General features: G+C 60.3%; 55 protein-coding genes, 1 tRNA gene and 1 pseudogene (2 of these 57 cut by a window edge). 31 read left to right on the top strand and 26 right to left on the bottom strand.

From position 1 onward, the window contains the following. Positions 1-479 carry the 3' portion of a CatB-related O-acetyltransferase gene (locus tag ACI2KB_RS01565; RefSeq protein ID WP_404630721.1) on the top strand. It extends 325 nt beyond the left edge of the window, so 479 of the gene's 804 nt are visible here — the last part of the coding sequence; its start codon lies beyond the left edge, outside the window; its stop codon occupies positions 477-479. Here ACI2KB_RS01565 and ACI2KB_RS01570 read toward each other — a convergent pair. Further along, entirely contained in the window at positions 412-1,365 is a 954-nt protein-coding gene (locus ACI2KB_RS01570; RefSeq protein ID WP_404630723.1) for an alpha/beta hydrolase, read from the bottom strand. The genes ACI2KB_RS01565 and ACI2KB_RS01570 overlap by 68 nt on opposite strands. 234 nt (positions 1,366-1,599) lie before the next feature. Next, positions 1,600-2,280: a deoxyribose-phosphate aldolase gene (gene deoC, locus ACI2KB_RS01575; protein ID WP_404630725.1), complete on the bottom strand. Its 681-nt coding sequence runs from the start codon at positions 2,278-2,280 to the stop codon at positions 1,600-1,602. Between the two features lie 133 nt (positions 2,281-2,413). On the opposite strand from deoC, the gene deoR reads away from it, so the two are divergent. Then, positions 2,414-3,184: a DNA-binding transcriptional repressor DeoR gene (deoR, locus tag ACI2KB_RS01580; RefSeq protein ID WP_404630727.1), complete on the top strand. Its 771-nt coding sequence runs from the start codon at positions 2,414-2,416 to the stop codon at positions 3,182-3,184. 126 nt (positions 3,185-3,310) lie between these two features. Here deoR and ACI2KB_RS01585 read toward each other — a convergent pair whose 3' ends face one another. The 6 genes from ACI2KB_RS01585 to ACI2KB_RS01610 all read right to left on the bottom strand — a co-directional run bounded on the left by ACI2KB_RS01585 (position 3,311) and on the right by ACI2KB_RS01610 (position 10,240). Continuing rightward, positions 3,311-4,381, bottom strand: a complete 1,071-nt coding sequence (locus tag ACI2KB_RS01585; RefSeq protein ID WP_404630729.1) for an aldose 1-epimerase family protein — start codon at positions 4,379-4,381, stop codon at positions 3,311-3,313. Beyond that, positions 4,378-5,709: an L-fucose:H+ symporter permease gene (gene fucP / locus ACI2KB_RS01590; RefSeq protein ID WP_404630731.1), complete on the bottom strand. Its 1,332-nt coding sequence runs from the start codon at positions 5,707-5,709 to the stop codon at positions 4,378-4,380. Before fucP ends, ACI2KB_RS01585 begins: the two co-directional genes overlap by 4 nt. Before the next feature lie 82 nt (positions 5,710-5,791). Beyond that, positions 5,792-6,712: a ribokinase gene (rbsK, locus tag ACI2KB_RS01595; RefSeq protein WP_404630733.1), complete on the bottom strand. Its 921-nt coding sequence runs from the start codon at positions 6,710-6,712 to the stop codon at positions 5,792-5,794. Positions 6,713-7,145: 433 nt separating this feature from the next. Continuing rightward, the gene (locus ACI2KB_RS01600; RefSeq protein ID WP_404630735.1) at positions 7,146-8,096 is read right to left on the bottom strand and encodes a DUF979 domain-containing protein; all 951 of its coding nucleotides are present in this window, start codon (positions 8,094-8,096) and stop codon (positions 7,146-7,148) included. After that, positions 8,093-8,821: a DUF969 domain-containing protein gene (locus ACI2KB_RS01605; protein ID WP_404630737.1), complete on the bottom strand. Its 729-nt coding sequence runs from the start codon at positions 8,819-8,821 to the stop codon at positions 8,093-8,095. The genes ACI2KB_RS01600 and ACI2KB_RS01605 overlap by 4 nt, the downstream gene beginning before the upstream one ends. 183 nt (positions 8,822-9,004) lie before the next feature. Then, complete coding sequence (locus ACI2KB_RS01610) at positions 9,005-10,240, bottom strand: OprD family porin (RefSeq protein WP_404630739.1); 1,236 nt, start codon at positions 10,238-10,240, stop codon at positions 9,005-9,007. 668 nt (positions 10,241-10,908) lie between these two features. Here ACI2KB_RS01610 and ACI2KB_RS01615 point away from each other — a divergent pair. The 4 genes from ACI2KB_RS01615 (at position 10,909) to ACI2KB_RS01630 (ending at position 14,931) form a co-directional block, all read left to right on the top strand. Beyond that, positions 10,909-11,802, top strand: a complete 894-nt coding sequence (locus ACI2KB_RS01615; RefSeq protein WP_404630741.1) for an AraC family transcriptional regulator — start codon at positions 10,909-10,911, stop codon at positions 11,800-11,802. Between the two features lie 162 nt (positions 11,803-11,964). Then, positions 11,965-13,593 carry a methyl-accepting chemotaxis protein gene (locus ACI2KB_RS01620; RefSeq protein WP_404631707.1) on the top strand — a complete coding sequence of 543 codons (1,629 nt, stop codon included), beginning with the start codon at positions 11,965-11,967 and terminating at the stop codon, positions 13,591-13,593. Positions 13,594-13,607: 14 nt separating this feature from the next. Beyond that, positions 13,608-13,826, top strand: a complete 219-nt coding sequence (locus ACI2KB_RS01625) for a hypothetical protein (RefSeq protein ID WP_404630743.1) — start codon at positions 13,608-13,610, stop codon at positions 13,824-13,826. A 178-nt stretch (positions 13,827-14,004) separates the two neighbouring features. After that, on the top strand, positions 14,005-14,931 hold the full coding sequence (locus tag ACI2KB_RS01630) for a LysR family transcriptional regulator (protein ID WP_404630745.1): 927 nt from the start codon (positions 14,005-14,007) through the stop codon (positions 14,929-14,931). A 174-nt stretch (positions 14,932-15,105) separates the two neighbouring features. Here the strand turns inward: ACI2KB_RS01630 and ACI2KB_RS01635 are convergent, their stop codons facing one another. After that, positions 15,106-15,993 (bottom strand): LysR family transcriptional regulator, encoded by an 888-nt coding sequence (locus ACI2KB_RS01635; RefSeq protein WP_404630747.1) that lies wholly within the window; start codon positions 15,991-15,993, stop codon positions 15,106-15,108. 107 nt (positions 15,994-16,100) lie between these two features. Between ACI2KB_RS01635 and ACI2KB_RS01640 the strand changes: the two genes are divergently transcribed. Further along, positions 16,101-16,577, top strand: coding sequence for a multidrug/biocide efflux PACE transporter (locus tag ACI2KB_RS01640; RefSeq protein ID WP_404630749.1), 477 nt, complete (start codon positions 16,101-16,103; stop codon positions 16,575-16,577). A gap of 46 nt (positions 16,578-16,623) precedes the next feature. Here the strand turns inward: ACI2KB_RS01640 and ACI2KB_RS01645 are convergent, their stop codons facing one another. Beyond that, positions 16,624-17,499 carry an alpha/beta fold hydrolase gene (locus tag ACI2KB_RS01645; protein ID WP_404630751.1) on the bottom strand — a complete coding sequence of 292 codons (876 nt, stop codon included), beginning with the start codon at positions 17,497-17,499 and terminating at the stop codon, positions 16,624-16,626. Positions 17,500-17,759: 260 nt separating this feature from the next. Here ACI2KB_RS01645 and ACI2KB_RS01650 point away from each other — a divergent pair, with 260 nt between their 5' ends. After that, complete coding sequence (locus ACI2KB_RS01650; protein ID WP_404630753.1) at positions 17,760-18,197, top strand: carboxymuconolactone decarboxylase family protein; 438 nt, start codon at positions 17,760-17,762, stop codon at positions 18,195-18,197. A 28-nt stretch (positions 18,198-18,225) separates the two neighbouring features. Here ACI2KB_RS01650 and ACI2KB_RS01655 read toward each other — a convergent pair whose 3' ends face one another. Both ACI2KB_RS01655 and ACI2KB_RS01660 read right to left on the bottom strand, forming a co-directional pair. Continuing rightward, positions 18,226-19,377: an MFS transporter gene (locus ACI2KB_RS01655; protein WP_404630755.1), complete on the bottom strand. Its 1,152-nt coding sequence runs from the start codon at positions 19,375-19,377 to the stop codon at positions 18,226-18,228. 348 nt (positions 19,378-19,725) lie between these two features. Beyond that, entirely contained in the window at positions 19,726-20,367 is a 642-nt protein-coding gene (locus tag ACI2KB_RS01660) for an HD domain-containing protein (protein ID WP_404630757.1), read from the bottom strand. 264 nt (positions 20,368-20,631) lie between these two features. Here ACI2KB_RS01660 and rarD point away from each other — a divergent pair, with 264 nt between their 5' ends. Then, positions 20,632-21,516 carry an EamA family transporter RarD gene (gene rarD / locus ACI2KB_RS01665; protein ID WP_404630759.1) on the top strand — a complete coding sequence of 295 codons (885 nt, stop codon included), beginning with the start codon at positions 20,632-20,634 and terminating at the stop codon, positions 21,514-21,516. 147 nt (positions 21,517-21,663) lie between these two features. On the opposite strand, the gene zapE is transcribed toward rarD, so the two are convergent. Together zapE and ACI2KB_RS01675 are read right to left on the bottom strand one after the other, a co-directional pair. Continuing rightward, entirely contained in the window at positions 21,664-22,785 is a 1,122-nt protein-coding gene (gene zapE, locus ACI2KB_RS01670) for a cell division protein ZapE (protein ID WP_404630761.1), read from the bottom strand. Between the two features lie 10 nt (positions 22,786-22,795). Beyond that, entirely contained in the window at positions 22,796-24,004 is a 1,209-nt protein-coding gene (locus ACI2KB_RS01675; RefSeq protein ID WP_404630763.1) for an MFS transporter, read from the bottom strand. A 335-nt stretch (positions 24,005-24,339) separates the two neighbouring features. On the opposite strand from ACI2KB_RS01675, the gene ACI2KB_RS01680 reads away from it, so the two are divergent. The 3 genes and pseudogenes from ACI2KB_RS01680 to ACI2KB_RS01690 all read left to right on the top strand — a co-directional run bounded on the left by ACI2KB_RS01680 (position 24,340) and on the right by ACI2KB_RS01690 (position 28,158). After that, positions 24,340-25,785 carry a SulP family inorganic anion transporter gene (locus ACI2KB_RS01680; RefSeq protein WP_404630765.1) on the top strand — a complete coding sequence of 482 codons (1,446 nt, stop codon included), beginning with the start codon at positions 24,340-24,342 and terminating at the stop codon, positions 25,783-25,785. Between the two features lie 576 nt (positions 25,786-26,361). Next, a pseudogene (locus ACI2KB_RS01685) lies at positions 26,362-27,300 on the top strand (cache domain-containing protein); the annotation flags it as partial. Between the two features lie 129 nt (positions 27,301-27,429). Then, complete coding sequence (locus tag ACI2KB_RS01690) at positions 27,430-28,158, top strand: methyl-accepting chemotaxis protein (protein ID WP_404631709.1); 729 nt, start codon at positions 27,430-27,432, stop codon at positions 28,156-28,158. 211 nt (positions 28,159-28,369) lie between these two features. On the opposite strand, the gene ACI2KB_RS01695 is transcribed toward ACI2KB_RS01690, so the two are convergent. Both ACI2KB_RS01695 and ACI2KB_RS01700 read right to left on the bottom strand, forming a co-directional pair. Then, on the bottom strand, positions 28,370-28,927 hold the full coding sequence (locus ACI2KB_RS01695) for a cysteine hydrolase family protein (protein ID WP_404630767.1): 558 nt from the start codon (positions 28,925-28,927) through the stop codon (positions 28,370-28,372). A gap of 14 nt (positions 28,928-28,941) precedes the next feature. Next, on the bottom strand, positions 28,942-29,865 hold the full coding sequence (locus ACI2KB_RS01700; protein WP_404631711.1) for a LysR family transcriptional regulator: 924 nt from the start codon (positions 29,863-29,865) through the stop codon (positions 28,942-28,944). Positions 29,866-29,997: 132 nt separating this feature from the next. On the opposite strand from ACI2KB_RS01700, the gene ACI2KB_RS01705 reads away from it, so the two are divergent. The 12 genes from ACI2KB_RS01705 to ACI2KB_RS01760 all read left to right on the top strand — a co-directional run bounded on the left by ACI2KB_RS01705 (position 29,998) and on the right by ACI2KB_RS01760 (position 39,785). After that, positions 29,998-30,747, top strand: coding sequence for a 3-oxoacyl-ACP reductase family protein (locus ACI2KB_RS01705; protein WP_404630769.1), 750 nt, complete (start codon positions 29,998-30,000; stop codon positions 30,745-30,747). Between the two features lie 166 nt (positions 30,748-30,913). After that, a tRNA-Ser gene (locus tag ACI2KB_RS01710) sits at positions 30,914-31,003 on the top strand. Between the two features lie 269 nt (positions 31,004-31,272). After that, the gene (gene pseH / locus ACI2KB_RS01715; protein ID WP_404630771.1) at positions 31,273-31,842 is read left to right on the top strand and encodes a UDP-4-amino-4,6-dideoxy-N-acetyl-beta-L-altrosamine N-acetyltransferase; all 570 of its coding nucleotides are present in this window, start codon (positions 31,273-31,275) and stop codon (positions 31,840-31,842) included. A 289-nt stretch (positions 31,843-32,131) separates the two neighbouring features. After that, positions 32,132-32,608 (top strand): helix-turn-helix domain-containing protein, encoded by a 477-nt coding sequence (locus ACI2KB_RS01720; RefSeq protein WP_404630773.1) that lies wholly within the window; start codon positions 32,132-32,134, stop codon positions 32,606-32,608. Positions 32,609-32,675: 67 nt separating this feature from the next. After that, positions 32,676-33,104, top strand: a complete 429-nt coding sequence (locus tag ACI2KB_RS01725; protein ID WP_404630775.1) for a DUF4124 domain-containing protein — start codon at positions 32,676-32,678, stop codon at positions 33,102-33,104. 129 nt (positions 33,105-33,233) lie between these two features. Continuing rightward, a complete protein-coding gene (locus ACI2KB_RS01730; protein ID WP_404630777.1) occupies positions 33,234-33,632 on the top strand; it encodes a YybH family protein in 399 nt (132 codons plus the stop codon). 174 nt (positions 33,633-33,806) lie between these two features. After that, positions 33,807-35,309, top strand: coding sequence for a purine-cytosine permease family protein (locus ACI2KB_RS01735; protein ID WP_404630779.1), 1,503 nt, complete (start codon positions 33,807-33,809; stop codon positions 35,307-35,309). A gap of 177 nt (positions 35,310-35,486) precedes the next feature. Then, positions 35,487-35,780 (top strand): DUF6388 family protein, encoded by a 294-nt coding sequence (locus ACI2KB_RS01740; RefSeq protein WP_404630781.1) that lies wholly within the window; start codon positions 35,487-35,489, stop codon positions 35,778-35,780. A 199-nt stretch (positions 35,781-35,979) separates the two neighbouring features. Further along, entirely contained in the window at positions 35,980-36,669 is a 690-nt protein-coding gene (locus ACI2KB_RS01745) for a crotonase/enoyl-CoA hydratase family protein (RefSeq protein WP_404630783.1), read from the top strand. Positions 36,670-36,929: 260 nt separating this feature from the next. After that, a complete protein-coding gene (gene hemN / locus ACI2KB_RS01750; RefSeq protein ID WP_404630785.1) occupies positions 36,930-38,312 on the top strand; it encodes an oxygen-independent coproporphyrinogen III oxidase in 1,383 nt (460 codons plus the stop codon). Between the two features lie 121 nt (positions 38,313-38,433). Continuing rightward, on the top strand, positions 38,434-39,168 hold the full coding sequence (gene fnr, locus ACI2KB_RS01755) for a fumarate/nitrate reduction transcriptional regulator Fnr (RefSeq protein ID WP_404630786.1): 735 nt from the start codon (positions 38,434-38,436) through the stop codon (positions 39,166-39,168). 68 nt (positions 39,169-39,236) lie between these two features. Further along, positions 39,237-39,785: an adenine phosphoribosyltransferase gene (locus tag ACI2KB_RS01760; protein ID WP_404630788.1), complete on the top strand. Its 549-nt coding sequence runs from the start codon at positions 39,237-39,239 to the stop codon at positions 39,783-39,785. Positions 39,786-39,851: 66 nt separating this feature from the next. Here ACI2KB_RS01760 and recR read toward each other — a convergent pair whose 3' ends face one another. The 4 genes from recR to dnaX all read right to left on the bottom strand — a co-directional run bounded on the left by recR (position 39,852) and on the right by dnaX (position 44,347). Next, a complete protein-coding gene (gene recR, locus ACI2KB_RS01765) occupies positions 39,852-40,454 on the bottom strand; it encodes a recombination mediator RecR (RefSeq protein WP_404630790.1) in 603 nt (200 codons plus the stop codon). Positions 40,455-40,523: 69 nt separating this feature from the next. Beyond that, on the bottom strand, positions 40,524-41,552 hold the full coding sequence (locus ACI2KB_RS01770; protein WP_404630792.1) for an NADP-dependent oxidoreductase: 1,029 nt from the start codon (positions 41,550-41,552) through the stop codon (positions 40,524-40,526). A gap of 251 nt (positions 41,553-41,803) precedes the next feature. After that, the gene (locus tag ACI2KB_RS01775; protein WP_404630794.1) at positions 41,804-42,130 is read right to left on the bottom strand and encodes a YbaB/EbfC family nucleoid-associated protein; all 327 of its coding nucleotides are present in this window, start codon (positions 42,128-42,130) and stop codon (positions 41,804-41,806) included. 66 nt (positions 42,131-42,196) lie between these two features. Then, complete coding sequence (dnaX, locus tag ACI2KB_RS01780; RefSeq protein ID WP_404630795.1) at positions 42,197-44,347, bottom strand: DNA polymerase III subunit gamma/tau; 2,151 nt, start codon at positions 44,345-44,347, stop codon at positions 42,197-42,199. Positions 44,348-44,507: 160 nt separating this feature from the next. Here dnaX and ACI2KB_RS01785 point away from each other — a divergent pair, with 160 nt between their 5' ends. The 4 genes from ACI2KB_RS01785 (at position 44,508) to ACI2KB_RS01800 (ending at position 48,771) form a co-directional block, all read left to right on the top strand. Next, entirely contained in the window at positions 44,508-45,278 is a 771-nt protein-coding gene (locus ACI2KB_RS01785; RefSeq protein ID WP_404630797.1) for a substrate-binding periplasmic protein, read from the top strand. A 209-nt stretch (positions 45,279-45,487) separates the two neighbouring features. Then, on the top strand, positions 45,488-47,209 hold the full coding sequence (locus ACI2KB_RS01790; protein ID WP_404630799.1) for an acid phosphatase: 1,722 nt from the start codon (positions 45,488-45,490) through the stop codon (positions 47,207-47,209). A gap of 115 nt (positions 47,210-47,324) precedes the next feature. Next, positions 47,325-47,813, top strand: a complete 489-nt coding sequence (locus ACI2KB_RS01795) for an N-acetylmuramoyl-L-alanine amidase (protein WP_404630801.1) — start codon at positions 47,325-47,327, stop codon at positions 47,811-47,813. A gap of 121 nt (positions 47,814-47,934) precedes the next feature. Then, a complete protein-coding gene (locus ACI2KB_RS01800; RefSeq protein WP_404630803.1) occupies positions 47,935-48,771 on the top strand; it encodes a PhzF family phenazine biosynthesis protein in 837 nt (278 codons plus the stop codon). A gap of 156 nt (positions 48,772-48,927) precedes the next feature. Here ACI2KB_RS01800 and ACI2KB_RS01805 read toward each other — a convergent pair whose 3' ends face one another. The 5 genes from ACI2KB_RS01805 to ACI2KB_RS01825 all read right to left on the bottom strand — a co-directional run bounded on the left by ACI2KB_RS01805 (position 48,928) and on the right by ACI2KB_RS01825 (position 53,307). Continuing rightward, complete coding sequence (locus ACI2KB_RS01805; protein WP_404630805.1) at positions 48,928-50,151, bottom strand: nitrate/nitrite transporter; 1,224 nt, start codon at positions 50,149-50,151, stop codon at positions 48,928-48,930. A 47-nt stretch (positions 50,152-50,198) separates the two neighbouring features. Beyond that, complete coding sequence (locus ACI2KB_RS01810) at positions 50,199-50,780, bottom strand: TetR/AcrR family transcriptional regulator (protein ID WP_404630807.1); 582 nt, start codon at positions 50,778-50,780, stop codon at positions 50,199-50,201. Between the two features lie 198 nt (positions 50,781-50,978). Continuing rightward, positions 50,979-51,905: a type I pantothenate kinase gene (gene coaA / locus ACI2KB_RS01815; protein ID WP_404630809.1), complete on the bottom strand. Its 927-nt coding sequence runs from the start codon at positions 51,903-51,905 to the stop codon at positions 50,979-50,981. 166 nt (positions 51,906-52,071) lie between these two features. Then, entirely contained in the window at positions 52,072-53,022 is a 951-nt protein-coding gene (dmeF, locus tag ACI2KB_RS01820) for a CDF family Co(II)/Ni(II) efflux transporter DmeF (protein WP_404630811.1), read from the bottom strand. Positions 53,023-53,031: 9 nt separating this feature from the next. Continuing rightward, positions 53,032-53,307: a metal/formaldehyde-sensitive transcriptional repressor gene (locus ACI2KB_RS01825; protein WP_404630813.1), complete on the bottom strand. Its 276-nt coding sequence runs from the start codon at positions 53,305-53,307 to the stop codon at positions 53,032-53,034. A 279-nt stretch (positions 53,308-53,586) separates the two neighbouring features. Here ACI2KB_RS01825 and ACI2KB_RS01830 point away from each other — a divergent pair, with 279 nt between their 5' ends. From ACI2KB_RS01830 to ACI2KB_RS01840, 3 genes are all read left to right on the top strand, one after another. Further along, positions 53,587-53,832 carry a hypothetical protein gene (locus tag ACI2KB_RS01830; RefSeq protein WP_404630815.1) on the top strand — a complete coding sequence of 82 codons (246 nt, stop codon included), beginning with the start codon at positions 53,587-53,589 and terminating at the stop codon, positions 53,830-53,832. A 156-nt stretch (positions 53,833-53,988) separates the two neighbouring features. After that, a complete protein-coding gene (locus ACI2KB_RS01835; RefSeq protein ID WP_404630817.1) occupies positions 53,989-54,924 on the top strand; it encodes a hypothetical protein in 936 nt (311 codons plus the stop codon). Positions 54,925-54,990: 66 nt separating this feature from the next. Then, the gene (locus ACI2KB_RS01840; RefSeq protein ID WP_404630819.1) at positions 54,991-55,197 is read left to right on the top strand and encodes a hypothetical protein; all 207 of its coding nucleotides are present in this window, start codon (positions 54,991-54,993) and stop codon (positions 55,195-55,197) included. A 9-nt stretch (positions 55,198-55,206) separates the two neighbouring features. On the opposite strand, the gene ACI2KB_RS01845 is transcribed toward ACI2KB_RS01840, so the two are convergent. Next, on the bottom strand, positions 55,207-55,547 hold the 3' end of the coding sequence (locus ACI2KB_RS01845; protein ID WP_404630821.1) for a hypothetical protein. The gene runs 1,624 nt beyond the window's last position; the window shows 341 of its 1,965 coding nt (coding positions 1,625-1,965); the start codon falls outside the window, past its right edge; it ends in the stop codon at positions 55,207-55,209.

Consider the following 55,547-nt stretch of genomic DNA (forward strand, 5'->3'; position numbering starts at 1 on the left):
GTCACGGTCAGGCTGAGCGACTCGCTACACCGGACGCGGTGAAACAGACGGTCATCGGCCATGACGTGTGGATCGGCATGGATGTGCTGATTCTGGAGGGCATCACGATTGGCACCGGCGCGGTCATCGGTGCGCAATCCCTCGTGACATGCGACGTGCCGCCGTATGCGATCGTCGTGGGTTCGCCTGCCAAGGTGCTGCGCTATCGCTTCGCGCCGCACATCATCGAGGGGCTGCTGGCCAGCCAGTGGTGGAACCTCACGCCGCCACAACTGGCCGAGTTGCCGATGGAGGATCCCGAAAAGCTGCTCGACGCCCTGAAGGGCGAAGCGATTCCAGACAGCCATCCACAGACGGTGACGGTGTGCAACAAGCCGTTTTCAGTGAGCCACCAATCGGCACGCGCCCCCGCTAGCCCGAGCGTTTCTCGCCCGCAGGCGCCTCATTCAACGCGTGCACCGCAGGTGCCTTCGCATTGAGCAATGCCTGTATGGCCTGGGTGTAGGCCTGTTTACCGAGGTTCATGCTGTTGTTGTGATTACCGCCGGGCACCATCAGCAGACTTTTTGGCTCTTGGGCGGCCTGAAACAGTTCTTCACTGAAGCGCGGCGAAACGAATTGATCGGCGCTGCCGTGGACAATCAGGACAGGCATGTGGATGTCGGCGATCTTGTCGATGGAATCGAACTTCTGCGACACCAGCCAGCGCACGGGCAAGGAGGTACGAGTGCTGGCCACCGAGGCGGCGACATCGGCCAGGTTGGTGAAGGTCGATTCGATAATCAACCCTCGCGCCTGAATCGGCTCGTCTGCGGTTTGCGCGTCCCGCCCAAGCTCGGCGGCCAGGTCAACTGCCACGGCGCCGCCCAGCGAGTGGCCGTAGATCAGGCGCTTGCGCGGATCTGGTTGCAATTGCTTCAAACGCGCCCAGGCGATGCGGGCGTCCTCGTACACCGACGCTTCCGAGGGCAATTGCCCTTTGCTTTCACCAAAACCACGGTAGTCGATGGCCAGTACGGAAAAGCCCAGCGCGTGCAATTGCTCGATGCGGAAAAACTGCCCGGTGAGGTTCCAGCGCGAGCCGTGCAGGTAAAGGATCGCCGGGGCGTCTTTCTTGTCGGCCAGCCACCACCAGGCGTGGATATTTTGCGAGACGCCAAAGGACGGGGCCTTGAGTTCCAGCTCCTGTACATCTGACGGAATGCCGTGATACCAACTGGCGGTGCCGGGTTCGATCATGAACACCAGCTCGCGCTCCTTGTGTTGCAAGGCCGCACAGCCGACCGGCAGACCGACGACGATCAGCAGCATGCACAGCCAGAAGAACCAGCGTGCTTTGAGGTGCGCCAGGGTGAGTTGCGGCATGGGGTGTCCGGTGTGAAGAAACAATGACACCGGCAGTGTGCCATTCATTGCCGTGGGTGGTCATGTCCTTCAGCCGAGCGGAGCCGCCGGGCCACGATCTTCCGGACACCCGGCGCCCTTCTGTGGGAGTGAGCTTGCTCACGAAAGCAGTGGATCAGATGAGGACATCGTTGACTGACGCACCGCTATCGTGAGCAAGCTCACTCCCACAGTTTCACGTACCGCCAGAGAGGATCAGTACTCCGAACCCAACGCCGGGGCGCCGCTGACAATGGCAATCCCGGAACTGGTGCCCAAACGTGTAGCACCCGCTTCGATCATCGCCACCGCGGTTGCGTAATCCCGCACGCCACCGGACGCCTTGACGCCCACGCCAGCCCCCACGACCTTGCGCATCAACGCCACATCGTCCAGGGTCGCGCCACTTTTACTGAATCCTGTGGACGTCTTGACGAACGCTACGTTCAGTTCGCGGCAGATTTCGCAGGCGGCAACTTTCTGCGCATCGTCCAGTAGGCAGGTTTCCAGAATCACCTTCAGCGGCACCGCGCCACAGGCCTGTTTGACGGCGGCAATGTCGTCGCGCACCACGTCCAGCAAACCCTCTTTCAGCGCGCCGACGTTCAGAACCATGTCGACCTCACCGGCACCGGCCGCAACAGCCTGTTGCGCTTCGAAGGCCTTGGTGTCGCTCAGCCCGGCGCCCAGAGGGAAGCCAACCACGGCGCACACCTTCACTGCCTGGCCTTTGAGCAGTGATGCGGCATACGGCACCTGTCCAGAGTTCACGCACACCGAATAGAATCCGTGCTCCTGCGCCTCACGGCACAACGTGGCGATCTGAGCGCGGGAAGCGTCGGCGGCCAGCAAGGTGTGGTCGATGTACTGCGCGAGGGCGGCGGGTTCGATCTTCATTGACTCATTCCTTCAAGAGCAGCGATTAGCGGTAAGCTTCGAGCAGCAAGCGAGGGTGATTCGCCCGCTGCTCAACATTGTTTGAAATATAACATATTGTGTTACTTTTACATCAAATCAATCGACAGCCGGGATGACCGTGGATAACAAGAAGTCCGACCGCATCAAACTGATTCAGCAAGCCTTGCAGGACCAGAAAGCCATTCACCTGCGTGAAATGGCGGCGCTGCTGGATGTCTCGGAAATGACCCTACGGCGCGATCTGGGCCGTCATCCCGAGAAATTCCACCTGCTGGGCGGGCACATCACACTGGCGTTCGATCCGTCTGAAGCCAGCGATTACAAAGTCACCGAGCAAGGCACGCGACACGTCGAGGAGAAGCGTCGTATCGGCAAACTGGCCGCTGCTTTCATCAAGCCTGGCGACACGGTGTTTTTCGATTGCGGCACGACGATTCCCTTCGTCATCGATTTCATCCCCGATGAGCTGGAATTCACCGCCGTGTGCAACTCCCTCAACGTGCTGCTCAAACTGCAACAAAAACCCAACTGCAACATCGTGCTGTGCGGTGGCAGTTTTCATCGCAAGAACCAAGTCTTCGAGCACCATGCTGAAGCGAGCATTCTGGATGGCATTCGTCTGACCTGGGCGTTCGTTTCCGCTGCAGGCGTCAGCGACGAGTTTGGCGTGACCTGCTTCAACTTCAATGAAGTGGAGGTCAAGCAGAAAGTTCTGCGCCAGGCCCGCCACTGCATGTTGCTGGCCGACCACTCCAAGTTCGACGCCGTGCGCACCGCGCATTTCGCAACGCTGGATGCCTTTCATGTGGTGGTCAGCGACAAGAAAGTGCCCAAGGTGTATCGCGATCTGATTCAGGGGTATGGGGCGCAGTTGGTGATTTAGTCAGACGTTGGATCTTCCGCGCCTGATCCACCGCCATTGCGAATGAATTCGCTCCTACAGGGCAACGTGTACCGTCAGCCAGAACGCGGTCACATTGTGGGAGCGAATTCATTCGCGACAGGGCCATCAGCGTTTCAAATCACTTTCCAGTTGCAAGAACTCCCCAGACGCCAGGTACCCCGTCGTCACACTGAACGACGCGCTCTCCCCCGCCGCCAATTCCCGCACATTGCCCTTTGCCTTTTCCGCCCGATAGCCCTCTGGCTCACAGGTCGAAGGCAGCACGAACGCAGCGACCTGCTGATCGGCGTTGTGCAGAATCCAGCGCGCGGCATGATCGAATTGGGCAGGCTTGTAGCGGGTGTAAAACGCCGCGCCATCTTGATGCGCGAGCAAAAAATGGGCGTCACCGGTGGCATCCGCTTTCACACCGTCGAAGAAGCAGACGATTTCCGGGTCGTACAATTCCGGGGTATTCAGCACCTGCAAACGCGCAGGATCTTCCGTCAACTCAGCCATGTACGCCGACCACGCGGGTGTGGGTTTCACGTGGGCCGGTACGCTGGTGCGCACCCTCGTCCTTTCAATACCCAAAGGCTCGACAAACCGGCCATTGGCGACGTACGCGTAGTTCATGTGCGCCATGTACATCAGCTCCATCGGCTTGCCTGCGAGGTTCTGCACGTCCATGTCGATGTCGAACAACGCCGAACCCGGACGCAATTTCACGCTGGGGCGGGCGCGGTAGTGGTCACCGAAGCCCATGACGTATTCGTACTCGCCCCCGACACGCAGAAACGCGCCGGTTGTATCTGTGCCGACCTCCAGCCAGGCGCTGTCCATCGGCGCGCAGGGCATTTCGCCGTGCAGCGGATGATCGTCTTCCGGCGTTGGGCAGCCGTTGCGCAGCAGGCCACTGTGGAACATGAAGCAGCCGTAGGTGCCGATGACCGTCGGGCTTGGGCGCGGCTGCTCGAACATGTTGCGCATGGTCAGGTCGCAGCCGTCGAAGACCGCCGACCAGATCATCTGCCCCTGATACGGCAGCACTGTCACACGGCCACGGTTGTTCTCCAATGCCAGGGCTTTCACGCCGCTGGGGTAGGTCCAGGCCAGCACGCGAAAATCAGCGGATTCCAGCAGCGTTTTTTCAACGCTGCCGAACAGTTCGGGATAGAGCGAAATAATCGTGCTCATGAGGCGGTCACCGCACCGACCGGCGCCGTTTCGCTGCGCGGATCACGCAGGCATTTGATTGCGTAGGCGACGATCACCACGAAACACAGCAGCGGCACGCTGTAGGCGATTTGCATGTTGCCGTGAGTGGCGTCGGACAGCAGGCCCTGGAAGATCGGCATCACGCCGCCGCCGACGATGCTCATCACCAGGAGCGAACCGCCAACGCCCGTGTCTTCACCCAGACCATCGATGGTCAGGCCGTAAATGGTCGGCCAGCACGGGCCGAGGAAGATGCTCACGCCCACCGCTGCGTACACCGCGCTGATGTTCGGCACCAGAATGGTGTAGGCCAGCAGCACGATGGTCAGCACGCCATAAATCGCCAACACCTTGGCCGGGTGCAGTTTGCGCATCAGCAGGTTGGCGATCATCTTGCCGACGAAGTAAGCGGCAAAGGTGGTCAGCAGGAACCAAGACGCACTGCGCTCGTTCATCCCGCCCATCTGCATGGCCAGGCGAATGGTGAAACTCCACACGCCGACTTGCGCGCCGACGTACAGAAACTGCGCCAACACGCCAAAGGTGAAACGCGGGTTACGCCACAGGCGCGACAGGCTCTGAGCCACGCCGCTCTTCTTGGCGATGTCCTTGATGTTGCCTTTGCACGCCGGGAATCTGGTGAAGGCGATCAGCACGAACATCAGGATCAGCACCGCGATCATCCATTTGTACGGCAGCAGTGTGGACTGGATCATGTCCAGTTGCTGAATCGCCGCTTCGGACGCGCTCATCTGGGTCAGTTGCTCGCGGGTGGCGTCGGTGTCCTTGAACATCACGAAGCTGCCCACATACACCCCGGCCATGGCGCCGAACGGGTGGAAAGTCTGAGAGATGTTCAGGCGACGGGTGCCGGTTTCACGCGGCCCCATCAGCGTCGAGTAGGTGTTGCAGGCGGTTTCCAGAAACGACAGGCCCGCCGCGATGACGAACAGCGCCATCAGGAACATCTCGTACTTGGCCATCGAGGCCGCCGGGAAGAACAGCGAGCAGCCCACCATGTACAGCAGCAGGCCGATGAGGATGGTGGTTTTGTAGCTGAAATGCCTGACGACCATCGCCGCCGGAATGGCCACGAAGAAGTAGCCCAGGTAGAACGCCGACTGCACGAACGCGGTCTGGAAATCGCTGAGCAGGAAGGCCTTTTTAAAGTGCGCGATGAGCACGTCATTCATGCTCGCGGCCGCCGCCCACAACGCGAAGCAGCAACACAGCAGGATAAAAGCGAACCACGGCGTGCGGTTCAGGTAGAACCCGTCCGGGGACTGTTGGAGCGCGGGCTTTGTCATTGTTGTTCTCCGTCAAATGCAGGAAATACCCCGCCCTGCCGGTCAGAAACATCCGGTCAGGGCGCGGCGGCTCAAGAAAGGCTTACAGCGTGTCGAGAAAGCGTCCGAACGTGTCGGCGTCCGGGTAGGAGCTCTGGGTGCCCAGCCCGGTGACCGAACAGGCGGAATAGGCCACGGCCTGGGTCATGGCGCGGCGCATATCGCCGTCTTCGCTCCAGTGGCGGGCGAAACAGCCGATGAACGCGTCGCCTGCGCCGGTGGTATCACGGGCATCGACCTTGATGCCGTCCACGCGGAACTCGCCCTCCTCGCCCACGTACAGCGCGCCCTTTTCACCGAGGGTCACGATGACGTGGCGAATGCCGTCCTGCGTCAACTGCAACGCGGCAGAACGGGCAGCCTCGAGGGAATCGATGGTTTGACCGGTGATCAGCGACAACTCGGTTTCATTGGGGATGAAGAAGTCCAGTTTCAGCAGGTGCTCACGGCTCAAACCTTTGACCGCAGGCGCCGGATTGAGCAGCACGGGGATGTCGTTGGCCTTGGCGAAATCGATGGCGTAGTAGACCGTTTCCAGCTCGATCTCCAGTTGCAGCACGATCAGCGAGCAATCACGCAAAGCCGCCTGGGCGGCGTCGATGTCAGCGGGTTTAAGGTGGGCGTTGGCACCTTTGACGATAAGAATGCTGTTGTGGGAATCGCTCTGCACGAAGATCGGCGCGACGCCGCTGGACACCCCCGGCACCCGCTGAACGAACTGGGTGTCGATGCCGAAGCGCTTGAAGTTGGCCAGGGTGTTGTCGGCGAACATGTCGTCGCCAACCTTGCTCAGCATCAGTATGTCAGCGCCCAGTTTGGCCGCCGCGACGGCCTGATTGGCACCCTTGCCGCCGCAGCCCATGGCGAAATCCGGCGCTTCCAGGGTCTCGCCCTGAACCGGCATCCGGTCGATGTAGGTGATCAAATCCACCATGTTGCTGCCGATGACCGCGATCTTGTTCATGTGTGTCATTACCTTGTGCACGCACCCACGGACCAAAAAAATCGAACCGCTTGGGCGTTATTATTTTTGTTATTTAAATAACATTTATTGTGACTATTCAACCTCTTTTTTGTAGGGGCTTCATCGCGCCACAGCAAAAACGGGCCAGATATCGCTGTCTGACCCGTTGAAAGCCCGGATTTAGAGGGGGTTGGACCATTGGTCTATAGAGACAGTCGGTGGTCGCAATCGTTTGCGATCACCCGATCATTGCGGTGCTGACGACCTGTGGAAAATATATGTTGCCTGGTTTCGACGCCGAAACTGTGGGAGCCGGCTTGCTGGCGAAAGCGCTGTGTCAGTCACCCCTGCTGCCACGGAGGTACCGCATTCGCCAGCAAGCCGGCCACAGGTTGGCGTTCTATCGGGCAAATTCGTTTGACCGAAAAGCGCCTTACATCAGGAAATAAAGCAAAAGGATATTCGCCACCAACATCGCCAACGCCGTGGGAATCTGCGCCTTGATCACCGCGTATTTATCCGGCAACTCCAGCAGCGCCGCCGGGATGAGGTTGTAGTTCGCCGCCATGGGCGTCATCAGCGTGCCGCAATAACCGGAAAACATGCCGATGGCCGCCATGACCGCCGGATTGGCGCCGTACATGCCGACCAGCACGGGGACGCCGATCCCCCCGGTCATCACCGGAAACGCCGCAAAGCCGTTGCCCATGACAATCGTGAACAGCGCCATGCCCAGCACATAGACCATCACCGCGATCAGCCGAAAGTCCAGGTTGATGTAGGCCGTCGCCAGATGCGCCACCGCCTTGCCGACACCTGCATCATTGAACACCAGGCCGAGCATCGCTAGCATTTGCGGCAGCACCAGCGCCCAACCCAACGCCTCAGTCAAACGACGGGACTCACGCATGGCCTGCACCGGCGTGTCACGGGTCAGCCAGCAGGCCAGAGCCAATGCCACCAGGCTGCCAATGCCCAATGACACGAACGTGCTGTTAGCCGGATCGAGCAGATACACGTCACCGAACTTGATGTTTTTCAGCAACACCGCGCCGATCACCGTCACCAACGGAATTGCCAGCGCGGGGATGAACAGCTTGTTCTTCAAGCGCCCTGCACTTTCGCGCCGGGCCTTGTCCGGCAGGTTGTCGTGCTGACCAAAACCCACCCCGCCAAGACCTGCGATCAGCGCCATCACCAGCACGCCGACGCCGACCCACACCGGCGGCAGGTGATCACCGACCAGAAACGCGACGGCGAACAGGCCCCAGAACAAGCCTGTGCTCCAACGCTTGGGATTGCTGCGGTCGGTGATCGTCATCACGGCGGTGATCGCCAGAATTACGCCCGCCAGCCAGTATAGGTATTGAATGGACAGAATCATGGCGTGACCTCCTGAGCAGAAACCGACGCCTGCGGCAAAGCCCTCAGTTCGCGGCTCAGGCGCTGGTCGAAACGATGCAGGCGAATGGCGTGAATCACAAAAGCGCAGATCGCTGTGGGAATGCCCCAGAACGCGATATGCATCGGGTCGACGTCGATGCCCGAACCGAGCAGGAAGGTGTGCATCAGGGCAATCGCGCCGAAGGCCACAAAAATGTCCTCACCGAAGAACAGCCCCACATTGTCGGTGGCCGCACACAGTGAGAGCAGTTTGATACGCAGAGCGTGCGGCAGTTTGCCGAAACGGGATTCGGCAGCGCCTTCGGCCATCGGTGCCAGCAGCGGACGGACCATTTGCGGATGCCCGCCCAGACTGGTCAGGCCCAATGCCGCCGTACTTTCCCGTACGAACAGGTAGGCGATCAGCAGTCGCCCGGCGGTGAGGCGGGTAAACCGTGCGATCCAGTTCTGCGCGTGAAGCCGTAGACCGTGGCGCTCCAAAAGGCCAATGACCGCCAGTGGCAGCAGGATGATCAGCGGCAAGGTGCGGGTTTTGATGAAGCCGGTGCCGATGGTGGCCAGAATAGCTTCCAGCGGCATGCTGGCGGCAAGACCGGTCGCCAGTGCAGCCAAGGCCACCACCAGCATCGGATTGAAACGCAGGAAAAAGCCCAGAACGATGACCAGCACGCCGAGCAGCGGCCATAGATTGATAGCGGTTTGCATGGTGAGAATCTCGTCTCAGTGAAGAATGTCTGGCGGGAACCACGCCAAAACAGGTTGAAATGCGACCCTGTGGGAGCCGGCTTGCTGGCGAATGCCGTACATCCGTGACATCAGGGGTGACTGCCACAGCGCTTTCGCCAGCAAGCCGGCTCCCACAAAGGGTTCCACACGGAGCCCTGCCCTTTACCAAAGCGGCACGGTGTAACTCACGATCAAACGGTTCTCATCCAGGTCATTGCCGAAGTTGGAGCGCACCGTCGCGTTGCGCCATTTCACCCCGAGGTTCTTCAGCGCCCCGCTCTGAAACACGTAACCGATGTCGGTGTTGCGTTCCCACTCCTTGCCCTCTCCCCCCGCTGCACGCTCGACGTTGTCCCCCGATACATAACGGCTCATGAACGTCAGCCCCGGCAGCCCCAACGCGGCGAAGTCGTAGTCGTAACGCAGTTGCCACGAACGCTCTTTGGCGTTGGCGAAGTCACCGATCTGAATGAAGTTGACCAGGTAAGGATCGCTGCCCGCGATGTAGGGAAACGGATCGTCCCCGGTCATCCGTTGGTAGCCGACGCCGAAGGCATGGGCGTTGAGTTTGTAGGTGAACATCGACCCGAATGCCTTGTTGTCCAGGTCGCGAAAGTTGCCGTCCTCTCGACTGCTGGCGTAGCGCAGGTCCGACTTCAGGCTCTGCCCCGCGCCCAACGGCAGCACATGCACCAGCCCGCCAAAATACTGCTGATAGACATTTTCCAGTTGTCCATAGTGGGCGCTCAGCGCCAGTTGCGGGGTGACCTGGTAATCGCCGCCGCCGAAGTTGAAGCTGTTGCTGGTGCCGCCGATGCGGTTGCCGGTCATCTGAGTGAAGTCACTGGAGCTGTTGGCCTTGATCCGGTCGATGTGGCCGCCCGTGAACGTGAAGTTGTTCAGTTCTTGCGAGGTCAACAGCCCGCCGCGAAAGGTCTGCGGCAACAGGCGAGTGTCGTTGGAGTTGATCACCGGGTCCTTGAAAAACAGTGAGCCGACTTTCAATTCGGTCTTCGAGACTTTCATCTTCGCCGTCAGCCCTAACTTGGCGTAGTCGTCCTGCGAGCCGCCCGATGACCGATCCGCAGGCAACAAACCGGTGCCCGCCGTGCCGTCCCCCGAATCCAGCTTCACGCCCACCATCCCCAGTGCATCCAGGCCAAAACCGACGGTGCCTGCGGTGTAGCCCGACCGCAGGCGCAACAGGAAACCCTGCGCCCACTCCTCGGCCTTGTCCCGGGCGCCTTCCTGACGAAAGTCGCGATTGAAGTAGAAATTGCGGCTTTCCAGTTCGCCTTTGCTGTCAGCGAAAAAGCCAGCCTGAGCGGTCACGCCGTAGGTAAGCGTGGCGCCGCCAAAGAGCAATGCGCGAATATATTTTTGATTGTTATGGGTCATTGAAGCCTCTTCCCGTGAGCGCGCAGCGGTGTCGACCGACTGCTTGGCAGAGCGCAGCTAATGAATGAGATCGGGCGCCTGGACACCACGACCCTGAAGGCTTGGCGCGTGGATTGCATCGGTGTCTACCGACGCGGCGTCGTGCCTTTCTCGTGTCGCCGAGCATCTTTCGGCAGACCGCCGCCTGCCGTCCAACGGGAAAAAACCGCTATGCCCCATAAGAAATTCTGTTCAGGCACCGTTCATCGCTCTCCATTGATTTGGAGACGATGAGTGACGCGGTAATCCTGTTCACTTTACACTTATGTCTCTTTCGCTAGTGTAGGGACCTGGAACTAGGCCCCCCTGTAGGCGGATAACCAAATAGTTCGTTCGAGAACCGATTTTTATCGACCGCTAAATATTTTTTCCAAGGAGCGCAAGACGTCCTCCGATTCACCACGCAACTTTCCTTCTTAAATCCTGAGCAATCAGTCAACAAACCAGGCCTTATAACAACACCGTCACCGGCCGACCGATCACGATACGGAATGACCATGCAGAGTATCTCTCCGGTTTTCGCGCAAGCGTTTATCGACGCTATTTGTCACGTCGAAAAAGGTGTTGAGCACCATCTAGTTCATTCGTCGGAGCAGGCGCGTGAGTTACCGCCACCGCCCCATGTCCCCATGAATGAGCTCACAGAATTCTTTACCCGAGCGCACCAGCAGAGTGGTAACGAAGATATCGGTCTGCTGGCCTATCACAGCGCGCATCCCGGGCATCTGGGCGTCTTGGGCTACGCCATCATGTCGTGCCCGACGCTGCACGACGCGCTGGCCAGGATCGCCGAGTACCATACCCTGATCGGAAGCGGCTTCAGCCTGTATCTGGAAGTTCACCCGACCGCGATGAAGATTGCCGGATTGTCTACCAGCCCGTGCAACACAGCGCTGCCACGGGCTTTCATCGACGCGGTGGCAGCCCTTACGCTCGGCCTGCTGCACTGGTTGGCGCCCAAGACCCGTATTGAGCCGATTCAAGCCGAATTCAGCTACCGCGAACCCACCGACAAGCGCCAACTGGAGCGACTGTTCGGCAACAACCTGAAGTTTTCCGCCCCGGTCACATCGCTGACCTTCCGACGCTGCGACGGCGAACTGCCGGTGGCGACCTTCGACCCGTCACTGCAGCAGATCCATGACGATTACTTGCGGCGGCGCCAACGAGAATGGCAAGCGGACGTGATCACCACGCGTCTCAGGCAACTCATCCTCCAATATTTGATTCAGGGCAAGACACTGGCGCTTGAGGAGGTGGCTCAAGGCATGGAAATGTCGGCGCATCAGTTATCCCGTGCATTGGAAAAAGAGGGGCAGCGCTTTCACAAAGTGCTCGATGAAGTGCGTCAGCAACACAGCCGTCATTTGCTGCTGAATACCGACCTGAGTCTGAAACAAGTGGCTTACTGCATCGGATTCAAAAACCAGAGCGCCTTCAATAAAGCGTGCGAGCGATGGTTTTCGATGTCGCCGGGAAGTTATCGGATCGAACAGGGGAACACCCCGGCCGATACCAAGTGAAACTCCGTTCAAGTTCCATCTCGCGAGGATCACTGATGCCCTTATTGTTATCCGCGAGCTGTTTTCGTTTATCCCGGGCCTGACGCCCCGGTTAAAACCTACCGCTTACACTGTACAACCCCGGGACGGGACTTGCCGTTCACCGGGGATGAACATTCAATGATGCTCAGACGCTTCAAATTCGCCACACGTATTCGACTGTGTTTTGCACTGGTCATCCTCGCGTTGATCGGGGTCGGTGCCTTCGCCATGTATCAATCCAAAGTGATCCGCCAGGCAAGTTTGGTGATTGAACAAGATGCCCTGCCGGGCATTGCCTTTGGCGATGACATCATTCTCGCCGTGGCCAAGGCACGCTTGAGCACCCTGCGCTTGCTGGTGTCCACCAATGAAGCGGCCCTGACCAAGAATTATCAGCTGTTGATGGATGACATCCGCGACTTCAAGACCGCACAAGAGGCTTACCGCCCGTTGGTTTCCACCGAACACGAGGGGCAGATTTTCAACCGTGTCGGCACGCTGTTCGATCAATACCGGGCGGGCGCCCTCAAGGTGCATGATGAACTGGCGCAAGGCCGCACCGCACAGGCTCAGGCGTTCATTGAAAATGAACTGACCACCCTTGCACAGCAGATGAATGATGCGTTGGGCGAACTGGAGCGTATGAACGACGCTTCTCAACAGGCAGCCAGTGAGTCGGGCGCTGCGGCTTACCGGATGTCACTGCAAGTCACGCTGGGGGTGATCATTGTGGTAACGCTGGGTGCAGCGCTCATCGCACACAGTTTGACTCGCAGCATCGCTCAGCCCGTTTCCCAAGCGCTGACGTTTGCCGAAAATATCGCGCAGGGCGATCTGCGGGCGACCTCTGAGCACATCGAGGAACAGGACGAGGCCGCTCAACTGCTGCGGGCGGTGATCGTCATGCGCGACAACCTCAGTGGCACGCTGGCAGGTGTCTACCACGCCGCAGGCCAGCTCTCGGCCGCCGCCGAGGAACTGAGTACACTGGTCAGCAGCAGTCACACCGATTTGCTGGCCCAGAACAGCGAAATCGAGCAGGCCGCCACCGCCATCACCGAGATGAGTCAAGCGGTGGACGAAGTGGCGCGCAATGCCTTGAGCACTTCCGATGAATCGAGGAGTTCGTTGCACCTGGCCCAGGACGGCCAAGAGGAACTCAACGCCACGCTGGGCGCGATCACGCGCCTGGACAGCAGCGTCAGCGGTGCTTCCGAACGCGCAGGTGTGCTGGCGAGCAACACGCTCGAAATCAGCAAAGTGCTCGAGGTGATTCGCTCTGTTGCCGAGCAGACCAACCTGTTGGCGCTCAACGCGGCCATCGAAGCGGCGCGTGCCGGCGAGGCCGGTCGCGGCTTTGCCGTGGTGGCTGATGAGGTGCGCTCACTGGCCCATCGCACCAGCACCTCGACGATGGACATCGAGCGCATGATCGGCCACATCCAGAGCGGCACCCGCGAAACCGTCACAGCCCTGACCGACAGTGCAACCCAGGCCGCCCAGACACGGGAACAGGCAGCGTCCGCCAATGCCGCGTTGCAGGGCATCACCACGTCGGTGAACCGCATCGATGAGCGCAATACCTTGATCGCCACCGCATGCGAGCAACAGGCGCTGGTGGCCAAGGACGTGGATCGCAGCATCATCCGCATTCGCGACCTGTCCACGCAGTCGTCCGTGCGCGCCGACCAGACCCGGGCGGCGAGCGAAGAACTGGCACAAATCGCGGTGGCGCTCAAACAGCGCCTTGACGGGTTTACCTTCCAATGACATGGAATGCTGCGATGGAACCGATCGACGAACTGACCCAAAGCCTGACCAGCCTGTTGGAGAGCATCGCCGGATCGCGTCACGATCTGGACATCCATGGCCAAAAGACCCTGCTCGACGCCCTGCGCCAATTGCTCAGAGCCACCGAGGCGCTGAACCTGAGGATGCAGGACATCCTCCGTCAGCAACATCAGGCGCAGCGCCCTCGACCTGCGCTACGCCTGGTGACGTAGCCGCTCGCACGGATTTGATCGGGCGTCCAACAAATAAAACCGTAGCGCTCGATCAGAATTTCCATTGTTTCACTGGCATGCAACCTGCTTTTTTCCCTGGCTGATGATCGCCGTTCGCGGTGGGCGTTGTGGCCCACGTCCCGTTCGGCGCCGCTCAATCGCTCAAGGAAAACGCTCGGTGAACCTCAAGTTTCTGGAAACCTTTGTCTGGGTCGCGCGGCTGAAAAGCTTCCGGCTCACGGCGGAAAAACTGTTCAGCACCCAGGCCTCTATCTCCAGCCGGATCGCCGCGCTGGAAGACGAAATGGGCGTGCGCCTGTTCGTCCGCGACTCCAAGGGTGTCTCGCTGACCACCGAGGGTGTGCGGGTGCTGGAATACGCCGAGCACATCTTAGACACGATGCAAAGCATGAAGGCGGCGATCAAAGATCCCACACAAGTGCGCGGCCGGATCCGCATCGGCGCCATGGATACGGTGATACACACCTGGCTCAGCCCGCTGGTAACACGGCTGATGAAGTGTTACCCGAATCTGGAAATCGAGCTGACCGCCGAGACCGCCAGCAACCTGTGCGCCCAACTGGAAAAGGGTTATCAGGACATCATTTTCCAGACCGACGTGCTGCGCTTCGACAGCGTGCGTAACGCCATGCTGGCACGCTATCCGCTGCATTGGGTGGTGCCCGCCGGATCCGCCTTCGACCGGCCAGGCGTAACGCTGGAAGAGATCGCCCAGGAACGGATCGTCACCTTCTCGCGCAACTCGCGGCCGCATCAGGACATCCTCAACATGCTGCACACCGCCGACATCATCACGCCGCGCATCAACTGCGTGAATTCGGCCTCGGCGATCACCCGATTGGTGCGAGACGGTTTCGGCATTGGTGCATTGCCAGTCACGCTGGTGCGCGGTGAGCTGGCCCAAGGGGTGCTGACGCGAATCGAAAACGTGCCCCTGCCACCGATGATGGACATCGTCGCCAGCTGGCGCACGGGCGCGGGCATGGAGCTGGTGGAAGACATCGTCGGCCTGACGCGGGAGGTGGTGGGTGAGTATGCGCGGGAGATGCCGGAGGGGTTTGTGCTTGAAGCGGGTGAGGATTGAATCCGCCTACCGTCCCTTATAGGGATTGAATCCCACCACCATCCCCTGTGGGAGTGAGCTTGCTCACGAAAGGAATGATTGGTCGCAGCATCTTTTGCGCCTGGCAGTCAGTCTTCGTGAGCAAGCTCACTCCCACAACGCATCGGCAGTCGGCACAGAGTCCGGGGCGTCAATTCAATAATCCCCCCGCCCCTCCAGCAATGTGTCAAGCAACCACGCCGCCGCAGGCCCCAGACTCCGCTGTCGCGACCAGATCACGTCCACCGCCGAGCTGCGCGGCCAACCCGGCACTTGCAGCTCTTTCAGGCGCCCTTGGGCGTAACCGCGCACCAGCCAGCGAGGCAAGGCCGACCAGCCAAAACCGAACACGGCCATGTCCATCAGCAACAGGTAATTGGGCGCTGACCAAGTTCGCTGAGCGCCCTCGGGCAGATCATCGGTGGTCACGCATTCGTCGATGAGGGTGTTCAGGCGCAACGCCCGATGCTCGGCCAATTGCCGATAGTCCACCCGCTCTTCGCTGGCCAACGGATGACAGTGCGCCACGAACAGACCAAAGTCCGCCCGCTCGACGATCGTGGCGTAACCCACCTCCGGCGGATAACCGGGCTGCGCGGACAACAGCCCCAGCGTCGCTCGCCCGGTCTGGATCAGATTGATGGCATCGCCGTGTTCGGCAAACACGCACTCCAGCTCGATGTCCGGAAAACGCTGATCGAGCTCGGTCATCCGCGCTTCGAATTCGGCGAACTGGTTAGCGTCCGACAGCACCAACGTCAAGCGCGGCTCGATGCCCTCCACCAACCGGCCTGCGGCACGGCGCAACTTATCGGACGACGCCAGCACTTCTTCGATCCGACCTTCCAGCGCCTTGCCCGCTTCAGTCAACGTGGGTTGCTTGGAGGAGCGATCGAACAGCTCGACACCCAGATCGATTTCCAGCCGGGAAATCGCTTCGCTGATGGTCGACTGGCTCTTGCACAGCCGACGCGCCGCCGCACTGAAAGAACCCAGAGCCACCACCTGGGTGAAGGCTTCGAGGGCTTCGGGGGAATAACTCATGGCAGGTCCTTGCGCTCATCCATCGGTTTTTCCGATGGTATCGATTTTCACTGTAGCCGACTGCGCAGTGACAATGCAGCCCTGCCCGCAACAAAGTGAATGTCATCATGCCTGTCCATAACGCTGCGAAGTCGGTTGTCCCTGCAAAATCCATCAAGGAGCGCGCGTTTCATGCGCTGCTGTTCGAACTCATCGGTGTGTTGATGTTTGCGCCGGGTCTGGCGTGGGTGTTCGGCCAATCATTGGGGAAGATGGGGGCGATGACGGTGATGATCTCCACCGTGGCGATGCTCTGGAACATGGTCTTCAACGCAGGCTTCGACCGGTTGCGTGCGCGGTGGGGGTTTGCGCTTAGCCTGAAAGTGCGGGCATTGCACTCGATGGCATTCGAAACCGGTCTGGTTGTCGCCGTCGTGCCGCTGGCGGCGTGGTGGCTGTCGGTCAGCTTCTGGGAAGCGTTTTTGCTGGATATCGGCCTGCTGCTGTTGTTCCTGCCGTACACCCTGCTGTTCAACATCGTGTACGACAAAGTGCGCGAACGGGTGGTGGCGCGACGGATGTCGTGTGCGAGCGCAAACCGCTGATCACGCCGCTAATACCTGCGGGAGCGGTGCCCGGCGCAGAGGCGGCTCACATCAAAAACGGCAACACCTCTGCCAACAGCTCTTGCGGTATTTCCTCCGCCAGATAATGCCCACCCGGCAGCGCCTTGCCGCGCACGTCGGTCGCGACCTGCTGCCACTCCTTGAGCGGATCGAAGCATTTACCCACCGTGCCCTCCGCGCCCCACAGCACCAGCAATGGCACATGCAGATGATGGCCCGCAGCGATGTCGGCGCGGTCGTGTTCCAGGTCGATGCTGGCGCTGGCGCGGTAGTCTTCACACACCCCACGGGCCGCACCCGGCAGGCTGGCGCAGCGCACATACTCGGCGAAGGCTTCATCGGTGAACGGCGTCAACCCGGCGCTACGAGTGCCCATCACGCTGCGCAGGTATTGCTCGGGATTGGCCTCCAGCAACGTCTCCGGCAGCGGCGCCGGGCGGATCAGGAAGAACCAGTGCCAATAGGCCCGGGCAAACGCCTCGTCAGTCTGGCTGTACATGGCCAGGGTCGGAGCGATGTCGAGCAAGGCCATGCGCGTGACGGCCTGTGGATGGTCCAGCGCCAGTCGGTGGGCAACCCGCGCGCCCCGGTCGTGAGCCAGAACCGAGAAGGTCGACAGGCCCAGTTCACGCATCAGCGCCACCATGTCACGGCCCATTTCGCGCTTGGAATAACTGGAGTGGTCTTCAGTAGCCAGAGGTTTGCCGCTGTCGCCGTAACCGCGCAAATCCGCCGCCACCACCGTGAAGTGCTGACTCAGGCGCTCGGCGATCTTGTGCCAGATGACGTGGGTCTGAGGATGCCCGTGCAACAGCAGCAGGCCCGGCCCTGTACCGCCAATGCGGTAGGCGATCTGCACACCATTGACCAGGCGCTGGTCTTTCTGGAATCCGGCAAACATGGGTGAGTCCTTGTGATTGTTGGATGATTGCTGGGTGATTGCAGGCCCATATCCTAAAGCCGTGAGCCTGTACGGCAAGGCGCGAATCGTGGCAGCGGCGTTCATGAAGCGTGTTGGCTCGCCTTGGGCCAATGGAGAAGATGTGGCGCAATTGGTCTCCAGAAATCCCGATCCATTGGCTATTCGGGCCTTGCGCAGCCCGTCGTAAGGTAGTGCCACGTCCAACAACATTTCCTACCTTCTCCAACGGAGTGACACACATGAACAAGCGCATCGCCTGGGCACAGAAATCGCCAGAAGCCTACAAAGCCATGGTCGGTCTGGAAACCGCACTGGCCAAGTCAGGCCTCGACAACTCGCTGCTGGAGCTGATTCGCCTGCGCGCCTCGCAGATCAACGGCTGCGCCTATTGCGTGAACATGCACGCCAACGATGCGCGCAAGGCCGGTGAAACCGAAGCCCGCCTGCAAACCCTGAGCGTCTGGGCCGAAACCACCTTCTTCACGGACAAGGAAAAGGCCGTGCTGGCCTGGGTGGAAAGCCTCACCCAACTGTCGATCCACCACGCCCCGCAGGATCAATACGAGGCGCTGCTGGAACACTACAGCGAAGCCGATGTGACCAACATCACCCTGGCCATCGCCACCATCAACGCCTGGAACCGCTTTGGTGTGGGCTTTGCGATGATCCCCGCATAATGACCAGCGGAAAAAAAGTCGTTACGGCTCAGACTTTGAGATAACGCCCGCTAGCCGCCACCCCCAGCAGCATGAACGTGATGATCATGAACGCCACGTTCAGGCTGCTCAGATGCGCGACAAAACCGATCCCGGCCGGCCCCATGAGAATGCCCATGTAACCCAGCGTGGTGATGGCCGGGACCGCGACGTTTTCCGGCATGGTCTTCTGCCGTCCCACCGCGCTGTAGAACACCGGGACGATGTTCGAACAACCGATGCCGATCAACGCATAGCCGCACAGTGCCACCTGCCAATACGGAATCAAGGTGGCAATCGCCATGCCCGCTGCCGCGCACGCCCCTCCAAACAGGATAATCTTGTGCGCGCCCAGCCGTCGTACCACAGGGTCGCCCCACACCCGGCCGATGGTCATGGCCAGCGCGAACACCGCGTAGCCAAACCCGGCATAGGACGCCTCGACACCGCGCTGCGCACTGAGGAACACGGCGCTCCAGTCCAGCATCGCGCCTTCGGTGAGAAATACGGTAAAGCACAATAAGCCGATGAACAGCACCACACCTTGCGGCACCGCGAACACCGGACCGCCCGACTCACTGCCATACGCGATCAGATTCGGCGCGGCTCTATAAAGTGCAAAGCCGATCAGCAGTGCGACGATCACCATCGTCAACCACGGCCAGACACCCACGCTCAGCAACGCCGAAACGCCCGCCGCTCCGGCAATCCCGCCGCAGCTGAACAGGCCATGAAAGCCCGACATCATGGTCTTGCCGCTGGCGCGCTCGACGATGATCGCCTGGAAATTGATGACGCAGTCCAACACCCCCATGCTGGCCCCGAACACAAACAGCGTCGCGACCATCATCGGCAGACTCGACAGCGTGGCCAAAAGCGGAAGGCACAGGCAGGTGAGGCAACTGACCCAGATGATGATGCGCCGACAGCCCCAGCGCACTGTCATCGCACCGGCCAATGGCATGGAGAGAATCGAACCGATGCCCAGACACAACAGCAACAGGCCGAGGCTGGCGTCATCCAGCCCAAGACGGGCTTTGGCATAAGGCACCATGGGCGCCCAGGCGGAAATACTGAAACCGGCGATGAAAAACGCCACACGGGTGGAGAACTGTTCCAGCCGACCTGGCACGACCGGCGTTGCAGTGCCAATGGAGGTCATTGCCGCTCCCTTTAGGTACACGCCTGCCCGTCATGGGCCGACACACAATAAAGAAAGCCTAACAAAAGGTGGCGGGATGCCGAAGTGGGGATGTTGAGGGGAATGGCGTCAGGAGCGCCTCAACATGAGTGTCGATCCTGGAGTTGTGGGAGCCGCCTTGGTGGCGAAAACGGAGGGTCAGCAACATCGACGTCTCTGACCTGACGCATTCGCCAGCAAGCCGGCTCCCACAGTGTCAGCGTTGAATACAAGATTTGAATTCGACGCAATCACTGTGGGAGCCGCCTTGGTGGCGAATGGTGTTGACCAGCCAACATAGACTCTCCCACAAGGGTAAAGCAGTCGTATTTACGCCTTCCACGGCGACTTACGGATGATCTCCACAAAGTTCAGCGGCTTGAACTTAGGATCTTCATCCACCAGCACGTCGGCGTTCACGGTGCCGAAGGTGGTGTCCGGCTTGTGGCGGAAACCGTTAGCGAAGGCGCAGAGAATGCACTCTTTGAATTCCTCGCCACGTGGGTGAGCGTGGGTCACGACTTCACGCTGCTGATCGCTGAACTTGTCGTAGTTGATTCCCAGCACGTCCATCTCGACGCCTGCGGTCACCAGCGCCACGTTGGGACGCAGGTGCTCGGGAACGCCCGGCGTGGTATGCAGCGCAATCGACAACCAGATCTGCTCAAGGTCACCTTCCGACAGGCCGAACGGCTTGGCGAACGCGGCAGCCGCGTTGGCACCGTCGACTTCGAAGCGCAGGTCCGGGCTGCTGTGCTTCTTCACCAGACCCAGATCGTGGAACATGGCGCCGACGTACAGTTGCTCGGCGTCGTATTTCAGACCTTTACGCTCGCCGGTCAACGCGCCCCACAGGAACACGCGGCGGGAGTGGTTGAAGAGCAGATCGTCTTCTTCATCACGGATGTATTCGGTGGTTGCGCGAGCCAGGGCGCTGTCAGGGATTTTGATACCGGCGATTTCTTGGGTCATGGCGTATTCCTCGATAAGTCGCGTCGGTGTGGCGCGTTGAGGAAAAGTGTGAGGGACAGCGGTTTTGGCCTCAATCGGCGCGCGGTCTCGTTCTCTGCCAAACGTGCATCGTTTACTGCCAGCCGCAGTGATGTTTACCAGAATGCGAGCGAACGCCGCCCGGGGCTTCGGATAAACTGCGCGGGCTTCCTGCAAGCGGGCCATTAGAGCCTTGCACCGGAAGTCATCCAAACCCTATCGATTGAACCGAACCAAGGAGCCCCTGTGTACAAGGGTGTTGCGTTATCGGTCATGGCCTCCTGCCTCTTCGCGGTCATGTACTACTACACCTCATTGCTGAAACCTTTGAGTGGAGAAGAAATATTTGGTTGGCGGATGTTGCTGACCCTGCCCTGCGTGACGATCTTCATGCTGTCCAGCGGCGACTGGAAACTGGTCAGGGCCATGGGCGCGCGTATCCGTCAAACCCCTGCCCTGCTGGGCGCGATTGCCCTGTCGGCATCGCTGATGGGTGTTCAATTGTGGCTGTTCCTGTGGGCGCCGCTGCATGGGCGCAGCCTGGAGGTGTCGCTGGGCTACTTCCTGCTGCCGCTGACCATGATCCTCACCGGGCGCGTGGTCTATGGCGAACGGCTGTCTCATCTGCAAAAGATTGCCGCGTGTTGTGCAGGGGTCGGCGTGGGCAACGAGCTGTGGCGGCTGGGGACGTTTTCCTGGGAAACCCTGCTGGTGTGCCTGGGTTATCCGCTGTACTTCATCCTGCGGCGCAAGCTCAAGACCGACAATCTCGGCGGTCTGTGGTGGGACATGCTGATGATCCTGCCGGTGGCGGTGCTGTTCATCTGCAAGGGTGATCCGGGTGTGGTCGAAGCCAATCAGCGTTTTTACCTGCTGATCCCGGTCCTTGGCGCGATCAGTGCGCTGGCGTTGGTCAGCTACATTCTGGCCAGCCGCCTGTTGGCGTTCAGCGTGTTCGGCCTGTTGAGTTATGTCGAACCGGTGCTGCTGGTGGGCGTGGCGCTGTTGCTGGGCGAAACCATTGGCCGTGACGAGTGGATGACGTACCTGCCAATCTGGCTGGGGGTCATGGTGCTGGTGGGTGAAGGCGCCAAGCATGTGCTGGCGCAGAAGCGAAGGATGCGTGCTTGATACGGTCTTTCGACTCACATCAATGACTAAATGAACACCACATTGTGGGAGTGAGCTTGCTCACGAAGAGGTCGGTACATTCAGCACATTTTCTGCGCCTGGCCATTCCCTTCGTGAGCAAGCCGTGTGCATTCAGAGACACGTGCATCACTTCCCAAATCTTGCCAACTGCATCTCCTGCAACCGGCTCAAGGTCCGGCGAAAGGCGAACGCCAGGTAGCCCTCGGTGTACAAATCCTGCATCGGCATCGCCGCTTCGACGTACAGCGGCACCTTGCGGTCGTAGCACTCGTCCACCAACGCAATGAAACGCCGCACGCCGTCATCGTAAGGTGACAGCTGCGGCAACTCCCGGTCCCCGGCGGTCACCTGCTCCACACCATCTTCAGTGCCCCGAGCGATACGCCCCTCGCGTTGCGGCGCGCTCAGGGCAGGCACCTCACTCAACATGACCACCCGATAACGGTCGCACAGCTCGATGAAGTCCATCGCGGCAAATGGCTGCTCGCACAGGTCCATGTAACGGCACCACAGCACCGTTTTGCTGCAACGCACCACCGGCAAATGACGACGCCCCACCGGCACCGGCTGGATCGACACCGACTCGCCTTCGCTCAGGCTTTCGAACACCTCGACCAACGCACTGCGGCCCTGCTCAGGCGTCACCCAGTAGCGCTGCTGCGCCTGACCGGGGTGCAGACGATGATCTTCGCCACCGTCCACCGAGACCACTGTCATGTAATGGTTGATGGCCGTGATTGCCGGGACGAAACGCTCGCGGTTGTGCCCGGTGGAATACAACTGCTCGGGCAACTGGTTAGACGTGCAAACCAGCACCACGCCCTCTTCGAACATCGCCCGCAGCAGGCCGCCGAGAATCACCGCATCGCCGATGTCGTTGACGAACAACTCGTCGAAACACAGCACGCGCACTTCTTGCGCCAGCTCATGGGCGACCACCTCAAGGGGCTTGGGCACGCCGGTCAACTGGAACAGCCGCTGATGCACCCAACGCATGAAGTGATGGAAATGCTGACGCCGCGCCGGAACCTGCAAGCCATCGAAAAACCGGTCCATGAGCCAGGTCTTGCCACGCCCGACCGGGCCCCACAAATACACGCCTTTAAGCACGGTGTGAGACTTTCCGTCGTTCAACGCCTGCCAGCAGGTCTGCAATTGTGCGGCGGCAAGGCGCTGAGCCTCATCTGGCTGAAAACCCTGGGTGTCGACGGCCTGCTGCCAGGCCTGCAATGGAGAAAGCGCACTCATCGAAAACAAATCACCGCGTGCTGGAAGATTGATCGTGACGTCGCGAGTACGAAGCCCCCAACAAGTAGAAACAGCCGCCCGCCACGATGAAGCCCGCCAGCATATAGAACATGAACGCCGGTGGCTGCGCCGCCAGGGCAAAACCGCACAACACCGGCCCCAGCGCGCCGCCGAGGTTGGACAGGTTTTGCGCGCCGTAATACATGCCGCGCAGGTGGGTCGGAGCAATGCGGTCAATGAACATGTATTCGGCCGGGAACACGATGATTTCGCCCAGGGTGAAAATCGCCACGGCCAGCGACCAGTGCAGCACCGTGCTCGACATCGCAAACCCCACCACGCCCATCAGAAACAGGCTGAAACCCGCCGTCAGCCACTGATTCAGGTATTGATGGCTGATGTGTTTGCCAACGACATACTGCAAGCAGATCACCACAGCGGCATTGACCGCCACCACCGAACTGATGACCTGGTAGGTAAATTCCGGCGTGTTGGTGGTCACCAGGTACTGCGAGAGGTACGCGGTGAACTGGCCGAACACCACCGCGCTGAGCACGCCGCCAATGGTGAAACAGACCAGCCGGTAATCCTTGAGCAGAATCCTGCCGACGGCGAGGAACGAGACCGGCGCATTCGTCGGGTCAGCCGAACTCAATTTACGGTCGCCGTAGATGGCGTAAACGATGAAGTAACCCAGCCCCAACACCGCCGACATCATGAACGGCAGCTTCATGTTCCACTGCGCCAGCCCCGCACCAATGAACGGCCCGACCGCATAACCGATGTTGATCAGGGTGTAGCGCACCGAAAACACCTTGCTCTGCTCGGCCACCGGCAGCAGCTTGCCGAACGCGGCCTTGACCACCACGTCGATCACCGAATAAGCAAAGTTGAACGACGCCAGAAACAGGAAAAACAGCCACAGCTTGCCGGTCAGGCACATGCCGACGAAGCCGACGAAGAAGAACCCGGTGAACGCCAAAATCAGTTTGTAGCTCGACAGTTTGTCGGTGAGGTAGCCGCCGTACAGGCTCAGCAATGAACCGACGATCAAAGCACTGCCGACGATCATGCCGATGTCGCTGATGCCGAGGGTGAAGCTGGAGGACAGGTAAATCACCAGATACGGCAAGGTGATCGCCCGCCCCAACGTCAGAAACAACGACGACGCCAGCAGGAGGTTGACCGAGGCAGGGTAATGTCTGAGAGCGGCGAGCATCTGTGTGCTGTCCTTGGCAATGAGCAGTGTTCAATCTGGCCAAACATCGTTACACAAAGCCGCTTGACTGGACACTGAGATAAATTCATTTGCGAGATGAACCTGGCCCACCTCTAAAGGAAAATGAAACCTTCTGGCAGATGAAAGCCTGTGGGAGTGAGCTTGCTCACGAAAGAGCTTTGTCAGTCACTGATCATCCAACAGATACATGGTTATCGTGAGCAAGCTCACTCCCATAGGATCACCACCTGGCAAATGCCACGTGTACAGGTGGCCGGTTTGTCACACATTCCGTAACATCCCCACCCTTTGCGCTCCCTTTCTTCAGGTACTCCATGAAACCCGCTCGCTTACGCGATGATGTCCTTGCCGGACTCACCACCTCTTTCGCTCTGGTGCCCGAGTGCATCGCCTTCGCCCTCGTCGCCCACCTCAACCCGCTGATGGGGCTTTACGGTGCGTTCATCATTTGCACCCTGACCGCCCTGTTCGGTGGGCGGCCCGGCATGGTGTCGGGTGCGGCGGGTTCGATGGCCGTGGTGATCGTCGCGCTGGTGGTGCAACACGGCGTGCAATACCTGCTGGCGACGGTGCTGCTCGGCGGGCTGGTGATGATCGCCTTCGGTGTGCTGCGCCTCGGCAAACTGGTGCGGATGGTGCCGTACCCGGTGATGCTAGGCTTCGTCAACGGCCTGGCCATCGTCATCGCGATGGCTCAGCTTGAGCATTTCAAGACCGGCGAACACTGGCTTAGCGGCACGCCGTTGTACCTGATGATGGGTCTGGTCGCGCTGACCATGGCGGTCGTTTACCTCCTGCCGCGCCTGACCCGCGCCGTGCCGCCTGCGCTGATGGCGATTCTTGGCGTGGGCCTTCTGGTCTACCTGCTTGACCTGCCGACCCGCACCCTCGGCGACATGGCCCACATCGCCGGCGGCCTACCGAGCCTCGCACTACCTGATGTGCCCTGGAATCTGGAGACCCTGCGCATCGTCGCGCCGTACGCCGTGCTGATGGCGCTGGTCGGCCTGCTGGAAACCCTGCTGACCCTGAACCTCACCGACGAAATCACTGAAAGCCGTGGCTACCCGGACCGCGAATGCGTGGCGCTGGGCGTGGCCAACATTGCCTCGGGCGTGTGTGGCGGCATGGGCGGCTGCGCGATGATCGGCCAGACCGTGATCAACCTCAGCTCAGGCGGGCGCGGGCGTTTGTCGGGGATTGTGGCCGGGGTGATGATCCTGATGTTCGTGCTGTTCCTGTCGCCACTGATCGAGCGCATTCCACTGGCCGCGCTGGTGGGCGTAATGTTCGTGGTCGCGCAACAGACCTTCGCCTGGGCGGCGCTGCGGGTGCTGCGCAAAGTGCCGCTGAACGACGTGCTGGCAATCATCGCGGTGACCATCGTCACGGTGCTGACGGATCTGGCTACCGCCGTGCTGTTCGGCATCCTGATCGCCGCACTGAACTTCGCCTGGCAACAGGCCCGCGAGCTGTATGCCGACGCCCATACCGAAGCCGACGGTAGCAAGCTGTATCAACTTCACGGGACGCTGTTCTTCGCCTCCACCACGCCGTTTCTCGATCAGTTCGATCACCTGAACGACCCCGAGCAAGTGACCCTCGATTGCCGCCATTTGCGGTTTGTCGATTACTCGGCGATTGCGGCGCTGAAAACCCTGCGCGAGCGCTATCAAAAGGCCGGCAAACACCTGCGCGTGGTGCACCTGTCGGAGCGTTGCAAGAAGCTGTTGAAGCGTGCGGGTGTGCAGCACGCCTGATTGCTGGCACTGCAATACACGTGTGGGAGCGAATTCATTCGCGATGACGTCGGCACACCAGACATCATCATTGCCTGACACCCCGCCTCGCGAATGAATTCGCTCCCACAAGGAAAACGCCTGCCCTGCAGATCACCTGAATCCTGCGTCATTCGAATGGCAGAATCGAGGGCAATCCTCACTGCCATTCGCCACCTTTTCGCGCACTGTGAGAAAAATTGCTACAAAACAACTCACATCTTGTACACAACTATCTTCTGACACATCGCTGAGACAATCCGCCGAACGGATCACGCCCTTCTATTCAAGGGCCTACAGCCGTGCTTCACCCTCACAACCTGACCACTCGATCAACTTACTGGCTCGCTTATTGCTCGGTGCGAGCCACTGGCACTGTTCCATCGTGGTCGTGCGCTCGTATTTGCGGAGTTTTCTATGCCTGTCTGGCGAAAGAGTATTCAGTGGCAACTGACCCTGAGCATGGGGGCCGCGCTGGTCATCAGCAGCCTGATCGTCATCGGCATTTACGCCTTTGCCTTGAACAAACTGACGGATCGCTACCTGCTGCAACAGGCCATGCCGGCCAGCGTCGAAGCGATCCGCAATGACCTTGAACGCCTGTTGGCGGCGCCTCTGACAGCCGCCAGCGACATCGGCGACAACACGCTGGTCGCCGACTGGCTGGGCAACGGCGAAGATCCGACACAACAACCCGCCTTCATCCGCTACCTGGCAAAGATCAAAGAACAGCACAACGCGCTGACCACCTTCATCGTCGCCAAGGACAGCGGCCACTACATCACCAACAAGGGCGCGGATCGCACGCTGCAACGGGGGCCTGCCGAGAACGACTGGTTCTACGGTTTCCTGGACAGCAACAAGCAGCGCTCGCTGGACATCGATATCGACGCCACGACCAAAGTGCCGACGCTGTTCATTAACCAGCGCATCGAACACAACGGCAACGTGGTGGGCGTCGCGGGGTTGGGTTTCAGCATGAGCGCGCTGTCGCAGATGGTCCGCGACTTCCACTTCGGCAAGCAGGGCCAAGTGTATCTGGTCAGCCCGGATGGCAAGATCAAGGTGCATCCGAATGCGGACTTCAATGACCGAGAATCCCTGACTCAACTGGTAGGCGACAGCGCTGCACGCGCCCTGCTTAGCCAGACTCGCAACGGCCAGGCGCTTGAATTCGAACGCAATGGCCAGGCCTATGTGGCGGTCGCCAAACCCGTCGAATCGCTGGGCTGGACGCTGGTCAGCGAGGTGCCGTTGGCAGAAGTCTACGGCCCGGCCAAAGAGGCGTTGACCACCATTTCCGCCATCAGCCTGGCGGTGGTGCTGTGCTTCCTCGGATTTGTCGCGTGGATTGCACGTGGCATCGTGCGGCCGATTCAGCAGGTCACTACTGCATTGGTGGACATCGGCGGCGGCCAGGGCGATCTGACCCGCCGTCTGGATGACAGCCGCACCAACGAACTGGGGGATCTGGCCCGAGGCTTCAACCGCTTCATCGAGAGCCTGCGCCTGTTGATCGGCGATGTGTTGCAGACCAGCGAACAACTGCGCCACAGCGTGGTGGATGTGGCTCGAGTGGTCGACAGCACTTCATCACGTGCGCTCAAGCAACAGCAGATGACCGACATGGTCGCCACGGCCGTCCATGAAATGGGCCTGACCGTGCAGGAAATCGCTCGCAACGCTGGAGCGGCTGCCGACGTATCGCGTAATACCCATCAGGAAGCGGTGTCAGCCAAGCGCGTGGTCGGTGAATCCATCGACCACATTCAAAGCATGTCGGATGGTGTGGGTACAGCAGCAGGCGCGGTGGAAAACCTGGCCACGCAGATTTCCACCATCGACCAGGTGCTGAGCGTGATTCGCAGCATTTCCGAACAGACCAACCTGCTGGCCTTGAATGCGGCCATCGAAGCGGCGCGAGCCGGGGAAATGGGGCGCGGCTTTGCCGTGGTGGCCGATGAGGTGCGCACCCTGGCCGGTCGCACCCAGAGCGCGACCTCGGAAATCCAGCAGATGATGGGTGAACTGAAGAACGGCGCGGAACAGGCGGTGACCTCGATGCGGGCAGGTCAGGCCGCGACGGGTACGGGCGTGGAAGCCAGCCGCCGCACTGGCCACTCGCTGGACGCCATCGCGGGGCACGTGGAAGAGCTGACCGACCGCAACCATCAGGTCGCGGCCGCCACCGAAGAACAAAGCACCGTGACCGAAGAGATCAACCGCAACGTGCAGGGCATCGCGGATTTGGCGCAATCGACGGTGAGCGATGTCAGTACCTGCCGTGAGGACTGTCAGAAGCTGACGCAGAAGGCCGAGCACCTCGCGGCGCAGATGGCGCGGTTCAGGCTGTAAGGCGCGGCACCTTTCTCCATTCGGAATACAAACCTGTGGAAGATTCTCTGTTGTCTGGTCAAGCGCCTTCGCCACCAGAGGCGGCTCCCACAATGACCGTGCCAGACCTGGCGTTTTGTTCGACGCGATCCTTGTGGGAGCCGCCTCTGGTGGCGAAGGCGCTTGACCAAACAACAGAGAATCTCCCACAGGTTCAGCGGTGATTGCTTTGTTACAGCGCCCGCAACACCTGCTCCGTCCCCACCACTGTCGCATATTCACCCTGCAGGTTAGCGAGCGACATGGCATGAATATCCTCAGCACTGCGCGCCTGCCCAAAGAAATCCATACCGTCGAAGGTGTAGCAGGCGTCATGGGGCACGATCACCTCAAACCCCAGATTGCCCCCGGTTCTCGCCGTGGATTCAACGGAGTTGTGGGTCACCACACCCACGATCACTACTTGATTGATTCCGTCCGCGCGCAACCAGCCTTCCAGCGCCGAATGGCAGAAGGCGTCCGGCACCTGTTTGTGCAGTTCCCCTTCCCCGTCCCACGGCAGAAACTCGCGCTGGAATTCCACCCCCGATTGCTTCGGCCAGAACACCGAGTCTTCGGATCGGGAAAAATGCCGCACATGGATGACGGTACGCCCGGTGTCACGCCAGGCGTTTAACAGCGCCAGCATCTGCTGTTCGGCGTCCGGGTTGTTGCGCCGCCCCAGCTTGGGGTGGTTGATGCCTTGCTGCATGTCGATGATGACCAGCGCGGCCTTGCGAGAAATGTCCATGGTGATGTTCCTGTTCAAATGGCGCTGAAATGCCGCGCCCACTGCTGTTCGGCAAACTGCTCGATGATGAAATCGACGAAGGCTCGGGTCTTGCCGGGCAGCAACTTGTGCTCGCTGTAATAAATGCACAAGTGGCCGTCCTCGACGTACCAGTCCGGCAGCACCCGCGCCAACGCGCCGCTGCGCAGGTAAGGTAACGCAAACGGCATGCTCACCAGGGCCACCCCCAAGCCCTGAATCGCCGCGCGACATGCCGCTTCCGAATCGCTCATGGTCATGCGCACCTTCAGACGCAGCGGGGTCTGCTCGTGATTGCGGTGGGTCAACGGCCATGAACGAATGCGCCCGGTCTGTGGCGAGCGGATCAGAATCCCGTCGCACTCGCGCAGATCGTCAGGATGATGAACCTGCGGGTGGGCGCTCAGCCAGTCAGGCGCGGCGACCAGCACCCGATGGGCCGGGCCGAGCTTGCGTGCCACGACACCCTGGGGCAAGTCGAACCCACCGCCAATGGCGGCATCGAAGCCCTGCCCGATCAGATCGACCTGACGGTTATCGAAATGCCAGTCTGGCGTGATCGCCGGAAAGCGCCGCAGAAACTCCCCCAGCAGCGGCACTACGTATGAGCAGCCGAAAATCGTCCCGACACTGACCTTGAGCGTCCCTGCCGGACTGCCCTGGGCGCTGGCCAGATTGGCCACGGCGTTCTGGATGGTATTGAAGCTGGCGCGCACCTCGTCGAGAAATCGTTGCCCGGCTTCCGTCAAGGTCAGCCGCCGCGTACTACGCTGGAACAGCCGCACGCCCAGCCGGGCTTCCAGCTTGGCCACGCTCTTGCCCACCGCGGCAGGCGTCAGGCTCAGACGGCGTGCGGCTTCGGCGAAGCTGCCGACCTCGGCACTGCGGACAAAGCACTCGATGCTGCTGAAGTTTTCCATCGCACTCATTCACAACTTTTGGTTTACACAGACTATAGCGATTACTGGCTACCGAGAACCTAATCATCGACGGATACTGACGCCCATCCACTCACTGGCTCACATCAATGTGCAGGCTTACAGGAGATTGACATGACTCACCCAACCAACCTCAGCGGTAAAACAGCACTGGTACAAGGCGGTTCGCGCGGCATCGGCGCGGCCATCGTCAAGCGTCTGGCCGAGCAAGGCGCAGCGGTCGCTTTCACCTTTGTCAGTTCCGAAGACAAAGCCCGGGAATTGCAGAACAGCATCACCGCAGTCGGCGGTAAAGCACTGGCCATCAAAGCCGACAGCGCCAAAGAACAGGACATTCGCAGCGCCGTGGCGAAAACCGTCGAAGCCTTCGGCGGGGTCGACATTCTGGTCAACAACGCAGGCGTCCTCGCCATTGGCCCACTGGAAGCGTTCAGCCTCGAAGACTTCGACCGGACCTTGGCCATCAACGTACGCAGCGTGTTCATCGCCAGCCAGGAAGCTGCACGCCACATGAAAGAAGGCGGCCGCATCATCAACATCGGCAGCACCAACGCCGACCGCATGCCCTTCGCCGGTGGCGGCGTGTATGCCATGAGCAAATCGGCGCTGGTGGGCCTGACCAAAGGCCTGGCCCGCGACCTCGGCCCACGCGGCATCACCGTCAACAACGTGCAGCCCGGCCCGGTCGACACCGACATGAACCCGGCCGACAGCGATTTCGCCGCGTCCCTGATGGGCCTGATGGCTGTGCCGCGTTACGGCCGCTCGGACGAAATCGCCGCCATGGTCGCCTACCTCGCAGGCCCTGAGGCGGGTTACGTCACAGGTTCGAGCCTGACCATCGACGGCGGCTTTGGCGCCTGATCCCTCCGTCGACTGCCGTTGCATCAAGCCCCGCGTTCCACCAGGAACCCGAGGGCTTTGCACTTTTTTGCTTAAGCGCATGAAAATTCTGAAAAAAAGTTTTGCGTTCGCCGAAGCTTTCGACTACATTAGCGCGCCTCGACAGACTGAACGTCTAGCGAGATACGGTGAGGTGTCCGAGTGGCTTAAGGAGCACGCCTGGAAAGTGTGTATACAGGAAACTGTATCGAGGGTTCGAATCCCTCCTTCACCGCCATATTCGATGTAAACGAAACCCCTGAGATTCCTTGAGAATTCAGGGGTTTTTCGTTTTTAGGCTCATCCTGCAACCGGCGGTCCGGTAGGAGCCGACTTACCGACCAATGCATCCGATCACCATCGTCATCGACTGACCCATCGCCTTCCCCAGCAACCGGGGTACTGCTCGGGCATTTCCCACGATGATGTGCATCCGGCCATGAAGGCACAGAAGTCGCCACCACGCTATCATCCCCCTCGCCCTCGCCGATCCAAGGATGTCATCCCATGCAGTTCCTGCCACTGATCGAAGCCAGCCCGTCAATCCAGTCTGCCGTGCGCACCCTGCGCAATCAGGAGGAAGTGCGCAAATTCATGTACACCTCCCACGAAATCAGTCCGCAGGAGCACGAACAGTGGCTGCGCTCGTTGAAGGGCAACCCTCGGCAATCCGTGTTCGCGGCAATGCGCGACGGCGAACTGGCGGGGGTCGTATCGCTGAGTGCGATCAATGCGACGCAGAAAACCGCCGACTGGGCGTTCTACCTCGACACCCGGCTGCGCGGCAAAGGCCTTGGAAGCCTGGTGGAGTTCTGGATGCTCGATCACGCGTTCAATGAAGCCGGACTTGAAAAACTGAACTGCGAAGTGCTGGAGATGAACGCGGCCGTCATCAAGATGCACCAGAAGTTCGGCTTTAAGATCGAAGGCGTCCGGCGCCATAACATCATCAAGGAAGGCAGCCGGGTGAATGTTGTACTGCTGGGCATCACTCAAGAGGAATGGGAAGCGCGCCGACCCGAGATGGTGCCGCTGATCACCCGTTTGAATGCCCAGGATCGTCCCGTCACGCCTTGATTCACCCCGCGACAATTGAGCATTTATCCATCCATTCGGAGGGATGACCTATCCAACTCGTCAGATTATTCCTACGAGTTCACGATTTAATTCATTTACTTACCGCAGAACATCGGAAACCCCGTCATCCCGCCAATTGACCAGCTAATGTCTATGCGTTGCTTCTACCTTTGGAGTAGCCACTTAGTACGAGGCTCGTTCGATACTCGATGACCCCGCCCGTATTCCAGCCCCCATTGCGCGCTCGACTGACACCAAAGCCAGGGCGCGGATTTCGCAGGAGTAGGTAATGAACAGTATTGGCAAACGTCTGAGACAAGAAAGGAAACGGCTGAAGCTTACGCAAAGCGCACTCGGCGCCATTGGAGGCGTGGAAGCCAATGCCCAGGGCCATTATGAAAGCGGGCAGCGCCTGCCCAGGGCCGACTACCTGTTTCGCATCGCGGCGGCAGGGGTCGATATCAGCCGCGTGGTCACAGGCATCGACTCGAACAATCGACTGGAAATGCCGACCCTGCCGTCGCTGCCCCATGATGAGGATTGCGACAGCGCCGAGAGCGTGGTGAAAATCATCAGCCAGTTGCGCCAGAGCCTCTGGGTCACTGCCAACGCCCTGTGTGAGGTGACGAGGTTGATCGATTCGCGAGAGCAACCTGAAGTCAGTGATCACGTCGAAGATCACCTGCGAGTGCTGCAGGGCGATGCCGACATGTTTGTGGCGCTGGCGTTGTCCCGCGTGCAGAAATCCGCTTACAAAGCCCATTGAGGCGCCCGCCTTCGCTGACAGCCCTTCTCGCCAAGTGGTAGCCTTGCGCCACCTGAGGAGGGCTTCAATGAAAGGATCGGCAATCGCACTGGCGGCGCTCACGTTGAGCGTGAGCGCCATGAGCCATGGCGACGTGTTCAAGTGCGTCAGCCATGACGGCAAGGTCAGTTTTGCCTCGACACCGTGCCCGGACTACATGGGTCAAACGATGCCACAGCGCCCGGCTCAACGGCTGTCCAGCGATTGGGAGGAGGCCGACTTCCCGGATCGGGTCAACAAGAATGCCACCGACATCCTGCAAGTCAGCCGACGTCGCCGAATCATCATTACCAACGAGAAAGAAATCTCCGACCACATGCAGGCCATTCGTCCGCCACCGCCTGGGGTGCCCTCCACATGCGTGGCGCCGATTTACAACAGCGCCTGTTTCGATCCGTCCGGCGGGAGGGTCCGCCAGCCGGTCAAGGGCAGCCTGTTCAAGTCAGGCGGCCATTGAGGACAGCGATCGACCGCTGCCTTTACTTCCGAAATTTCTGAACTGAATATTTATCGGCAACGATGTTACCGGATGTGAGAGCTGCTTAAAGTCATGCCCCATCGCCAGAATCACAACAACGAGACGGCCATGACCTCCACCGCACATCGCAAAGAACACGTTCAGCAAGCCGCCAACGATCTGGTGGCCGCGTTTGCCAGCAACGACACCGAAGCCTATTTCACCGCCTTCAGCGAAGACGCCACGTTTCTGTTCTACACCCTGCCCGCCCCACTGCTGTCCCGTGCCGCCTATCGTGAGGTGTGGAATGGCTGGCAGGCCGACGGTTTCGCCGTGCTCGATTGCCAGTCGAGCAATGCCCACATCAATCTGCAAGGCAATGTGGCGATCTTCATGCACGATGTCGCCACGCGGGTACGCTTTGGCACCGAGGAAAATCAGTTTCAGGAACGTGAAACCATCGTCTTTCGCCACGACGGCAATCGCTGGCTGGCCTGTCACGAACATCTGTCCGCACAACCGGACTGACCCGAGCGAGCACGCCGGGCGGCTTCATTCATAACAACCAAAACGCTTCAATTCTTTCGGTCGGCTTACCGACCACTGCCAACGCCACGACCGGACGCGTTCCGGTCGAACAAAACGGGCCAGCCCCTCGGGTGCAGAGCCTCATAACAACACGACAGCGCGCAGGAAACCGTCATGTCACACCCCACCACCAGCATCGAAACGTTCGGTGTCGAACAAATCCCGGACGATCAGCGCGACGCCTCGCCCATCGACCTGTTTCGCCTGACCTTCGGCGGCGCCAACACCTTCGCCACGGCGGTGCTCGGAAGCTTTCCGGTGTTGTTCGGATTGTCGTTCCAGGCGGGCGTCTGGTCGATCATTCTGGGCATCGTCCTGGGCTCGATCATCCTCGCGCCGATGGGCCTGTTTGGCGCCCTCAACGGCACCAACAATGCCGTGTCCTCGGGCGCGCATTTCGGCGTGCACGGGCGGATCGTCGGTTCATTCCTGTCGCTGCTCACCGCTGTGGCGTTCTTCTCGCTCTCGGTCTGGAGTTCGGGCGATGCGCTGATCGGCGGCGCCAAGCGCATGGCCGGCCTGCCGGAAAACGACCTGGCACTGGCCATCGCCTACGGCGTGTTCGCCGTGTTGGTGCTGGTGGTTTGCATCTATGGCTTCCGCTTCATGTTGTGGGTCAGCAAGGTTGCAGTCTTCGCTTCCAGCCTTCTGTTCTTGCTGGGCATTTTCGCCTTCAGCGGCAGCTTCGATGCAGGGTTCGCGGGCACCGTGAATAAGGGCAGCGAAGGCTTCTGGGCAGCGTTTATCGGCGCAGCGTTGCTGGCGATGAGCAACCCGGTGTCGTTCGGCGCGTTTCTGGGTGACTGGTCGCGCTACATCCCGCGCCATACCTCGAAAAAACGCATCATGGCCTCGGTGTTCCTGGCGCAGGTCTGCACCTTGATCCCGTTTCTGTTCGGTCTGTGCACCGCCACCATTGTCGCCACGCAAGCACCGCAGTACATCACCGACAACAACTATGTCGGTGGCCTGCTGGCGGTCTCGCCGAGCTGGTTCTTCCTGCCCGTGTGCCTGATCGCCATCATCGGCGGCATGTCCACCGGCACCACATCGCTGTACGGCACGGGTCTGGACATGTCGAGCATGTTCCCGCGCCTGCTGAACCGCGCTCAAGCGACGATTCTGATCGGCGTCGCGGCCATCGCCTTCATCTTCATCGGCCGTTTCGCCTTCAACCTGGTGCAGAGTGTGTCGACCTTCGCGGTGCTGATCGTCACCTGCACCTCGCCGTGGATCGTGATCATGGTGCTGGGCCTGATCATCCGTCGCGGCTTCTACCACCCCGAAGACCTGCAGGTGTTCACCCGCGGTCAGAGCGGCGGCCATTACTGGTTCGAAAATGGCTGGAACTGGCGCGGTCTGGGCGCCTGGATTCCGAGCGCGGCAGTGGGCCTCTGCTTCGTCAACCTGCCGGGGCAGTTTGTCGGCCCGCTGGGGAATCTGGCGGGTGGCATCGACATCAGCCTGCCGATCACCCTGGGCCTGGCTGCGCTGTTGTACGTCACCCTGCTGCGCACCTTCCCCGAACCGGTGGGTGTTTATGGCGACCACGGCCCTCATCCGCTGCTGGGCAGCAATGCGCATCGCAATGTGAAAAAGCCGATGACTATCGGCTAAGCACAAATCAGCTATAACCAGAAGGCTCGTCGTCTCAACGGGCCTTTTTCGTTTGTAAGCACGACCGGCGGCGCATCGGCGGGTGGCATCAACCCATGACATCCCGCACAATCGTCCTTCACGTTAGCCACCCTAAAATTAGAAATTGTCAGCTCGCCCTATTGGAGATTTCCTCGCATGAACGCAAACGACTGGACCGAAGCTGCCTTGGCGAAATACATCGTGACCAACCCCACCCTTCAGGACGAGATCAAGGAACTGGACCCCAAGGAGCAACAGCAACAGATTCTCTGGGCTTTCGAAGACGAAGCCGAGGACCTGGGCATCCCGACCTGGGATCTGGCGCTGCAATTCATCGCAGAAAGCCCGGAACAGCTCAAGACGCTGCGCCTGGCGGCCCACAAAGAGGCGGCCGATGCACTGGGCATGGAGTGGGACGAGTACCGCGAGTTGAATGACGTCGAGGAGTAGCCTTCTGCCGTCGTTGTACCGGCTGCCGGTCCGGCTTTCTGGTATTGGCTGCCAGACCGCTGCCGTCGGCAAGCCGGACTGCTATAAAAAGCGCCAGATGCCTTGAAGCCCCTGACTTGCCGGTCACCCTTAGCGCTTTACCTTGCTCGTGCGGGTGGGTAACGTCTGCGCCACTTCACAACAAAAAAGGACTCGCTCCATGAGTGATTTGGTCGCGTATCAACTGGACGACGGCGTCGCCACGCTGACCCTGAGCAACGGCAAGGTCAACGCCATCAGCAACGAGGTCATCGCCGCGTTCAATGCCGCGCTGGATCAGGCTGAAAAAGACCGCGCGGTGGTCATCATCACCAGCGGCCCAGGCATTCTCTCGGGCGGCTATGACCTGAAAATCATGACCTCTAGCCCGCAAGCGGCGATGGACCTGGTCGCTGCCGGTTCCACCCTGGCCCGTCGCATGCTCTCGCACCCCTTCCCCATCGTCGTCGCCTGCACCGGCCATGCCGTGGCCAAAGGCGCATTCCTGCTGCTGTCGGCGGACTACCGCATCGGCGTTGAAGGCCCGTTCAGCATTGGCCTGAACGAAGTGCAGATCGGCATGACCATGCACCACGCCGGGATCGAACTGGCCCGTGATCGCCTGAGCAAGCGCGCCTTTGGCCGCTCGGTGATCAACGGCGAAATGTACGACCCCAAAGGCGCTGTGCAGGCGGGTTTCCTCGACAAGATCGTGGCCCCGGAAGAATTGACCGACACGGCACGGACCGTGGCCTTGCAATTGAAGAAGATCAACATGAAGGCTCACCACCAGACCAAACTCAAGGTGCGCAAGGCGTTCCTTGAAACGCTGGACAAGGCGATCGAGCTGGATCGTCAGCATTCGTTCTGAGCAACCGCTTTGAACCCGTCATTTCGATGCTGATCGCTCCACCGCTATCGCCAGCAAGCCAGCTCCCACAGAATCTTCGCCAGTCCTGAGTTCATAGCTCGACACGGGAACAGTGCGGGAGCCGGCTTGCTGGCGAAAGCGGTTGACCAGCCTCCGAAGCACGATCAACTCCGCCCCTCTCAACCTTGACCCAGATCAATAAACCTCACCCACGCCTTCCCTAAACTGCCTTTACCGCCAGCCTTTTCGGGAATGCCCGCATGCTCGACGACCTTCGTTGGGACTCTGATCTCATCCGCCGCCACGATCTGACAGGACCGCGTTACACGTCCTACCCCACTGCGGTGCAATTTCACCCTCAGGTTGGCGCCTTCGATCTGCTCCACGCGCTGCGTGAAAGCCGCAAATCGGTGGCCCCGTTGTCGCTCTACGTGCACATCCCCTTCTGCGCCAACATTTGCTACTACTGCGCCTGCAACAAAGTGATTACCAAGGACCGTGGCCGTGCGCAGGCCTACTTGCAACGTCTGGAGCAGGAAATCCAGATGATCGCCTGCCATGTCGACGAGCGTCAGGTGGTCGAGCAACTGCATTTCGGTGGCGGTACGCCGACCTTCCTCAGCCATGTCGAGCTGCGGCAGTTGATGGGCCACCTGCGCAAACACTTCACCCTGCTGGACGAACACTCCGGGGACTACAGCATTGAAATCGACCCCCGGGAAGCCGACTGGTCGACCATGGGCCTGCTGCGCGAGCTGGGCTTCAATCGCGTCAGCCTCGGCGTGCAGGACCTGGATCCGATGGTGCAGCGCGCCATCAATCGCCTGCAAAGCCTGTCGGAAACCCGCGCCATCGTCGAAGCCGCGCGCACCTTGCAATTCCGCTCGGTGAACATCGACCTGATTTACGGTCTGCCCCTACAGACTCCCGAAGGTTTCGCCCGCACCGTGGAGGAAGTCATCGCGTTGCAGCCCGATCGCCTGTCAGTGTTCAACTACGCGCACCTGCCGGAACGCTTCATGCCACAACGGCGCATCGACACCGCGCAACTGCCGAGCGCCGAACACAAGCTGGAAATGCTCCAACGCACCATCGAGCAACTGACTGGCGCGGGGTATCGCTACATCGGCATGGACCATTTCGCCCTGCCCGACGACGACCTGGCCATCGCGCAGGAAGAAGGCACGCTGCAACGCAACTTTCAGGGCTACACCACCCACGGCCACTGCGACCTGATCGGTCTGGGCGTTTCCGCCATCAGTCAGGTGGGCGACCTTTATGCGCAGAACAGCAGCGACCTGAACGACTATCAGAACCTGCTCGGTGGCGACCAACTGGCCACCCGGCGCGGCCTGATGTGCAACGCCGACGACCGCCTTCGCCGCACCGTGATCTCACAGCTGATCTGTCATTTCACCCTGAATTTCACCGCCATCGAGACAGCGTTCGGCATCGACTTTCGTGGCTATTTCAACGACATTTGGCCGAAATTGCTCACCATGGCCAAAGATGGCCTGATTCATCTGGATGCCACCGGCATTCAGGTCACACCGGCCGGGCGGCTATTGGTGCGCTCGGTGTGCATGGTATTCGACGCGTACCTGGATCTACAAAATCGTCAGCGTTTTTCCCGAGTTATTTAGGAAATTTCCGCGAAGACGGCAGGAATCATTTTCACGCCACGGAGGGCGCGTGCTGGTCGTAGGGACAGGCCCTGGGCTACCCTTACGACTGATGTGTGTTTTCTCACAAGGAATTACCCCGATGTCTGAGCCAGTCAAACTGCGAGCTCACACCCAGGCTCACTGCAAGGACTGCAGCCTGGCCCCGTTGTGCCTCCCGCTTTCATTGAACATGGAAGACATGGACGCACTGGACGAGATCGTCAAACGTGGCCGTCCGCTGAAAAAAGGCGAGTTTCTGTTCCGTCAGGGCGATGGCTTCGATTCGGTCTACGCCGTGCGTTCTGGCGCCCTGAAGACCTTCAGCCTCAGCGACAGCGGCGAAGAGCAGCTCACCGGATTTCACCTGCCGAGCGAACTGGTCGGCCTGTCAGGCATGGACGCTGAAGCGTACCCTGTCTCCGCTCAAGCGATGGAGACGACGTCAGTCTGCGAAATCCCCTTCGAGCGTCTGGACGAATTGTCGGTGCAATTGCCGCAGTTGCGTCGGCAATTGATGCGGGTCATGAGCCGCGAGATTCGCGACGACCAGCAAATGATGTTGCTGCTGTCGAAAAAGACTGCCGACGAGCGCATCGCCACCTTCCTGGTCAACCTGTCGGCGCGTTTCCGCGCCCGGGGCTTTTCCGCCAACCAGTTCCGCCTGAGCATGTCGCGTAATGAAATCGGCAACTACCTGGGGCTGGCAGTGGAAACCGTCTCGCGGGTATTCACGCGCTTTCAGCAGAACGAACTGATCGCCGCCGAAGGCAAGGAAATCCATATTCTGGACCCGATCCAGTTGTGCGCGCTGGCGGGCGGTTCGCTGGAAAGCTGATATGGCGGTCAGGTCCGGGCAGGCTTAAACTACGCTCTTTGTGCGCGTTGCCTGCCAGGACCCTTTCGATGATTTTCGACGAATTCAGCTTCAAATCCCTGATCCGCCCCGTGGTGGATTTTCCCAAGCCTGGCGTGATCTTTCGCGACATCACCCCGCTGTTCCAGTCGCCCAAGGCCCTGCGTATGGTGATCGACAGCTTTGTGCAGCGCTATATCGACTCGGATTTCACCCACGTCGGCGCGATGGATGCGCGGGGTTTTCTGATCGGCTCGATCATCGCCTATGAACTCAACAAGCCGCTGGTGCTGTTCCGCAAACAGGGCAAGTTGCCTGCCGACGTACTGGCCGAAGGGTATCAGACCGAATACGGCGAGGCGTTTCTGGAGGTCCACGCCGACAGCCTGTGCGACGGCGACTCGGTGGTGATGTTCGATGACCTGGTCGCCACCGGCGGCACCCTGATCGCCGCGGCCAACCTGATTCGCCGCATGGGCGCCAAAGTCCACGAAGCGGCCGCGATCATCGACCTGCCCGAACTGGGCGGCTCCCAGCGCCTGGAAGACATGGAAATCCCGACGTTCTGCCTGACGCAGTTTGCGTTGACGGATATGTAAACCGCCAGCACGTTTCTTTGTAGCAGTCCGGCTTGCCGGACTGCTACAAAAGATTTGAGTCGCCCGTCAAAGCTTGATCGGCTTGCGCCCCGCAAACGAATGCGCCAGCGTGCCGCCATCGACCAATTCCAGTTCGCCCCCCAAGGGAACACCGTGAGCGATACGCGAGGTGACGATGCCTTTGTTGGTCAGCAACTGGGCGATGTAATGGGCGGTGGCTTCACCTTCCACGGTCGGGTTGGTGGCCAGGATGACTTCGGCGAACGTGCCCTGCGCCTCAATCCGCGCCATCAGTTCCGGAATTCCGATGGCCTCAGGTCCCAGACCGTCCAGCGGCGACAGGTGCCCTTTGAGCACGAAGTAACGCCCGCGGTAGCCAGTCTGTTCGACGGCATACACGTCCATCGGCCCTTCCACCACACACAGCAAGGTGTCGTCGCGACGAACATCGGAGCATTGCGGGCAGAGTTCGTCTTCAGTCAAGGTGCGGCACTGTTTGCAATGACCGACGCCCTCCATGGCCTGGCTCAAGGCCTGCGCCAGCCGCGAGCCGCCACTGCGGTCACGCTCAAGCAACTGCAAGGCCATGCGCTGAGCGGTTTTCTGACCGACGCCCGGCAAAATGCGCAGGGAGTCGATCAACTGGCGAATCAGAGGGCTGAAGCTCATCGAGGAAAAATCTCACGAAAACACGAGACGCGGTTTATACCCGCGCCTCTGGCAAGCGTCAAATCAGGCTCAAGACACTTTGACCACCAGCTTGCCGAAGTTCTTGCCTTCCAGCAGACCAATGAATGCGTCCGGCGCATGCTCAAGCCCTTCGACGACGTCTTCGCGGAACTTGACCTTGCCCTCCTTCACCAGCGGCACCATGGCCTGCATGAATTCATCCAGACGGTGGTAGTACTCTTCGTAAACGATAAAGCCCTGAATCCTCGCCCGCTTGGTCAGCAGCGTGCGCAGCAGCAATGGCAGATGATTCGGCCCGTCCGGCAGGCGCTGGGCGTTGTACTGCGCGATCACGCCACACAGCGGCACCCGCGCATGCTCATTGAGCAACGGGATGACGGCTTCGAACACCTTGCCGCCCACCAGCTCGAAATAGATGTCGATACCACTGGGGCAGGCTTCGCTCAACTGCTCGGCGAAATGCTCGCTGCGATGGTCGATACAATCGTCGAAACCCAGCTCATCGATGACATGGCGGCATTTATCGATGCCGCCTGCGATCCCCACGACTCGCAGGCCATGCAGCTTGGCCACTTGACCGACCACCGAACCCACCGCACCCGACGCCGCAGCCACCACCAGCGTCTCCCCCGCCTTGGGCTGGCCGATGTGCATCAGCCCCATGTAGCCCGTGATGCCGGGCATACCCAGTACACCCACCGCCATCGAGGGGCTGGGCAAGTCCTTGGGCACGGGCAGCAGGTTCTTGCCATCGGAAATGCTGTGACTCTGCCAACCGGTCTGCCCCACCACCAGATCGCCCACATTGAACGCCGGATGGCGGGATTGTTCGACTACACTCACCGCGCCGCCTTCCATCACCGCATCGATTTCGACCGGTGGCGCGTAGGACGGCGCATCGCTCATGCGACCGCGCATGTAAGGGTCAAGGGAAAGATAGAGCGTGCGCAGTTGAATCTGCCCGTCTTGCAAGTCGGGCAACGCCTCGCGCTCAAGTCGGAAGTTTTCCGGCGTCGGCGCGCCCTGCGGGCGGGAGGCCAGCACGATACGCTGGTTGAGGATCAATTCTTGTGGCATGACGGAAAACTCCTTGGCTGAGCAGAGCGGATTATAGAAAGCAGACTGTCGCAGCTAACGGCAGTTCTGCCGGATGCCGATTTTGTGGGAGCCGGCTTGCTGGCGAAGGCGGTGGTCAGTTATGGCTCAGTTGACTGGCTTTGCGCCTTCGCCAGCAAGCCGGCTCCCACAGATTACGCGCGCGTCACAAGATAAAAACAAAAATGCCAGGCGCGAGGCCTGGCATTTGGGGTGTAGCAACAGCCGCTCAATCAGAACGGCAGTTTCATGCCCGGAGGCAGTTGCATGCCAGCGGTCATGCCGGACATTTTTTCCTGGCTGTTGGCCTCGATCTTGCGTACGGCGTCGTTCACGGCGGCAGCGATCAGGTCTTCGAGGATTTCCTTGTCTTCCTGCATCAGGCTGTCGTCCAGGCTAACGCGCTTGACGTCGTGACGACCGGTCATCACCACGCTCACCAGGCCTGCGCCCGATTGGCCGGTCACTTCGGCATTGGCCAGCTCTTCCTGCATCTTGGCCATTTTTTCCTGCATTTGCTGGGCCTGCTTCATCAGGCCAGCCATGCCACCTTTCATCATGGGAGTTCTCCTCGAAAGTCGATGGGTCATTGCGGGGCGCCAGTTGAGCTTAGCGCCTCGCGGTCATTAAGGGGTTACGGCAGCATCCACCGGGACAATGGTGTCTTCGCGAATGAACGCGCCGAACTGTTCCATCATCTGCTGAATGAACGGATCACTGTTGATCGACGCCTCTGCCTGCCGCTGACGGTCGGCACGCCGGCGAGCCGCTGCCTGGGCCGGGGTTTCCTGCTCGGGCTTGATCAGCTCGATGGTCAGGTTGAGGGTGCGTTCATGATATTGGTTCAACGCCTCGTTCAAACGGCGCTGTTGCGTGGCGTTGAACAGTGCGCTGTGGGCCGGGTCCAGGTGCAACAACCAGTTGTCGCCCTCCACCGAGATCAGCGTGCAGTTAGCGGCGATGTTGCCGGTCATGCCGGAAATCGGCAGTTTCGGGAACAGTTCCAGCCAGTCCGCCGCAAGGCCCGTGGCAGGCTTGGCAGCGGGCAGCAATTCAGGCTCTTTCTCCACCGCCTCGACAGTATCGTGGGCCAGATCGTCCAGATAGGCGAACGAGGCCGGGTCGATGTCGACATCCGGCTCGTAATAGTCGTCGTCTAGTGGTGGCTCGTCGTCGCGCTCCATCGGTGCAGGCACATAAGGCACGGCGTCCGGCACGTGTTCGAGCATGCCTGGCGTCACCACGTCGGCCGCCGCTTGCCGCTGCTCCTGTGACTCGATTTCCGGGGCGTCCGGCACAGGACTGGCCGGAGCAGGCGCGGGCATCGGCGTCAGTTCCGGCTGCTCGGCAACGGTGTCGAGCACCGGTTCCGGAACCTCTTCCACGACCGGGGCGGCAACAGGCTCGTACTCGGGTTCCGGCGCAGGCGCCTCGATCCGGGCAGGTTGCGCAGGCTTGGGTTCATTCCAGGGCAGATCGGCCTCATCGACTGGCTCAGGCACGGGCGCTGCAACAGGCGCAGGCACGTGAGCGACAACAGGCGCGGGCGGCTCCGCGACAGGCACAACCGGGGCCGGAATGTACGCCGGGGCCGGCGCAACAGATGCCGCACCGGCCACCGTTTTTTGGGAATCAGCCGTGGCCGGGCTGATCCCCACTGACTTTAACGGCTGTCGTGGTGCGTTATCGCTGTCCGCCGGGCGGAAGGCCAGCATGCGCAGCAGGACCATTTCGAAGCCCCCGCGCGGATCCGGCGCCAGCGGCAGGTCGCGACGACCGATCAGGCCCATCTGGTAATAGAACTGCACGTCTTCGGCAGGCAGCGCCTGGGCCAGCGCCAGTACGCGCTCGCGATCGCCATGACCGTTGTCGACACCATCCGGCAGCGCCTGAGCAATGGCCACGCGGTGCAACACGTTGAGAATTTCCGAGAGTACGCCATTCCAGTCAGGCCCCTGCTCGGCCAGGTGACGCACGGCCTCCAGCAATGCGCGGGCATCGCCGTCGATCAGCGCCGTGAGTACGTCATAGACCTGGCCGTGATCCAGCGTGCCGAGCATCGCCCGTACGTCAGCGGCCAGCACCTTGCCTTCACCGAAGGCAATCGCCTGATCGGTCAGGCTCATGGCATCACGCATCGAACCGTCGGCGGCGCGGCCCAACAGCCACAGCGCGTCGTCTTCGAACGGAATGTTTTCGGCGCCCAGTACGTGAGTCAGGTGCTCGACTACCCTTTCCGGGGTCATGTTCTTCAGCGAGAACTGCAGGCAGCGCGACAGGATGGTCGCAGGCAGCTTCTGCGGGTCGGTGGTCGCCAGAATGAACTTGACGTAGGGCGGCGGCTCTTCCAGCGTTTTGAGCAAGGCGTTGAACGAGTGGCTGGAGAGCATGTGCACTTCGTCGATCAGGTAGACCTTGAAGCGGCCACGGCTCGGCGCATACTGCACGTTGTCCAGCAGTTCGCGGGTGTCTTCGACCTTGGTGCGGCTCGCGGCGTCGATCTCGATCAGGTCGACGAAACGCCCTTCATCGATCTCGCGGCACACCGAACACTCGCCGCAGGGCGACGAGGTGATCCCGGTTTCACAGTTCAGACATTTGGCGATGATCCGCGCGATGGTGGTCTTGCCGACCCCGCGCGTGCCGGTGAACAAATAGGCATGGTGCAGGCGCTGGCTATCCAGCGCGTTGATCAAGGCCTTGAGCACATGGGTCTGGCCGACCATTTCGCGGAACGAGCGCGGACGCCATTTACGTGCAAGAACCTGATAACTCATTGAAAACCGTCGCGACTGGGTTGCGGAAGACCGCTAATCCTAGCGGAGCGGGGGCAAAATTGCATCCGCGCGATCAATATGAAAACACGCATAGAAACAATCTGACGCTAGAATGCCATCACTGCCCAATCGCTTCGCCAGGCTCGTATGAGGGACTTGAATGCGTCTGTTGACGTTGAGCGCCGTGTGGCTATTGAGTGGGGCCGTTCAGGCAGGTCAGGCGCCGTTGCGATTCTCCATCGCCGACGCCTGGGCAATGCCTCTGGTGCAGATCGAAGACCATCAGCCTACCAGTGGCATCATTTTCGACATCATGCAAAGCATGGCTGCTCAGGCGAACCTGTCAGCGGAATACCGCGTGGTGCCCATCCAGCGCGTGCAACGCACCCTGGAGCGCGGCGGCATTGACGTGCGCTGTTATGCGGCGCAATCGTGGATGCCCAATTTGTCCGGCGATTACACCTGGAGCCTGCCGCTGCTGATCCAGCGCGACCTGCTCATCAGCACACCGGACAATGCGAGCCCGCGAACGCCCGACTCCCTGAACGGTGAGACCATCGGCACCGTCCTGGGTTACGCCTACCCCACCCTGCAAACCGCGTTCGACCAGCACCGGCTCACCCGCGACGATGCCCGTAGTGAAGTCCAGGTCCTGCAAAAACTTCAGATCCATCGCTATCGCTACGCGGTCGGCAATCAATGGTCGCTCGACTGGTTCAACCGCAACCTGCCGGAAGACCAGAAACTGCGCGGCGTGGCAGTCATCGACGAACAGCCGGTGGGTTGCATCGTGCGCAACGACACCGACATTCCGGCGCAAAAGCTGATGCGAATTTTGCTGCGCATGCGCATGTCCGCGGAGATCGACCGGATCATGAGCCGCTATAACACGGTGTCCGGGTTGCCAGCGGACGGACCTGCGGCACCGTGATCGGGGGTCTTACGGTAGCCCACACCGCTCTGTCTCGGGTGAACGCTCCCACAGGTCCGATGCTGCCCCACAGAGCCGAGCGCACCATGCGGATCAACGTAAGGGCTCACATTCGCTGCTCTCAGCGCTGTAGCAATACCGTCACATTGCGGGATTAGGCTCCGTCGACATAATTGGTAACACCTTTCGGTCAGCGAGCAGGAGCCGTGATGAGCGACACACCCCAAGATCCAAACCAGCCATCCGCCAGCGACATCTCCAGCGACTCCCCCACCGACACCAGCCGTCGTCGCTTCCTCGGTGGTGTTGCCGTGCTGGGGGCGGGGGCCACGCTGAGCAATGTCGTGGCCGCCAGTGAATCGATGGGCAAAGGCAAATCCGCCACGCTGGGCACATCCCTCAGCGGCCATGCTCTGGACAAGGCATTGCACGACAACGTCAAAACCATCGTGGTGATCTACGCCGAGAACCGCAGCTTCAACAACTTGTTCGCGAATTTTCCGGGGGTGGAAAAGCCGCTTTCGGCGGTCAAGCCGGACGACTACCGGCAAAAGGACCGCGACGGCGAGGTGCTGGAAAACCTGCCGTCCTGTTGGGGTGGCGTGTGCCAGATCGGCCCGCAGAGTCTGGACGGCGTCACCTACGCCACTGGCGTGCAATATCAGGAAAATTTGCCCAACGCGCCCTTCCCGCTTAAAGGGCCGAGCGGTGAAGACCTGCCACTGGGTGTGGTGACTCGCGATCTGTGGCACGTGTTCTATCAGAACCAGATGCAGATCAACGGCGGCAAGAACGACGGTTTCGTGGCCTGGGCCGACTCCGGCAGCCTGCCCATGGGCTACTACGCCCAGAGCCAGTATTCCCTGCGCTTGTGGGACGTCGCTAAAGAATTCGTGCTCTGCGACAACTTCTTCCAGGGCGCGTTTGGCGGTTCGTTCCTCAATCACCAGTACCTGATCTCGGCCAAGGTCCCGTTCTACCCGGACGCGGCCAACTCTGCGGCCAAATCCCAGATTGCCACGCTGGAAAGCAGCGACCCGCTGGATTACCGCCTCAAGCCACTGGAAAAATCCCCGGCCAGCGCGATGTCCGGCCCACCCCAGTTCGGCCCCAGCGCCCTGACGCCAGATGGCTACGCCGTCAACACTATGGCCCCGCCCTACTGGCCGACCTGGCTGCGTGACAAGGAAAAACCGGACTACTCGCAACCCAATCTGGCCAACGTGCTGGTGCCGCAAAGCCACGACCACATTGGCGACAAGCTATCGAAAAAGAACGTCGACTGGGCCTGGTACGCCGGCGCCTGGCAAGTCACGCTGGACGAGTACAAGGATTCGGCGGGCATCCCCAAGATCCCGAACTTCCAGTACCACCACCAGCCATTCAACTACTTCAAACAGCAAGGCCCGCAGAACCCTGCCGAGCGCAACAAGCGTCTGCGTGACGGTGGTCTGGGCGATGACTTCAGCACCAACAAGTTCTTCGCCGACGCCCAGGCGGGCAAGCTGCCTGCGGTGACGTTCTACAAGCCGCAGGGCAACCTGAACATGCACGCGGGTTACGCCGACGTCGCCGCCGGTGATCGGCACATCGACCGCGCCATAAAGATCCTCCGTGAAAGCCCGCAATGGAAGAACATGGTGGTCATCGTCACGGTCGATGAAAACGGCGGTTGGTGGGACCACGTCGCGCCACCGAAAGGTGATCGCTGGGGACCCGGTACACGCATTCCGGCCATCGTGGTGTCGCCGTTCGCCCGCAAGGGAACGGTGGATCACACGGTCTACGACACCGCGTCGATCCTGCGACTGATCACCCGCGTCCACGGCCTGGAAAAGCTCGATGGCCTCAAGGAACGGGACGACGCCATGGCCGCGCGCGGGCAGGCCCCGATGGGCGATCTCACCAACGCGCTGCACTTCCCCGCCTGACTGAGCCCTGCGTTGCAGAACGTTTCCGAGACGTTCTGCAACGTTTGCCCGGTTGACCCGCCCGCCTGGAACATATTCCTTCAGAGCCTCATTCACTCTGCAAGGAAGCAGCACCATGAACGCACCATCCCCCTCCTACATTCCGAAACATCGCACGGCCACTGAACTGCTGGTCGTACACTGCTCGGCGACCCGTCCCACACAAGACATCGGCGTCAAAGAAATCACCCAATGGCATCGCCAGCGGGGCTTTGACACCGCGGGCTATCACTACATCATTCGCCGCAACGGCGAGGTTGAAGCCGGTCGGCCTGAAACCGCCATCGGCGCCCACGTCAAAGGGCACAACGCAAGCTCCATCGGCGTTTGCCTCGTCGGCGGCGTGAACGCCGCAGGCAAACCCGAAAACAACTTCACCGCCCATCAATTTGCAGCCTTGCGCGCATTACTGCGGCAACTGCGCAGCCGGTACCCCACCACGCGCGTTCTGGGCCATCGGGATTTGTCACCCGACCTGAACAACGATGGAAAGATCACCCCCGACGAGTTCATCAAGGCGTGCCCGAGCTTTGACGTCGCGACCTGGCTCGCGCAAAACCGATGAGCGTTGAAACACTCGCCTGACCACACACATTTGCCGAAATTGAGTGGGGATCTGTGCATGTACAGCGCGGCCACTGCTGCCTAGAGTGACCGCGCCCTACTGCACAATTGAGGAGAGTGCCATGCCCCAGACACTGAAATTCCAGCAAGTCGACGTCTTTTCCAGCGCGGCCACCGAAGGCAATCCGCTGGCCGTCGTGAGCGCCGCCGACGATGTGACTGACGCGCAAATGGCCGCTTTCGCACGCTGGACCAACCTCAGCGAAACCACCTTTCTACTGCGTCCCACGCACCCGGACGCCGATTACCGCGTGCGCATCTTCACCACCACACGCGAATTACCGTTTGCCGGTCACCCGACGCTGGGCAGTTGCTTCGTCTGGCTCGACAACGGCGGCGTCGCCAAGGGCGACGAGATCGTTCAGGAATGTGGCGCCGGGCTGGTACGAATTCGCCGCAATGGCTCGCGCCTGGCGTTTTCTGCACCGCCACTGATGCGCAGCGGTCCGGTAGAGGACGGCGTGTTGCACACCATTGCTGCCGGTTTGCGCGTTCCGGTCGAAAAAATCGTCGCCAGCCAATGGGCAGACAACGGCCCGGGTTGGGTGGCCGTCATGCTCGCAAACCGCGATGAGTTGCTCGCGATTCGCCCGGACTACCCGGCGTTCAAAGGCCTCAATGTCGGCGCCATCGCGCCGTGGACGGGCCACGATGCCGAAGCCGACTTTGAAGTGCGCGCGTTTACCGGCGACCTGGGCGCCGAAGACCCGGTCACCGGCAGCCTCAATGCCAGCCTCGCTCAATGGCTGATTCCGGCGGGGCTTGCGCCGAGCCGCTACACCGCGCGCCAAGGCACCGCGATGGGGCACTGCGGACGAATCAACGTCGAACAGATCAGCGAACGGATCTGGGTTGGCGGTGATGTGCAGCGCTGTGTTGCGGGCACTGTAACCCTTTAACCAGGGTGATCTGCCGAATGCACATGTCTCGGCACAGATCGCTTTGTGGGAGCGAATTCATTCGCGATGCATAGGCATGGGCGATGAATGTGTATTGGACGTACTGACGCCTCGCGAATGAATTCGCTCCCACAGGTTACGGCGTCCTCCAGCACCTCAAGACCCCGCGACAGCCGTCGATTCCCTTTTCTGAACCGCTCGTTCTTCTCCTGGCAAGCGCAGCGTCAGCAACGCCAGTACCACCGCAACCACGCCAATCGCTACATAAACGCTAACAAACGAGCCATTGGCGCTGGCCAGCCAGCCGCCGCAGAAATTCCCCATCATTCCGCCCACGCCCTGCATGATGTTGGCCACGCCAAACAGCGTCACAGCCAACGCCGCGTTACTGGCCATTTTCGACACGTAGGCGGGGATCAGACCGAAGATCGGGTAGAACGCCACCGAGAACAGCACCCCTGCCACCAATGGCCAATAACCGGCCGGGTGCACGACGAGAATCAACGCAGCCAGCGCGACGCAGATGTAGACCAGCATCATCGTGACCCGCAAACCGATGCGGTCCGACAGCCAGCCCACGGCGAGTCCGGCGAACATACCCACGAAGCCGATGCTCGCCCAGATCTGCGCGGTGTAAGCCACGTCGAAGTTCAGTTCCGTGCGCAGGTAGGAAGACAGGTAGTTCTGGAACGGAAATGTCGAGAAGCCGAGCAGGAAGGTCATGGTCCAGACAGTCAGCACCCAAGGCTGCATCAAGGCGGAAATCCCGATACGTTGTGCAGGCTCATTCGTGGTCGTCGCGTCAGACGGGCAAACGAACAATCGGGCCTTCTTGAACACCAGCACAACCGCGAAAGCCAGCAACATCGTGATCAGGCCGACGATCCACCACACGCTCCGCCACTCACCCTGAGGCGCATACATCGGCACCAGCAGACTGTTGATGAACACGCCATAACTGGTGCCGCTGGACACCAGCCCCATGGCCATCCCGCGATATCTGAACGCCACCGAGCGGGCAATGACATCGACCATCGGCACAAACACCGACGCGGCCGTACCGGCCAGTATCGTCAGCAACGCACCGATCAGCAGGACGCTGTGCGCCTGGGACAGCCAAAGCAACGCAACGGCGCAAACCGCCCCCGAGCCGAGAATGACCCAGCCGCCCCCCACGCGGGCCGTCAGCCAGGCGGCCAGCAAGGCACTGATCAGATAACCGAACTGGCCCGCCGCCGTGATGCTGCCCACATAGGAGATGTCGAACCCCAGACTGGCGCGCATGTCCGGTACCAGTTGCGAGAACAGGTAGATCCCGAAACCGAAGGTCGCGGCCACTAATCCAGTCAACAACACCACAATCAACGCATTGATACGCATCGTCGGCATCCTTTCGTGAGTTGAGTGAGACACTGCCCTGATCCGGATCAGGCCGCAGGTTGAGCAGCCTCGATCAGTTCGGCGGCCAGGTCTTTGGCCAGCAGAAAAACGCTGTCGTCGTTTTCCAGTGCACCTGTCAGAAACGCGCCTTCCAACAACAGGAAAAGTCGGCGAACCAGCACCTGAGGCTGTTTGAGCCCCGCCATGACCGCCAACTCCAGCAAGTGCTGTTTCACACCGCACTTGTGCCGGTCCACGGCTTGACGCACCGGGTGGGCACGGTCCGGGAACTCGGCAGCGGAATTCACATAGGGGCAACCGCGCAGGCCTCCTTCACGCAACCATTGCCGGTGCAGGTCGAACAGGCCGAGCAGCTTCTGGTCAGGCGAGTCGCTGGCGGCCAATGTCTGTTGCACCGCGGCCTCCCAGCGCTCGTTGCGTTTGTCGAGGAACGCCACAATCAACTCATCCTTGGAAGCGAAGTGCGCGTAGAGCGTCATCTTCGACATGCCCGCCAACTCCGCCACGGCGGCGATGCCTGTCGCATTGATGCCGTCGCGGAAAAACAGCGTGGACGCAGCGTCGATCAGGCGCTGGTGGTTGGCGCTGGCGTCGCGGGAAGTCGCCATGAATCAATCCTCGAATCAGAACTGTACTGACCGGTAAGGATAATGACAAATTGTAAAAACGCCAGCCCGACATTGCATCGGGCGACGAAACGTTAAGGGATTGGCGAGAGGCCTCTGTAGTAGTCCGGCTTGCCGGCGGTGACGCCCTCGAGATCGCGGCCGTCGGTAAGCCGGACTGCTACAGGGAACGTCCAGCCGTTAACGCAGCCACAATTCCTTGACCGAATGATCAGCCGCCTTGCGTACGACCAGGCTGGCGCGCTCACGGGTCGGCAAGATGTTTTCCAGCAGGTTCGGGCGGTTGATGTCACGCCAGATCTTGCGCGCAGCGTCCGGGGATTTTTCCGGCGGCAGGTCGGCCAGTTCACGGAAATAGGCGCCGCGAGCCCGGAATGCGGTGCGTTGCAGCATCAGGAAGCGCTCAACGTACCAGCGCTCGATGTCGCCCTCATCCGCGTCCAGATAGATCGAGAAATCGAAGAAATCCGAAACGATAGTGCCCGGTTTCTGGCCGTCGGTCCCTTCGGTCTGCAACACGTTCAAGCCTTCGAAAATCAGGATGTCGGGCTGGCTGACCTCCAGAAACTTGTCCGGCACGATGTCATAGCTGATGTGGGAATAGACCGGGGCGCTGATATTCGCGACACCGGCCTTGAGGTCCGAGAGAAACTTGACCATGCGTTTGCGATCGTAGCTTTCCGGAAAGCCCTTGCGGTGCATGATGTCGTCCGCCGCGAGCTTTGCGTTGGGGTGCAGAAAACCGTCGGTGGTGATCAGATCGACCCGCGGATGATCAGGCCAGCGCGCCATCAGCGCCTGCAGAACGCGGGCGAAGGTGCTCTTGCCCACCGCAACACTGCCCGCCACGGCGACCACGTAGGTCTGTTTCTTGGCCGGACGCCCCAGAAAGGTGTCCTTGATGCTGGCCAGGTTGCGCGCCGCGTTGACGTGCAGGTTGATCAAGCGAGACAGGGGAAGGTAGATGTTGACGACATCTTCCAGGGAAATATCTTCGTTTACGCCTCGTAACGCCGCCAGGTCTTCTTCGGACAACGTCAGTGGGGTGCTGGCACGCAGCCCCGCCCACTCCTTGCTGGTCATTACGAGATAGTCATCAGGCGCCATCTATAGCCTTCCAATCCAGGTGTCGGTATCGACAATGGTGCGAAGACTATCGTATTGACCCAAAAACCGGGCAGATTTCTTTGATTTCCCACGCATTATTGGCGGGATCGGCGTTGGTCCGGCGGCTGCGATTGCGCCAGATCAACGTCATGCGCGGTGACGCAACCTACGCCGTGCGGTATTCGATGGTCAGGTGCGACACCTCATGCACCACACCCAGCCGCTCGCGAATCGTTTCAGCCGCCACCTGACCACTTGCCAGCACGCTGACAATCGCTGCCCTCGCCTCAGGGCCGACTTTCCACACATGCAGATCAGTGATCTGCACATCGCCCTGCGCTTCGACCACCGCACGAATTTCGTCTGCAACCTGCTCGTCGGTCACGTCCAGCAGCACGTTGGCGCTTTGCCGGATCAGACCGAGGGACCACTTGGCGATCACCGCTGCGCCCACCACGCCCATGATCGGATCAAGCCAGACCCATCCCAGATAACGCCCCGCCAGCAAGGCTGCGATGGCCAGTACGGAGGTCAGTGCGTCAGCCAACACATGCATGTACGCCGAGCGCAGGTTGTTGTCACCACCATGGGAATCGCCGTGATGACCGTGGTCGTGGTGCCCATGATCGTGATGATGGCCGTGATCGTGCCCATGGTGATGCCCATGACTGCCCGACAGCATGAATGCGCTGACGATGTTGACCAACAGCCCCGCCACCGCAATCAGCGTCGCCTCGCCAAAGGCCACCTGCGTTGGCTGGAACAGGCGTAGGAGAGACTCGGCACCAATGCCCAGCGCCACCAACATCAGAATCAATGCCGAAGCGAAGCCCGCCAGGTCGCCCACCTTGCCCGTACCAAAACTGAAGCGGCCATTATTGGCGTTACGCCGGGCAAACGAATAGGCCGCCGCCGCAATGCCCAGCGCCCCTGCGTGGGTCGCCATGTGAAAACCATCGGCCAATAACGCCATGGAACCGGTCATGTAACCGGCCGCGATTTCACCGACCATCATGACGAACGTCAGCGCCACCACCCACAGCGTGCGGCGGGCGTTCTCATCGTGAGACTGGCTGAGGAAAACATGCTCATGGGCGTGTTTCCGTGCAATGACCATACGGCCTCCTTATTTCGAATAACGGCGGATGGCTTCGAGCAGCTCTTCAAGGCCGTCGGCCCGCTCTTCGTCACTCAAGCCGGGATGGGCCACATGCTCGCGGGCATGAGCTTCGATGATTTCGTCCATCAAACCGTTGATGGCCCCTCGCGTGGCGGCCACCAGATGCAGGGTCTTGGCGCAGTCCACTTCCGACTCCAGCCCCCGCTCGATGGCCTGAACCTGCCCGGCAATACGCCGTACGCGCTTGAGCAAGTCGTCTTTCTCGGCCTGAAGATGCGCCATACCATACCCCCCCTACCTATAATGAGCGGCATTTTGCAGCGTCGCCCCGGTAGAAACAAGCGCCCAGCATCACCCGCCCACAGATTTACTCCGTCGGACAGGACAGTTTCCAGACTCTGCCTACACACCGGATGAGGCCCGCCCTACATCCCGACATCCACTCACCCACGATCATGACGTCAGTAGTTACAGGTTGTTTCTGCTGCGGGCAGGCGCCGCTGCTGCATAACGCCGACGGCCCTGCCCTTATCGATGAATAAACAATGGATTGCCCTGAACATGCCGATCACGCTCGAAATGAAGACCACCGACCCGGAAGAAATGAAACTTGCCGTCCGCTACTGGGCGATGAGTGAAACTGGCGAGTTCGTGGAAAAAGTCATGGACCTGGTGCCCTTTCGTGACATCACCCACAGCGGCACCCTGGCCGCCCATGTACGCACATGGTGTCGCGCCTACGACGAGAACCTGACCTGCCGCGATTGCGGCACTTATCTGGAAGTGACCAGCCGTTCGGCGGTCTAGAAATTCCCTCAACAATCTCCGTGGCCGTGCCCGGAATGCAAAAAAACGCGCGAACGCCAGGAACGTGAGGCACGCGCCGCTGAAGCCGAAGCGCTGGAAAGGGAACTGAGCGCCTACCGGGCGCAGCTGCCCTCAGGCCCTATCGATTACACGCAGTTGAGCGATGACCACGCCCTGTTGTTACTGGCGCTCAACGTCGCACTTTCGCCGCGCCTGGGTTCTGCCGCCTTCAGCGTCAACGATTGCACGGCCCTGGCCCCACTGGACGTGGGTGCGTTCATCGACAAACTGGAAATGGCTCACGCGATTCGCGAAGCCCCGCTGGATGCGATGCCTGGTACGTACTTCCTGCGCTACGGCGAATTGATGTTCCACACCCGAGCCCTTTCCTACCGCCTGACACCCGACATCCATCTTGGCGCAAACGACGAAGCCCTATCTCTGCTGATCGAACGGGAGTATGCAGACGCCTCTGCCCTGTTCAACCTCTGGCTGGATTTCGCCACCGCCGATGCCATGCGCTATTTCTTCGACAAATGCACGGCGTTCAACCACGACCTGGACGCCAAGCAGTACAGCGAAGTGCGCAGTACACTGCGCGAAGCGCTGAAAACCTTGAGCGTGTCGCAAGTGTGGTTCGTGGCCTGGAAATGTGTGAAAGATGCCGCGAGCCTGGCCAGACTGGTGTACTACACCGAAGAACGGGCCACCGCCACCCTCCCCGGAAAAGTCCGCCGCACGCTGGAAAAAGCTGAAAAGGAAGGAACCGTCATTCGCAAATGGGACCGTCCCGATCACCAACCCTCAGGCGCGTTGGGCATGCTCTTCACCGAGCTGTTCGGCATCGATGAAGACACGCCGGGCGCTGACGTGCTCGCACTGCTTAATGCGTCGCGCGCTGAACATTGCGAACCGCAAAACGCGATGCTGCCGCCTGAAGCGGTCAGGCGATGGCTGTGCGAAGCGCTGGCCAACGACACCGGCCCGCAGATGCTTGAGCGGTTTGCGGGGTTGATTCGGGACGGCTACGACGTTGACGGAGCGGTTCACGCCCTGCTCGCGCCCACGCCAACCTCGTCGGCGGCACTGTAAATAGATTGAACTCCCGACTCTCCTCTGGTGACGAATAGCCACTACTCAAACCAGAGGCGCTCCTTAATGCGGCTTGAATCCCTTGCACTGAGTCTGCTTGCCACCCTGACCGACGGCGCTGCCTCGAAAATCTGCCCGCTGGATTTCACTGCCCTGCTGTATCTGCGAGATCAGGGATACGTCGAGGTGTCGGTCAAGGAGGGTTGCGTGGTGGCCGAGCGCACGGCCGCTGGCAAGCAGTTCGCCAGTGAACGGACGGGGCGTCGCGCGTAGCCAGGAGCGTCAGTAGCCGTGGGATTCTCGGAATTTCTGGAAGTTGTGGTACTCGATCCACGCCACCACGTCGTACGGCACGAACAACTGCCGGGTCGCCCGTGAAATGGCGATGTACACCGCGCAAATGCGCTGGTCGAAGTCGTAGGCATCCTTGAACTTCACGTTGGTCAGCAACTCGGGGGTGAGTAGCACCTGCTCGAATTCCATGCCCCCTGCCTCTTCTGCCCGCATCAACACGCACCGCTTGGCAGGGTCGCCGGACATGCGGCTCAGCCGCGTGACATCGGCGATGTTGAAGCCCTGATCCAGTTGATGCTCCACCCACAAGAACGCTTCATCGTAACGGT

It is taken from the genome of Pseudomonas sp. NPDC088444, from assembly GCF_044900175.1.
In the GTDB taxonomy this organism is placed as follows: domain Bacteria; phylum Pseudomonadota; class Gammaproteobacteria; order Pseudomonadales; family Pseudomonadaceae; genus Aquipseudomonas.

What these genes read in the sequence shown, in the direction of transcription:
- ACI2KB_RS01570 (WP_404630723.1), bottom strand. Translation starts at nt 1,365, where the DNA reads ATGCCGCAACTCACCCTGGCGCACCTCAAAGCACGCTGGTTCTTCTGG.
- deoC (WP_404630725.1), bottom strand. Translation starts at nt 2,280, where the DNA reads ATGAAGATCGAACCCGCCGCCCTCGCGCAGTACATCGACCACACCTTG.
- deoR (WP_404630727.1), top strand. Translation starts at nt 2,414, where the DNA reads ATGACCGTGGATAACAAGAAGTCCGACCGCATCAAACTGATTCAGCAA.
- ACI2KB_RS01585 (WP_404630729.1), bottom strand. Translation starts at nt 4,381, where the DNA reads ATGAGCACGATTATTTCGCTCTATCCCGAACTGTTCGGCAGCGTTGAA.
- fucP (WP_404630731.1), bottom strand. Translation starts at nt 5,709, where the DNA reads ATGACAAAGCCCGCGCTCCAACAGTCCCCGGACGGGTTCTACCTGAAC.
- rbsK (WP_404630733.1), bottom strand. Translation starts at nt 6,712, where the DNA reads ATGAACAAGATCGCGGTCATCGGCAGCAACATGGTGGATTTGATCACC.
- ACI2KB_RS01600 (WP_404630735.1), bottom strand. Translation starts at nt 8,096, where the DNA reads ATGATTCTGTCCATTCAATACCTATACTGGCTGGCGGGCGTAATTCTG.
- ACI2KB_RS01605 (WP_404630737.1), bottom strand. Translation starts at nt 8,821, where the DNA reads ATGCAAACCGCTATCAATCTATGGCCGCTGCTCGGCGTGCTGGTCATC.
- ACI2KB_RS01610 (WP_404630739.1), bottom strand. Translation starts at nt 10,240, where the DNA reads ATGACCCATAACAATCAAAAATATATTCGCGCATTGCTCTTTGGCGGC.
- ACI2KB_RS01615 (WP_404630741.1), top strand. Translation starts at nt 10,909, where the DNA reads ATGAATGAGCTCACAGAATTCTTTACCCGAGCGCACCAGCAGAGTGGT.
- ACI2KB_RS01620 (WP_404631707.1), top strand. Translation starts at nt 11,965, where the DNA reads ATGCTCAGACGCTTCAAATTCGCCACACGTATTCGACTGTGTTTTGCA.
- ACI2KB_RS01625 (WP_404630743.1), top strand. Translation starts at nt 13,608, where the DNA reads ATGGAACCGATCGACGAACTGACCCAAAGCCTGACCAGCCTGTTGGAG.
- ACI2KB_RS01635 (WP_404630747.1), bottom strand. Translation starts at nt 15,993, where the DNA reads ATGAGTTATTCCCCCGAAGCCCTCGAAGCCTTCACCCAGGTGGTGGCT.
- ACI2KB_RS01640 (WP_404630749.1), top strand. Translation starts at nt 16,101, where the DNA reads ATGCCTGTCCATAACGCTGCGAAGTCGGTTGTCCCTGCAAAATCCATC.
- ACI2KB_RS01645 (WP_404630751.1), bottom strand. Translation starts at nt 17,499, where the DNA reads ATGTTTGCCGGATTCCAGAAAGACCAGCGCCTGGTCAATGGTGTGCAG.
- ACI2KB_RS01650 (WP_404630753.1), top strand. Translation starts at nt 17,760, where the DNA reads ATGAACAAGCGCATCGCCTGGGCACAGAAATCGCCAGAAGCCTACAAA.
- ACI2KB_RS01655 (WP_404630755.1), bottom strand. Translation starts at nt 19,377, where the DNA reads ATGACCTCCATTGGCACTGCAACGCCGGTCGTGCCAGGTCGGCTGGAA.
- ACI2KB_RS01660 (WP_404630757.1), bottom strand. Translation starts at nt 20,367, where the DNA reads ATGACCCAAGAAATCGCCGGTATCAAAATCCCTGACAGCGCCCTGGCT.
- zapE (WP_404630761.1), bottom strand. Translation starts at nt 22,785, where the DNA reads ATGAGTGCGCTTTCTCCATTGCAGGCCTGGCAGCAGGCCGTCGACACC.
- ACI2KB_RS01675 (WP_404630763.1), bottom strand. Translation starts at nt 24,004, where the DNA reads ATGCTCGCCGCTCTCAGACATTACCCTGCCTCGGTCAACCTCCTGCTG.
- ACI2KB_RS01680 (WP_404630765.1), top strand. Translation starts at nt 24,340, where the DNA reads ATGAAACCCGCTCGCTTACGCGATGATGTCCTTGCCGGACTCACCACC.
- ACI2KB_RS01690 (WP_404631709.1), top strand. Translation starts at nt 27,430, where the DNA reads ATGGTCGCCACGGCCGTCCATGAAATGGGCCTGACCGTGCAGGAAATC.
- ACI2KB_RS01695 (WP_404630767.1), bottom strand. Translation starts at nt 28,927, where the DNA reads ATGGACATTTCTCGCAAGGCCGCGCTGGTCATCATCGACATGCAGCAA.
- ACI2KB_RS01700 (WP_404631711.1), bottom strand. Translation starts at nt 29,865, where the DNA reads ATGGAAAACTTCAGCAGCATCGAGTGCTTTGTCCGCAGTGCCGAGGTC.
- ACI2KB_RS01705 (WP_404630769.1), top strand. Translation starts at nt 29,998, where the DNA reads ATGACTCACCCAACCAACCTCAGCGGTAAAACAGCACTGGTACAAGGC.
- pseH (WP_404630771.1), top strand. Translation starts at nt 31,273, where the DNA reads ATGCAGTTCCTGCCACTGATCGAAGCCAGCCCGTCAATCCAGTCTGCC.
- ACI2KB_RS01720 (WP_404630773.1), top strand. Translation starts at nt 32,132, where the DNA reads ATGAACAGTATTGGCAAACGTCTGAGACAAGAAAGGAAACGGCTGAAG.
- ACI2KB_RS01725 (WP_404630775.1), top strand. Translation starts at nt 32,676, where the DNA reads ATGAAAGGATCGGCAATCGCACTGGCGGCGCTCACGTTGAGCGTGAGC.
- ACI2KB_RS01730 (WP_404630777.1), top strand. Translation starts at nt 33,234, where the DNA reads ATGACCTCCACCGCACATCGCAAAGAACACGTTCAGCAAGCCGCCAAC.
- ACI2KB_RS01735 (WP_404630779.1), top strand. Translation starts at nt 33,807, where the DNA reads ATGTCACACCCCACCACCAGCATCGAAACGTTCGGTGTCGAACAAATC.
- ACI2KB_RS01740 (WP_404630781.1), top strand. Translation starts at nt 35,487, where the DNA reads ATGAACGCAAACGACTGGACCGAAGCTGCCTTGGCGAAATACATCGTG.
- ACI2KB_RS01745 (WP_404630783.1), top strand. Translation starts at nt 35,980, where the DNA reads ATGAGTGATTTGGTCGCGTATCAACTGGACGACGGCGTCGCCACGCTG.
- hemN (WP_404630785.1), top strand. Translation starts at nt 36,930, where the DNA reads ATGCTCGACGACCTTCGTTGGGACTCTGATCTCATCCGCCGCCACGAT.
- fnr (WP_404630786.1), top strand. Translation starts at nt 38,434, where the DNA reads ATGTCTGAGCCAGTCAAACTGCGAGCTCACACCCAGGCTCACTGCAAG.
- ACI2KB_RS01760 (WP_404630788.1), top strand. Translation starts at nt 39,237, where the DNA reads ATGATTTTCGACGAATTCAGCTTCAAATCCCTGATCCGCCCCGTGGTG.
- recR (WP_404630790.1), bottom strand. Translation starts at nt 40,454, where the DNA reads ATGAGCTTCAGCCCTCTGATTCGCCAGTTGATCGACTCCCTGCGCATT.
- ACI2KB_RS01770 (WP_404630792.1), bottom strand. Translation starts at nt 41,552, where the DNA reads ATGCCACAAGAATTGATCCTCAACCAGCGTATCGTGCTGGCCTCCCGC.
- ACI2KB_RS01775 (WP_404630794.1), bottom strand. Translation starts at nt 42,130, where the DNA reads ATGATGAAAGGTGGCATGGCTGGCCTGATGAAGCAGGCCCAGCAAATG.
- dnaX (WP_404630795.1), bottom strand. Translation starts at nt 44,347, where the DNA reads ATGAGTTATCAGGTTCTTGCACGTAAATGGCGTCCGCGCTCGTTCCGC.
- ACI2KB_RS01785 (WP_404630797.1), top strand. Translation starts at nt 44,508, where the DNA reads ATGCGTCTGTTGACGTTGAGCGCCGTGTGGCTATTGAGTGGGGCCGTT.
- ACI2KB_RS01790 (WP_404630799.1), top strand. Translation starts at nt 45,488, where the DNA reads ATGAGCGACACACCCCAAGATCCAAACCAGCCATCCGCCAGCGACATC.
- ACI2KB_RS01795 (WP_404630801.1), top strand. Translation starts at nt 47,325, where the DNA reads ATGAACGCACCATCCCCCTCCTACATTCCGAAACATCGCACGGCCACT.
- ACI2KB_RS01800 (WP_404630803.1), top strand. Translation starts at nt 47,935, where the DNA reads ATGCCCCAGACACTGAAATTCCAGCAAGTCGACGTCTTTTCCAGCGCG.
- ACI2KB_RS01805 (WP_404630805.1), bottom strand. Translation starts at nt 50,151, where the DNA reads ATGCGTATCAATGCGTTGATTGTGGTGTTGTTGACTGGATTAGTGGCC.
- ACI2KB_RS01810 (WP_404630807.1), bottom strand. Translation starts at nt 50,780, where the DNA reads ATGGCGACTTCCCGCGACGCCAGCGCCAACCACCAGCGCCTGATCGAC.
- coaA (WP_404630809.1), bottom strand. Translation starts at nt 51,905, where the DNA reads ATGGCGCCTGATGACTATCTCGTAATGACCAGCAAGGAGTGGGCGGGG.
- dmeF (WP_404630811.1), bottom strand. Translation starts at nt 53,022, where the DNA reads ATGGTCATTGCACGGAAACACGCCCATGAGCATGTTTTCCTCAGCCAG.
- ACI2KB_RS01825 (WP_404630813.1), bottom strand. Translation starts at nt 53,307, where the DNA reads ATGGCGCATCTTCAGGCCGAGAAAGACGACTTGCTCAAGCGCGTACGG.
- ACI2KB_RS01830 (WP_404630815.1), top strand. Translation starts at nt 53,587, where the DNA reads ATGCCGATCACGCTCGAAATGAAGACCACCGACCCGGAAGAAATGAAA.
- ACI2KB_RS01840 (WP_404630819.1), top strand. Translation starts at nt 54,991, where the DNA reads ATGCGGCTTGAATCCCTTGCACTGAGTCTGCTTGCCACCCTGACCGAC.